The 57,671-nt window shown below is 70.5% G+C and carries 44 protein-coding genes and 1 pseudogene (2 of these 45 only partly in view); 14 read left to right on the top strand and 31 right to left on the bottom strand.

Features of this window, described 5'->3' with window-relative positions; translation table 11 throughout:
- The 6 genes from LZ198_RS08610 to LZ198_RS08635 form a co-directional block, all read right to left on the bottom strand.
- Positions 1 to 533, bottom strand: the 5' portion of a protein-coding gene (locus LZ198_RS08610; RefSeq protein ID WP_253971405.1) for a cytochrome c3 family protein. It extends 100 nt beyond the left edge of the window; 533 of the gene's 633 nt are visible here — the first part of the coding sequence; the start codon lies at positions 531 to 533; its stop codon lies beyond the left edge, outside the window.
- Positions 530 to 1,174, bottom strand: a complete 645-nt coding sequence (locus tag LZ198_RS08615; RefSeq protein ID WP_253971406.1) for a respiratory nitrate reductase subunit gamma — start codon at positions 1,172 to 1,174, stop codon at positions 530 to 532. The genes LZ198_RS08610 and LZ198_RS08615 overlap by 4 nt, the downstream gene beginning before the upstream one ends.
- Positions 1,171 to 2,013, bottom strand: coding sequence for a c-type cytochrome (locus LZ198_RS08620; protein WP_253971407.1), 843 nt, complete (start codon positions 2,011 to 2,013; stop codon positions 1,171 to 1,173). The genes LZ198_RS08615 and LZ198_RS08620 overlap by 4 nt, the downstream gene beginning before the upstream one ends.
- Positions 2,014 to 2,255: 242 nt before the next feature.
- Complete coding sequence (locus LZ198_RS08625; protein WP_253971408.1) at positions 2,256 to 2,654, bottom strand: hypothetical protein; 399 nt, start codon at positions 2,652 to 2,654, stop codon at positions 2,256 to 2,258.
- A gap of 41 nt (positions 2,655 to 2,695) precedes the next feature.
- Complete coding sequence (locus LZ198_RS08630) at positions 2,696 to 3,802, bottom strand: cytochrome-c peroxidase (protein WP_253971409.1); 1,107 nt, start codon at positions 3,800 to 3,802, stop codon at positions 2,696 to 2,698.
- A gap of 251 nt (positions 3,803 to 4,053) precedes the next feature.
- A complete protein-coding gene (locus tag LZ198_RS08635; RefSeq protein ID WP_253971410.1) occupies positions 4,054 to 4,869 on the bottom strand; it encodes a YfiM family protein in 816 nt (271 codons plus the stop codon).
- Positions 4,870 to 4,988: 119 nt separating this feature from the next.
- On the opposite strand from LZ198_RS08635, the gene LZ198_RS08640 reads away from it, so the two are divergent.
- Complete coding sequence (locus tag LZ198_RS08640) at positions 4,989 to 6,092, top strand: acyltransferase family protein (RefSeq protein WP_253971411.1); 1,104 nt, start codon at positions 4,989 to 4,991, stop codon at positions 6,090 to 6,092.
- Between the two features lie 116 nt (positions 6,093 to 6,208).
- Here LZ198_RS08640 and LZ198_RS08645 read toward each other — a convergent pair whose 3' ends face one another.
- Positions 6,209 to 6,790 (bottom strand): FxsA family protein, encoded by a 582-nt coding sequence (locus LZ198_RS08645; protein ID WP_253971412.1) that lies wholly within the window; start codon positions 6,788 to 6,790, stop codon positions 6,209 to 6,211.
- Positions 6,791 to 6,867: 77 nt separating this feature from the next.
- Positions 6,868 to 7,401: a hypothetical protein gene (locus LZ198_RS08650; RefSeq protein ID WP_253971413.1), complete on the bottom strand. Its 534-nt coding sequence runs from the start codon at positions 7,399 to 7,401 to the stop codon at positions 6,868 to 6,870.
- Positions 7,402 to 7,431: 30 nt separating this feature from the next.
- Between LZ198_RS08650 and LZ198_RS08655 the strand changes: the two genes are divergently transcribed.
- The 3 genes from LZ198_RS08655 to LZ198_RS08665 all read left to right on the top strand — a co-directional run bounded on the left by LZ198_RS08655 (position 7,432) and on the right by LZ198_RS08665 (position 10,787).
- Positions 7,432 to 8,736 (top strand): class I SAM-dependent rRNA methyltransferase, encoded by a 1,305-nt coding sequence (locus LZ198_RS08655; RefSeq protein ID WP_253971414.1) that lies wholly within the window; start codon positions 7,432 to 7,434, stop codon positions 8,734 to 8,736.
- A gap of 49 nt (positions 8,737 to 8,785) precedes the next feature.
- Entirely contained in the window at positions 8,786 to 9,283 is a 498-nt protein-coding gene (locus LZ198_RS08660) for a YkgJ family cysteine cluster protein (RefSeq protein WP_253971415.1), read from the top strand.
- 385 nt (positions 9,284 to 9,668) lie between these two features.
- Positions 9,669 to 10,787 carry a glycerate kinase gene (locus tag LZ198_RS08665; RefSeq protein WP_253971416.1) on the top strand — a complete coding sequence of 373 codons (1,119 nt, stop codon included), beginning with the start codon at positions 9,669 to 9,671 and terminating at the stop codon, positions 10,785 to 10,787.
- Positions 10,788 to 10,826: 39 nt separating this feature from the next.
- Here LZ198_RS08665 and LZ198_RS08670 read toward each other — a convergent pair whose 3' ends face one another.
- The 3 genes from LZ198_RS08670 to LZ198_RS08680 all read right to left on the bottom strand — a co-directional run bounded on the left by LZ198_RS08670 (position 10,827) and on the right by LZ198_RS08680 (position 14,585).
- Complete coding sequence (locus LZ198_RS08670; RefSeq protein WP_253971417.1) at positions 10,827 to 11,960, bottom strand: hypothetical protein; 1,134 nt, start codon at positions 11,958 to 11,960, stop codon at positions 10,827 to 10,829.
- Positions 11,961 to 12,121: 161 nt separating this feature from the next.
- Positions 12,122 to 13,093 carry a nicotinamidase gene (locus LZ198_RS08675; protein WP_253971418.1) on the bottom strand — a complete coding sequence of 324 codons (972 nt, stop codon included), beginning with the start codon at positions 13,091 to 13,093 and terminating at the stop codon, positions 12,122 to 12,124.
- A 46-nt stretch (positions 13,094 to 13,139) separates the two neighbouring features.
- Positions 13,140 to 14,585 carry a nicotinate phosphoribosyltransferase gene (locus tag LZ198_RS08680; protein WP_253971419.1) on the bottom strand — a complete coding sequence of 482 codons (1,446 nt, stop codon included), beginning with the start codon at positions 14,583 to 14,585 and terminating at the stop codon, positions 13,140 to 13,142.
- Positions 14,586 to 15,272: 687 nt separating this feature from the next.
- Between LZ198_RS08680 and LZ198_RS08685 the strand changes: the two genes are divergently transcribed.
- Positions 15,273 to 16,142: an energy transducer TonB family protein gene (locus tag LZ198_RS08685; RefSeq protein ID WP_253971420.1), complete on the top strand. Its 870-nt coding sequence runs from the start codon at positions 15,273 to 15,275 to the stop codon at positions 16,140 to 16,142.
- Positions 16,143 to 16,279: 137 nt separating this feature from the next.
- A complete protein-coding gene (locus LZ198_RS08690; protein ID WP_253971421.1) occupies positions 16,280 to 17,347 on the top strand; it encodes a hypothetical protein in 1,068 nt (355 codons plus the stop codon).
- Positions 17,348 to 17,415: 68 nt separating this feature from the next.
- On the opposite strand, the gene LZ198_RS08695 is transcribed toward LZ198_RS08690, so the two are convergent.
- The 3 genes from LZ198_RS08695 to epmA are packed head-to-tail and all read right to left on the bottom strand — an operon-like array spanning position 17,416 to position 19,849.
- Positions 17,416 to 18,108 carry an inorganic pyrophosphatase gene (locus LZ198_RS08695; protein ID WP_253971422.1) on the bottom strand — a complete coding sequence of 231 codons (693 nt, stop codon included), beginning with the start codon at positions 18,106 to 18,108 and terminating at the stop codon, positions 17,416 to 17,418.
- Positions 18,105 to 18,848, bottom strand: a complete 744-nt coding sequence (locus LZ198_RS08700; protein ID WP_253971423.1) for a lysophospholipid acyltransferase family protein — start codon at positions 18,846 to 18,848, stop codon at positions 18,105 to 18,107. Before LZ198_RS08700 ends, LZ198_RS08695 begins: the two co-directional genes overlap by 4 nt.
- Positions 18,845 to 19,849: an EF-P lysine aminoacylase EpmA gene (gene epmA, locus LZ198_RS08705; protein ID WP_253971424.1), complete on the bottom strand. Its 1,005-nt coding sequence runs from the start codon at positions 19,847 to 19,849 to the stop codon at positions 18,845 to 18,847. Before epmA ends, LZ198_RS08700 begins: the two co-directional genes overlap by 4 nt.
- A 30-nt stretch (positions 19,850 to 19,879) precedes the next feature.
- Here epmA and LZ198_RS08710 point away from each other — a divergent pair, with 30 nt between their 5' ends.
- Positions 19,880 to 21,607, top strand: a complete 1,728-nt coding sequence (locus tag LZ198_RS08710; RefSeq protein ID WP_253971471.1) for a chromosome segregation protein SMC — start codon at positions 19,880 to 19,882, stop codon at positions 21,605 to 21,607.
- 102 nt (positions 21,608 to 21,709) lie between these two features.
- Here the strand turns inward: LZ198_RS08710 and LZ198_RS08715 are convergent, their stop codons facing one another.
- The 4 genes from LZ198_RS08715 to LZ198_RS08730 form a co-directional block, all read right to left on the bottom strand.
- Positions 21,710 to 22,762 carry an SPFH domain-containing protein gene (locus LZ198_RS08715; protein WP_253971425.1) on the bottom strand — a complete coding sequence of 351 codons (1,053 nt, stop codon included), beginning with the start codon at positions 22,760 to 22,762 and terminating at the stop codon, positions 21,710 to 21,712.
- 192 nt (positions 22,763 to 22,954) lie between these two features.
- A complete protein-coding gene (locus tag LZ198_RS08720; protein WP_253971426.1) occupies positions 22,955 to 23,755 on the bottom strand; it encodes an ABC transporter permease subunit in 801 nt (266 codons plus the stop codon).
- Between the two features lie 2 nt (positions 23,756 to 23,757).
- Positions 23,758 to 24,675: an ABC transporter ATP-binding protein gene (locus LZ198_RS08725; RefSeq protein ID WP_253971427.1), complete on the bottom strand. Its 918-nt coding sequence runs from the start codon at positions 24,673 to 24,675 to the stop codon at positions 23,758 to 23,760.
- The gene (locus tag LZ198_RS08730) at positions 24,672 to 26,978 is read right to left on the bottom strand and encodes an ArnT family glycosyltransferase (protein ID WP_253971428.1); all 2,307 of its coding nucleotides are present in this window, start codon (positions 26,976 to 26,978) and stop codon (positions 24,672 to 24,674) included. The genes LZ198_RS08725 and LZ198_RS08730 overlap by 4 nt, the downstream gene beginning before the upstream one ends.
- A 240-nt stretch (positions 26,979 to 27,218) precedes the next feature.
- On the opposite strand from LZ198_RS08730, the gene LZ198_RS08735 reads away from it, so the two are divergent.
- The 4 genes from LZ198_RS08735 (at position 27,219) to LZ198_RS08750 (ending at position 31,036) form a co-directional block, all read left to right on the top strand.
- Complete coding sequence (locus LZ198_RS08735) at positions 27,219 to 28,553, top strand: hypothetical protein (RefSeq protein WP_253971429.1); 1,335 nt, start codon at positions 27,219 to 27,221, stop codon at positions 28,551 to 28,553.
- Positions 28,554 to 28,555: 2 nt separating this feature from the next.
- Positions 28,556 to 29,437 (top strand): hypothetical protein, encoded by an 882-nt coding sequence (locus tag LZ198_RS08740; protein ID WP_253971430.1) that lies wholly within the window; start codon positions 28,556 to 28,558, stop codon positions 29,435 to 29,437.
- Positions 29,438 to 29,550: 113 nt separating this feature from the next.
- The gene (locus LZ198_RS08745) at positions 29,551 to 29,955 is read left to right on the top strand and encodes a hypothetical protein (protein ID WP_253971431.1); all 405 of its coding nucleotides are present in this window, start codon (positions 29,551 to 29,553) and stop codon (positions 29,953 to 29,955) included.
- Positions 29,956 to 30,037: 82 nt separating this feature from the next.
- Positions 30,038 to 31,036 carry an RNA ligase (ATP) gene (locus LZ198_RS08750; RefSeq protein WP_253971432.1) on the top strand — a complete coding sequence of 333 codons (999 nt, stop codon included), beginning with the start codon at positions 30,038 to 30,040 and terminating at the stop codon, positions 31,034 to 31,036.
- A 43-nt stretch (positions 31,037 to 31,079) separates the two neighbouring features.
- On the opposite strand, the gene LZ198_RS08755 is transcribed toward LZ198_RS08750, so the two are convergent.
- The gene (locus tag LZ198_RS08755; protein WP_323382179.1) at positions 31,080 to 32,543 is read right to left on the bottom strand and encodes a rhomboid family intramembrane serine protease; all 1,464 of its coding nucleotides are present in this window, start codon (positions 32,541 to 32,543) and stop codon (positions 31,080 to 31,082) included.
- 207 nt (positions 32,544 to 32,750) lie between these two features.
- Here LZ198_RS08755 and LZ198_RS08760 point away from each other — a divergent pair, with 207 nt between their 5' ends.
- Entirely contained in the window at positions 32,751 to 34,514 is a 1,764-nt protein-coding gene (locus LZ198_RS08760) for an FHA domain-containing protein (RefSeq protein WP_253971434.1), read from the top strand.
- A gap of 99 nt (positions 34,515 to 34,613) precedes the next feature.
- Positions 34,614 to 35,207 (top strand): response regulator, encoded by a 594-nt coding sequence (locus LZ198_RS08765; RefSeq protein ID WP_002634367.1) that lies wholly within the window; start codon positions 34,614 to 34,616, stop codon positions 35,205 to 35,207.
- 31 nt (positions 35,208 to 35,238) lie between these two features.
- Here LZ198_RS08765 and LZ198_RS08770 read toward each other — a convergent pair whose 3' ends face one another.
- Positions 35,239 to 36,027 carry an enoyl-CoA hydratase/isomerase family protein gene (locus LZ198_RS08770; RefSeq protein ID WP_253971435.1) on the bottom strand — a complete coding sequence of 263 codons (789 nt, stop codon included), beginning with the start codon at positions 36,025 to 36,027 and terminating at the stop codon, positions 35,239 to 35,241.
- Between the two features lie 217 nt (positions 36,028 to 36,244).
- Here LZ198_RS08770 and LZ198_RS08775 point away from each other — a divergent pair, with 217 nt between their 5' ends.
- Positions 36,245 to 36,589, top strand: coding sequence for a hypothetical protein (locus tag LZ198_RS08775; protein ID WP_407667386.1), 345 nt, complete (start codon positions 36,245 to 36,247; stop codon positions 36,587 to 36,589).
- A 31-nt stretch (positions 36,590 to 36,620) separates the two neighbouring features.
- Here LZ198_RS08775 and ftsZ read toward each other — a convergent pair whose 3' ends face one another.
- The 11 genes and pseudogenes from ftsZ to murG all read right to left on the bottom strand — a co-directional run.
- Complete coding sequence (ftsZ, locus tag LZ198_RS08780) at positions 36,621 to 37,844, bottom strand: cell division protein FtsZ (RefSeq protein ID WP_253971437.1); 1,224 nt, start codon at positions 37,842 to 37,844, stop codon at positions 36,621 to 36,623.
- A 439-nt stretch (positions 37,845 to 38,283) separates the two neighbouring features.
- A complete protein-coding gene (agmC, locus tag LZ198_RS08785; protein WP_253971438.1) occupies positions 38,284 to 46,830 on the bottom strand; it encodes an adventurous gliding motility protein AgmC in 8,547 nt (2,848 codons plus the stop codon).
- A 363-nt stretch (positions 46,831 to 47,193) separates the two neighbouring features.
- Positions 47,194 to 48,426 (bottom strand): cell division protein FtsA, encoded by a 1,233-nt coding sequence (gene ftsA, locus LZ198_RS08790; RefSeq protein WP_046715495.1) that lies wholly within the window; start codon positions 48,424 to 48,426, stop codon positions 47,194 to 47,196.
- A 44-nt stretch (positions 48,427 to 48,470) separates the two neighbouring features.
- Complete coding sequence (locus LZ198_RS08795) at positions 48,471 to 49,325, bottom strand: cell division protein FtsQ/DivIB (RefSeq protein WP_253971439.1); 855 nt, start codon at positions 49,323 to 49,325, stop codon at positions 48,471 to 48,473.
- 655 nt (positions 49,326 to 49,980) lie between these two features.
- On the bottom strand, positions 49,981 to 51,720 hold the full coding sequence (locus LZ198_RS08800) for an LVIVD repeat-containing protein (protein ID WP_253971440.1): 1,740 nt from the start codon (positions 51,718 to 51,720) through the stop codon (positions 49,981 to 49,983).
- Positions 51,721 to 52,093: 373 nt separating this feature from the next.
- Positions 52,094 to 53,203 (bottom strand): RCC1 domain-containing protein, encoded by a 1,110-nt coding sequence (locus tag LZ198_RS08805; RefSeq protein ID WP_253971441.1) that lies wholly within the window; start codon positions 53,201 to 53,203, stop codon positions 52,094 to 52,096.
- A gap of 60 nt (positions 53,204 to 53,263) precedes the next feature.
- Positions 53,264 to 53,479: pseudogene (locus LZ198_RS43625) on the bottom strand (hypothetical protein); the annotation flags it as partial.
- 627 nt (positions 53,480 to 54,106) lie between these two features.
- Positions 54,107 to 55,063 (bottom strand): D-alanine--D-alanine ligase, encoded by a 957-nt coding sequence (locus tag LZ198_RS08810; RefSeq protein WP_253971442.1) that lies wholly within the window; start codon positions 55,061 to 55,063, stop codon positions 54,107 to 54,109.
- Positions 55,060 to 55,995: a UDP-N-acetylmuramate dehydrogenase gene (murB, locus tag LZ198_RS08815; RefSeq protein WP_253971443.1), complete on the bottom strand. Its 936-nt coding sequence runs from the start codon at positions 55,993 to 55,995 to the stop codon at positions 55,060 to 55,062. The genes LZ198_RS08810 and murB overlap by 4 nt, the downstream gene beginning before the upstream one ends.
- A 5-nt stretch (positions 55,996 to 56,000) precedes the next feature.
- Complete coding sequence (gene murC / locus LZ198_RS08820; protein ID WP_323382181.1) at positions 56,001 to 57,419, bottom strand: UDP-N-acetylmuramate--L-alanine ligase; 1,419 nt, start codon at positions 57,417 to 57,419, stop codon at positions 56,001 to 56,003.
- A protein-coding gene (murG, locus tag LZ198_RS08825; RefSeq protein ID WP_253971444.1) for an undecaprenyldiphospho-muramoylpentapeptide beta-N-acetylglucosaminyltransferase crosses the window boundary here: on the bottom strand, positions 57,416 to 57,671 show its 3' portion. It continues 890 nt past the right edge of the window; only the last 256 of its 1,146 coding nucleotides appear in the window; the start codon falls outside the window, past its right edge; it ends in the stop codon at positions 57,416 to 57,418. Before murG ends, murC begins: the two co-directional genes overlap by 4 nt.

Raw genomic sequence — 57,671 nt, forward strand, 5'->3', positions numbered from 1 at the left:
CCGGGACGGGGCGCGGACGACGGCGGCGCGGACGACGGCTCCGCCACCGTCTTGCGGTGACAGTCCAGGCACCAGCCCATCGTCATGGGCTCCACCTGTTCGACGCGCACCATCTCCTGCACCGCGCCGTGGCACGTCTGGCAGGCGAGCCCCGCGGTGACGTGGCTGGCGTGGTTGAAGTACGCGTGGTCCGGCAGGCGGTGGACGCGGGTCCACTCGATGGGCTGGTTCGCCGCCACCGCCGCGACCACCTTCTGGATTTCGGGCGAGTCCTTCTTCACCTGCGTGTGGCAGTTCATGCACACGCTGGTGGAGGGCACCCCGGCGTGGCGGCTCTTCTCCGCGCCGACGTGGCAGTACTGGCAGTCCAGTTCGTACTGGCCCGCGTGGACCGCGTGCGAGAAGGCCACGGGCTGCGCGGGCATGTGGCCCTGCTGGTTGTTCACCGGGCCGTTGCAGCCCCCCATCGCCAGGGCGAGCAGCGCCCCCGCCGCGCCGGTGAGGGGAACGGGGCCGAAGGACGAGCGACTCATGGTGTCTCCTCCCGGGGCGTGGCGAGCATGCCGGGCTCCACCGACTCCCGGGGCTGCACCACCGCCGCGACGGGACGGGTGCGGAAGAAGGGCGCCACCGCCAGCAGCGCGAAGCCACCCAGGACGTGTAGCTGGAACGCGAGCGGCGAGCGCAGCATCAGCGTCGCCTCCGGCTGGAAGGCCATGAGCGAGCGCAGATAGGGCACGGCGACGTGCACGTACCAGGCGGAGCCCCAGCGCAGCGTCACCGCGACGTACACCCCGGAGAGCACCTGCGCGAACACCAGCCCCAGCGCCGTGGCCGAGCCCCACTGCCCTTCCCGCGCCCGGCGCAGCGTCAGGCTGGCCAGGCCCCAGCCGAGCAGCAGCGCGCCGACGAGGCTCAGCGACTCCAGCGCGAACAGGCGCGAGGGCGAGCCGTTGAAGAGCTGCATCGCGCGGGGCGCCGCCAGCCCGAGCAGGTGGTTGAGCGCGACGATGGCCGTGCCGCCGAGCACCGCGCGCCCCGCGGGCGTCCAGTCCTGGGAGGCCCGCGCCTTCGTCGGCGGGGGCGCGCGGGTGACGAACCGGTGCACGAGGCCCGCGGCGGCGATGCCCGCGGCGGCGTAGGGGACGAGGGTGAACAGGAGGGAGTCGCTCACGAGAGTCCTCGCTGGGACGGCGCGGTGAAGGCGATTCCGATGAAGCCCAGGGCCGCGAGCAGCCCGACGACGCCCAGGTAGACGAAGTCGCGGTCCGCGCGCGGGCGGCTGCCATCGCGCGAGACATCCGCCAGGTACGCCTTGAGGGCGTATTGCTCTTCCTCGGTGAGGGGGGCCTGCGCGTAGAGCGCGCCCATCATCGGGCCGTCCAGCTTCGCCAGCGCCGGGCGCATGCCCTTCTCGCCCATGCGCGCGAAGGCGAACGTGAGGTTCGGGCCCAGCGTGCCACCGCCCGCCACGCCCAGGCCGCGCACGTCGTGGCAGCCGATGCAGGCGGCGCCGCCGTGGGTCAGCGGCTCGGAGCCCTCGAACAACTTGCGGCCCCGGGCGACGTCCTCCGCGGTCGCGTCCGTGCCCATCTTCTCCGCGGGCGAGGGCTTGCAGCCCCCCGGGCCCTTCGCGGTGCAGTCGCGGAAGTACGCGAACAGGCTCGCGCGCTCCTCGTCCGTCAGCGCCTGGTCCGGCATCCGCACGCCGTTGAACCTGGTGAGCAGCGCGTTGGCCACCGGGTCCCCGGCGTCGATGACCGCGGAGGGGCTCTTGATGAAGCGGGTGACCCAGGCCTCGTCGCGCCGCTCCAGCACGCCGTGGAGGTCCGGGCCCACGCGGTCGCCCTCACCCACCGAGTGACAGGTGGCGCAGCGCTGGGTGAAGAGTCCCGCGCCCTGCTTCGTCGCCTGCGCCAGTGCCTCCGGCGCCGACAACAGCGCGAGCATCGGGATGATGGGGACGAGCCTTCGCGCCTGGCGCGTCCGCTCCTCTGGAACTCGTGTCCGCATCGCTGCGTGCCCCTCCTCGCGGGGAGGCCGGGCTCATTGCCCAGCGCACGCGGACGATTTGCAACGCGGGGGCCAGGGTGTTCTCCGGGCGGAATCCGCCTGGAGCACCGGAATTCACGAGAAGGGAGCGCAGCCTTTGCGCCGGGGACGGTGCGGGAACGCACCGTTTGCCTGACGACACCGGGCTGGAGCGGGGGCACGCCGCGGGGCCGGGGACGTGCCCGGCCCGCGCGCGGCGGCGATCACATCGCGGTGGTGGTGAAGACGCCGCGGCTGATGGCCATGATGCCGCCGACGATGAAGAGGATGGCGAGCACCGCGCCCACCAGCGGCAGCGCGTAGCCCGGCTGCGGCTTGCGGCGGTTGATGGAGCTGGTCGCCTGGGCCGTGCCGGCCGCCAGCACCATCATCACGATGTGGCCGATGAGCGCCGGATAGTAGAAGCGCGTCACCAGCACGAGGATGCCGAGCAGGACTTGCAGGTGGAGCGTGCCCGCGAAAGCGGCGCCGAGGATGCGCCCTCCCTTGTCGAAGGGGCGCTTCGTCGCGAGCCCGAAGGCGAAGTACGCGATGGCCAGCACGCCCGCGAGCAGCACGAGGTAGCGGAGCCCGGAGTGGGCGTAGAAGAACATTCGGTCCATGGGCCTCGCGGTTTAGCAACGCGCGGGGCCCGACGCACGTTTCAAGACGGGTCCGGCTTGGGGGTCGTCCGGGTGCTGGGCGGCAGCGGGGGCGCGGCGATGCGCTCGGGGGGCGGCAACTCGCCGGTGAGGCTGTCGAGGAAGGCGACCAGGTCGTCCACCTCCGCGTCCGTCAGCGTGCGCGCAAGCTGGTGCTTCGCCATCAGCCGCACCATGGTGGGCAGGTCCTGGACGCTGCCGTCGTGCAGGTACGGCCCCGTCTTGCGCACGTTGCGCAGGGTGGGCACGCGGAACTTGCCCCGGTCGTCCTCGTTCTTCGTCGCGTCGAAGCGGCCCGCGTCCGTCAGGCCCGGATAGTCCTCCAGCAGGCCCAGCTTCTGGAAGGACAGCCCGCCCACCGCGGGGCCGTTGTGGCAGGTGGTGCACCCGGTGACGGTGAAGAGCTGGAGGCCGCGCTGCTCCTGCGCGGTGAGCGCGGCGGCGTCACCTTCGAGGAAGCGGTCGAAGCGGGACGGCGTGACCAGGCCCCGCTCGAAGGAGGCGATGGCGCGCGCGGCGTTGGCGAGCGTCACCGGGCGCTTGTCGCCGGGGAAGGCGGCGCGGAAGCGGGAGACGTAATCCGGCATGGAGGAGAGCGTGGCCACCACGCGCTTCTCGTCCGGCATGGCCATCTCCACCGGGTTCAGGATGGGGCCGGAGGCCTGCGCCTCCAACGTGTCCGCGCGCCCGTCCCAGAACTGCGCGATGTGGCCCGCGGCGTTGTACACGGTGGGCGAGTTGCGCGTGCCCTTCTGCCCCCGGTGCCCGTCCGACAGCGCCTTGTTGTCCACGCCGTAGGTGCCCAGGCCGTGGCAACTGTTGCAGGACACGTCGTGGTTCTTCGACAGGCGCGCCTCGAAGAAGAGCATGCGCCCCAGCGCCACCTGCGCCTCGGTGTCCTGGGGCGCGGGCTTCGCGTCCTTGCGCGGAGGCAGCGGGCGAAAGAAATGCGTGAGCTGCTCGTGGGTCAGCGGCGGAGGCGCGCGGCGCGCGGGCTCCACGGGCGCGACCGGCGCGGGCGGCTCCGGGCGCTTCTCGCACGCGACGAGCGCGCCGGTCCCCAGGGAGGACAGCGTGAGCAGGGCGAGGAAGCGCTTTCGCGACGACATGACGGACTCCACGGGCCAGGTCCGCGCGACAAGCTACCAGCACGCGGGGAGGGGGCGGCCCGCGTCTTTGTGTCGCACCCCGCTCGGGCTTTCCACGTCCATCAGTCCCGCCCCGGGTCCTGCAACGGACCGTCGCCTCCCCGGCGTGCGGGCGGACAGGCCTCGCGCGCGGGCGGGCGACGCGGGGATTCGCCTTCATGTCCCGGACTGTTTCCCCAGGGTGCGAGCACGGGGAGCCCCGGGCTGCTTCGTCAGGGGCTTCCGCGGCGCGCGCGCAGCGGGGCATCGCTCGCGATGGAGGCGCCAGGAGACGAGGAGGCCGGATGCGGGATGAACGAGGTGGTGACGCGGAGGAGGCGTGGGAGGACGTCGAGGTCCTCGTGTGCCGCAAGTGCCTGACGCGGCGCGGGCTGCGGGCCGGAGGGCTCGAGTTGCCGCGCTGGCTGCAGGGCGCGCTCGCCGAGCGAGGCCTGACCGACCGCGTCCACGTCATGCCCACCGGCTGTCTGCGGCAGTGCCCTCGCGGCGAGGTCACCGTCCTCGTCCACGGCGGCGAGGTGGGGCTCGGTGGCGCGCTGCTCACCGTGGATCCGCTGATGGACCGCGAGAAGCTGCTGCGCCTCATCGAGGCGCGAGCGCGGGAGCTCCCAGCCGGGGACGCCGCCACCTCCGACGAGCGCGACGTCGCGACGTAGCGCCAACGACGTGGAGCGCGGCGGAGGTGGACCGAAGATGAGCCGGTCCACGAGGAAGGACACGGTGAGCCCCGTGGCCGTGCCCACGGCGTCCCAGGCCAGGTCCTTGAGCGAGAAGCGCGTGCCGCGGCCCAGGTCGTAGAGCTCCTTGCCCACGCCGACCCCCATCGCCAGACCGGCGCTCGTCCAGTAGCGGGCCTCGTGGGGTTCGAGCAGCAACGCGCCTCCCGCGTAGCCCACGCCGGCGAGCGTGAAGCACGCGGCGAAGTGCTTGGGCTTGTCGGGTCCGAACCAGTCGTCTCCCGACGCGGCGTGCGCGCGCGGCGCGAGGAGGAGGGCGAGCGATGAGGCGAGCACTGGGAGCGGTCGCATGCCCCAGACATGTAGCACCCCACGGTCGGTCCAGGTGATGTGACACGGCACGAGCCGACCCGGACGGTCCTGGTGCGTTTTCGAGACGTGGCTCCGGAGGCGGCCTATGCTCGGTCCACGTGAACCGCCTCGGCCCCCAGTTCACCTTCCAGCAGCAGTCGACCCGGCACCCCGGACTCGATGGGGCGCGCGGGCTCGCGGTGTTGGCCATGGTCGTGGGCCACACCCTGGACGCGCTGCTGTCCACCGAGGCCCGGCAGCACCCGTGGATCCAACACTACTGGACCTTCCGCGGCATCACCGCGCCCCTGTTCCTGCTGGTGAGCGGCTGGGCGGTGGTCGCGGCCCTGGGGACACGCCCCAACGCCGCGCGTGACACGCTCGGCAAGCGGGTGCGGCGCTCCCTGCTGCTGTTGTTCCTCGGCTACTTCCTCCACTGGCCCGGCTGGGCCGCCGTGCGCGACATGGGCTGGACGGACACCATGTTGACGCGCGTGTTCACCTTCGACGCGCTCCAGTGCATCGGCTCCGCGCTGCTCGTGGGCGCGGTGCTGCTGGCGCTCGTGCCCGCGCGGTGGGGCCGGCCGCTGGTGTTGCTCACCCTCGCGGTGGGAATCCCGCTGGCGAGCGCCGCGGTGTGGCGGTTCGGCGCGGAGCTCCCGGGGGCCCTGCAACAGCTCCTCGGCAGCGGCGGGGGCAGTCGCTTCCCCTTCTTCCCCTGGGCGGGCTTCTTCTTCGCGGGCGCCTTCGCCGCCTACGCGCTGCACCTCATCAAGCCGGGCTGGCCGCAGGGGCTGGCGCTGCTCGCCGTGGGCGCGGGCCTCCTCGGCCTGACGCGCCTGGTGGAGCCCGACTGGACGCCCGTGAGCGCGTGGATGGTGGCCTACCGCGTGGCGCAGGGGCTGCTGGTGATGGGCGTCGTCAACCTGGCCCCGGCCCGGCTCAGCAAGCTGCTGGCCCCGTTCGGGCGGATGTCCCTGTGGATCTACGTCCTGCACCTGCCCGTGGTGTACGGCTGGGCGGACATCCCGGGCCTGTCGTACCGCGTGGGCCCCCGCCTGGGAGTCCCCGCCGCGCTCGGCGTGGGCGTGGGGCTGCTGCTGACCTGTGCGCTCGTGGCGAAGGTGGGCCGCTGGCTGCTCGAGCAGGCCCGCCCCTGGCGCGCGGGCTCCACCACGCTCAACGCGAGCCTCAGCGGTTCCCGCGTCAGCCAGCGCATCTGAGGCACGGCTCGCGCTTCGCGTCGGCCACCGCGCGCATGCCGGGGCAAGGGCGCGGCATCCATCCCTGATGGCGCCGGCGACTGCGCGCCGAGGCTCCACGCGGCCACCGCGACACCTCAGTGCCGGGGAGGGTCCTCCTCGGTGAACTCGGCATCCACCTCGGCGGTGGGGCTCCGTCGAGGGCCCCGGGGGACCTCTTCTTCTCGCGCCTCCACGTCCGTGGGGAACTCCGGGGCGGACCTGCGCGCGAAGGGGGCGTCCTCGGAAGGGCCCATGGGCGGGAAGCCCATGCCTCCTCCCATGCCTCCGAAGGTCGTGACGCGGAGCGAGCCGTCCCGCATGCGGCGCTCGGCGGCGCGGCGCAGGCGGCCCGCGACGAGGCGGCGGGTGGGCGGGAACAGCAGCAGCAGGCCCGCGACATCCGTGAGGACGCCGGGCACCACGAACAGCACGCCGCCAGCGAGCACCAGCGCGCCGCTGAAGAGGCCCTCCTCGGGCACCTGTCCCCGGGCCATGGCCTCGCGCCAGCGGCGCGTCACCCGGCTGCCCTCGCGGCGAGCGAGCCACGAGCCCAGCAGCGCGGAGAACAGGACCACGCCCAACGTGGGCGCGAAGCCGATGTGACGCCCCAGCACCACGAGCAGGTACAGCTCCAGCAGGGGGACGACGATGAAGGCGAGGAGGAGGTACTTGAACACCTCCTCAACCTAACCCGGCACGCCCGCTCGCGCCGGGGAACCTGCCCCCCGTGCGAAGGCCGCGCCGCCCGCACGGCCTACCCGCTGCCGAGGCTCGACAGCATCGAATCGACGATGAGGTAGAGGGCGATGAAGACCCCGATGACGATGGCGAAGAAGCGCACCCCTGGTTGGAAGCCGGGGCGCTCCGTGGACAGCGATTCGTACGAGCCGCCCGACAGTCCCCCGGACAGGCCGCCGGAGACCTCGCTGGCGTAGCGGGCGGTGCGCAGGTACTGCTCCACCACCATCGTGTCGTCCGTGCCGGAGACGGCGCGCCCCAGTTGCGGGTCCATCAGCCGCACCTGCGCCGCGCGGGCCAGGGCCGAGGCCTCGGAGACCACCTCGCGCATCAGGTCCGGCTGTTCCCCCAGGGGGACACGCAGCTCGGTGGCCACCACCTGGCCCCCTTCGCGAAGCACGCCGACCTCCACGTCGCCGTGCTTCAGGTTCCACAGCCGCACTCCATCCGGGCGGACGGTGAGCCGCCGCTCCGAGAGGAGGCCATCCACCCGCGCCGCCTCGTAGGGCATGCCCGGAGTCATCGTCTGTAGGAGCAGCTCGTATCTCACGCGGGTTGCGAGTATACGCCGCCCATCGCCATGCCGACTCCTCCCAAGTCATCTTCTGGCCCCCATCGCGGTGGCAGGCCTTCCTCCCCGCCCCAGGGTCGGGGCCGTCCCCCCGCCCGCCCGGAGAAGCCCGCCCCGGACCGGACCACCCCGGAGCTGGGCCCGGATGGGCTGCCCCAGGTGTCCCTGCTGCGCCGCGGCGTCGAGCGCTGGCAGGCGGGCCACCCGTGGATCTACCGCGCGGACCTGAACGGCGACCCGGCGCTCGCCGGCGGCGAGGTGGTGCGCGTCACGGACGGGCGGGGCTGGTTCATCGGCAAGGCGTTCTATTCGCGCCAGTCCAAGATCTCCCTGCGCTGGCTCACCTACGAGGACGTCCCCGTCGACGCCGGGTTCTTCCGCGACCGGCTCCAGGCCGCCGAGGCCCTGCGGCGGCTCGCGCTGCCGGGCGAGACGACGTACCGGCTGGTGCACGGCGAGGCGGACGGCCTGCCCGGCCTCGTCGTGGACCGCTACGGCGACTACCTGAGCGTGCAGTTCCTCGTGCCCGCGATGGAGCAGCGCAAGGCGCTCATCGCGGACCTGCTGGAGGCGCAGTTCAAGCCGCGCGGCATCGTCAACCGCTCCGACGTGGGCGTGCGCAACCTCGAAGGACTCACCCCGGAGAAGGGCCTGCTGCGCGGCGCCCTGCCCTCCGGCCCCGTGTCGTTCGACGAGGGCCTGGTGCGCGTGCGCGCGGACCTGCTGGAGGGCCAGAAGACGGGTGCCTTCCTCGACCAGCGGGAGAACCACGTCCTGGCCGCGCAGTACGCCACGGGCGAGGCGCTGGATTGCTTCTCCTACGTGGGCGGCTTCGCGCTCCAACTGGCCACGCGCGCCCAGCGCGTCACGGCGGTGGAGATTTCGGAAGCGGCCTCCGCCCAGTTGCGCGACAACGCCGCCACCAACAAGCTCTCCAACGTCGAGGTGGTCGTGGCCAACGCCTTCGACTTCCTGCGCGACGCGGTGGACGAGGGGCGACGCTTCGACACCATCGTCCTGGACCCGCCCTCGTTCGCGAAGAACAAGGACGCCATCGCCGCGGCGGTGCGTGGGTACAAGGAGATCAACCTGCGCGCCATGCAGCTGCTGCGGCCCGGCGGCATCCTCATCACCGCCAGTTGCACGTACCACGTCGACGAGCAGTCCTTCGAGGACATGCTCGCCTCGGCCGCGGCGGACGCGCGCAGGCGCATGCAGATCATCGAGCGGCGCGGCGCCGGCCGGGACCACCCCGTGCTGTTGAACCTGCGCGAGACGCGCTACCTGAAGTGTTTCGTCCTGCGCGTGCTGTGATGGCGTGGCGCGACGCGCGGCCCGGTGGCCATGGGAGCATGGCGCGGAGATGAGCCGCCGGGACTGGGACGACGAGGGCGACGACGCGCGCCCCCTCGGGGGGACGCGTGAGCGGGAGCGCGCGTTGAAGGAGGTCCGCTCCGTCTACCGCGAAGCGGACGCGGCCTACGCGCCCTACTCCTGCCCCGCAAGCGGCGAGTGCTGTCAGTTGTCCCGCACCCGGCGACAGCCCTGGCTGTGGCAGCCCGAATGGGACCTGCTGTCCCGCGCTCGTCCCCTCCCCCCACTCCGCGAGGATGGAGGCTGCCCGTACCTCGACGCCGCCGGGCTGCGGTGCACCGTGTACGCGGACCGCCCCTTCGGCTGCCGCACGTTCTTCTGCGAACGCATCCGGGGCCCCGCACGTCAACCCGCGGAGACGGTGGGCGCGCTGCTGGAGCGCCTGGAGCGCGTGTCCCAGCGCGTGGCCCCCACGTTGAAGGCCCCCCGCCCGCTGCTGGAATGGCACGCGGAGGCGCTCGCGGCGTCCCGCGACGAGGAGTGCTGAGGGCCGCGCCCAATCCCTCCCCGACGGGCGGGCGCGAGGCGTCCCACGTCAATCCCTGACGCCGCGATGAGACATGTGTCGAGGATGTGACACGTGCCCCGTCCACCCGCGCACCAGGGCCAACGCGTCATCCCGCACCCGGGTCCCTCTTGAATCTCGCGCCCAATCCCCGCGAGCGCCGCAATTCACGGCCGCACGCCTTGCCGAGGGTCCATGTATCAACATGAAAGTCTTCCATCGGAGGGGCACTGATTTCACCTTCAATGGTATGTCGAGGCGTGGGCTTGCGTAGGAGCGGGATGATGCGGTGGGTTGGGAAGCGGTGTTCGTCCATCCCGGGAGTGCCTCGGCGGAGCCGTGTCTGGAAGGGACCGGTGGGGGCGCCGTGATTTCGCCGCGTTGGCTCGTCGCGCCACAGGAGTTCAAGGGCACCCTCACCGCGGGAGAAGCGGCGGAGGCGATGGCGAGGGGCGTGCGGCGGGTCTCCGCGGACGTGGTGCTGGACATCGCCCCCCTGGCGGATGGCGGCCCCGGCACGGTGGACGCGCTCCTCGCGGGTACGCGCGGCGAGCGGCGGGTGTGCCGGGTGCATGGGCCGTTGGGTCATCCCGTGGACGCCGCGTGGGCGCTGCTGGAGGACGGGCGGACCGCGGTCGTGGAGATGGCGGCAGCGTCCGGCCTGTCGCTGGTGGACGCGAAGCTGCGGGATGCGCGCCGCGCGTCCACCTATGGCACGGGCGAGCTCATCCGGGCGGCGCTGGACGCCGGCTGCGAGCGGCTCATCGTGGGCATGGGCGGCAGCGCGACCACGGACGGTGGGACGGGCGCGCTCAGCGCGCTGGGCTTCCGGTTCATGGACCGCCACGGCAACCCGCTGCCCCCGGGTGGCGCGGCGCTGGCGGCGCTGGAGCGCGTGGACGCGAGCAGTCGGCACCCGCGGCTCGGACAGGTGGAGCTGCTGGGCGCCACCGACGTGACGTCGCCGCTGCTGGGGCCGGACGGGGCCGCCCAGCTCTTCGGGCCCCAGAAGGGCGCGGACCCCAGGACGGTGGAGCAGTTGGAGGCGGCGCTGGCGCACCTGTCCACGGTGGTGGGTGACATGGCCGCGGGCTGGCCCGGCACGGGCGCGGCGGGCGGCTTCGGCTTCGGCCTGGTGGCGCTCGCGGGCGCGAGGCTCGTCCCCGGCTACGAGCTGGTCTCCCGCGCGCTGGGGCTGGAGCGGCGCGTGCTGCTCGCGGAGGTGGTGCTCACCGGCGAGGGGCGCTTCGACCGGCAGACGTCCCTGGGCAAGGGGCCCGGAGGCCTGGCCCGGCTCGCGCGCGAGCACGGCACCCCCGTGGAGCTCTTCGCGGGCTCGGTGAGCCGCGAGGGGTGCATCGAGCTGGACCTGTTCCACACCATCGTGGACCTGAGCACCCAGGCTCGGCCCGGGGCCTCGGCCGCGGAGACGCTGACCGAGGCCGTGGCGCGATGGACGGCGGCGCGCCTGAAAGCCGAGGGCTGACGCGCGAGGCACGGCCGCGTCAGGCCGGGCCCCGTGCGCTCACTCCGTGCGCAGGCGGATCTTCCCGATGGCCTGACGGCACGCGTCCGCGACGAAGAACTCCTTCACGTAGACGCCCGAATCAGCGGGGCGCTCCACCACGCGGTACGCGGTGTCGTTCTGCGCCACGATGGCGAGCCGGCTCAGATGGGAGGCGTCGCCGTAGCGCTCGAGCAACTGGCACCCGCCCTGGCGGTGCTCCCCCGTCTCGCTGCTCAGCAACTCCACGCCCAGCGGCGCGCTCGCCTTGCAGCCCGTCTCCCAGAAGTAATACGCCAGCTCGAAGAGGACGCCGGGGTTGGCGCCCCTGGCCGCCTTCACGAGCGGCTCGCATAGCTGGGTGCGCTGGGTCTGGACCAGCCAGTGGGAGAGGTGATTCCCGGCCAGGTGTCCGAACTCCCCTTTCAGAAACTGCGCTCCGGTGTTCTTCACCAGGTAGGACTCGAGCAGCGCGAGGAGCTCGCCCCCGACCTCCTTTTCGGTCTCGAGCAGGAGCTGGGTCCCGAAGGTGTTCGGCCCGGGCCCGCCGGGACGGATGAGCTCCTCGAAGAGGAGCCCGCTCTCCTTGCAGCGGACCAGCGCCGCGGCGATGGGGGCGATGTCCGTCGAGGTGGCCTTGTACGGGTCGAAGTCCCCCTCGCGCGCCTTGGCGAAGCGCTGGGCCAGCGTCGAGCAGTCCGGCTTCGCGAGGTCCGAGAACTTCGTCTTGAACGCCAGCTTGCGACAGGCGTCGGGCTGCTTCTCCTGCCCGCACATGAGCGTCAGTTGCGCCCGGTCGTCGCGGCGGTCCGCCTGCTGCATCACGCCCTTGCAGGCCTCCGCGAAGGTCGCGCCGAAGAGCTTGTCGCGCTTCGCGCAGTGCGCCTTCAGGTAGCCGTACTCCTCGTCCTTGGCGGCCGCGAGGCGGTATGAAGCCTTGCACGCATCGCCCCAGACGTTGGCGCTCCCCTTGACGGCGATCTGCTCGTCACAGACGCCCTTGAGCTGGGGGTAGTCCTCCGCCTGGATGGCCGCGTCGACCTCCTCGCGCGACAAGGCTCCGATTCCCACCGAGGCCCCGAGCCGTGACGTGACGGCACAGCCCGACCCGAGACTCAGGACCACCCAGCCCAACAGCCAACGATGACCCGACATGCACCCATCCCCTTCGGCGAGTGAGACACTCGCGGCAGGACCTGCGTTGTTTGCCGGGGGGGCGGGTGTGTCAGGCCGTGTGTCGCATGCCTCGGCGACTGACAGTCCTTGGAGACAATTTATTGAACGCCGGTCTGACGGGGGCGTCAAGCCACGCCCCGTCAGGCCTCCAGGGCGTCCGTCGTGCGGACCACCCGCATCCCCGCCTGACGCAGCTCCTCGATGGCGACGTCCGCCAGCCGGGGGAAGTCGAGGGAGGGCGGCAGCGGGTCCAGGGGCGGCGCGGCCACGGGGCTCATCGCGTCCACCAGGATGTGGATGCGCCCCATCTTCGAGCGATCGGTGCGCTCGATGTGCTCGCGCAGGTCCTTGAGGGTCGACAGGACGCAGTGCGACTTGGCCTGACCGAAGACGTAGACCTTGTCGTACGTCATCAGCTTCTCGAACAGGCGCGTATTGAAGGCGCCCACCCGTTGCCCCTTCACCTCCGTCACCTCGGGGGCGAGCACGGAGTAGTTCTCCGTGAGCGGATTCTCCCCCTTCATCTCGAAGTGGGTGGGCGTGTCCCGGGTGAGCGCATGGAACACGCTCGCCTCGTACATCGCGGGGACCAGCGCGTGGCTGAGCCCTCCGAGCAGCGCGTGGTATGGCCACACCGTGAGCACGTAGCGCCCGGAGGCCTCCAGGCGCTCGCAGTACTCCAGGCTCTCTTCCGGGAAGCGCGTGGCCCGCCAGCGCCCGGCGCGCACGTCCGCGGCGGTGATTTGCGACAGCGGCGCCGGGTGCCGCCCCTGCGCGTCATGCCACCAGGCTGGATGGAAGATCTGGAAGACGCGGTGCGTGTCGAGCGAGAAGACCAGCTCCGTCACGCGGTCCAGGTGTGTGTAGAGCCAGCGCAGCGTGCGCTGCGTGTCCTCCACCGCGCCGGGCACGAAGAGGCTCGCGCCCGGCGTACAGAACGCCACCTGCACGTCGATGCCGAAGGCGGCGACGCGGACCTGGTCCTCCCGGGCCGGGCGGATGCGGTGCTCGGCGACGAAGCGCCGGGCCTCCTCGGCGACCTCGGCGGTGCGCTCCAGGTAGAGCTGACCTGCGCGAGCGTCCTCGTGGAAGCGGGGCAATGGCAACGACATGGCGTCCTCCAGGATTCTTTCGAGCGGACCGCTGCGGGAAGGAGGCTCAGCGCCCCTTCGGGAAGTGCTTGCGCGTCAGCTCCTCGACGAGCGTCCGCGTGGCGGGGGTGTGGGCGATACGGGCCTTCTCCGCCGAGAGCGCCTCCGCGCCGACGAGCGACGGCGTCTCCGGCTCCGCCTCCATGAGGGGGAAGTAGCCCTCCGGCACCTCCTCGCCCTCCTGGCCGACGAGCCCGATGGGCCCGTTGCCATGGCGGCGGCGGAAGAGCACCGGCACCCCGGGGATGCTCTGCTTGCCCTCGGCCAGCTCGTTGCCGAACTTCATCACCGGCTGCGTCCCCGTCTGGGACAGCTTGTAGATGGCGGCGACGCGGTCGCGCGTGAAGGGGCACGTCATGGTGCGCGCGACGATGTGGCCTCCGTACCCGTAGAACTGCGCGGAGGGCTCCCAGCCCACCTGGCGCCGCAGCTCCTCGAACTCTCGCGTGGCCTGCGCGTCGAGCCCGTCCTCCAGGATGTTGACCGGGCGGATGCCCAGGTCCCGGGCGCGCGTCACCGCGTACAGGTACTGGAGCTTCTTGTTGCCGGAGTCGAAGCGGATGGAGTCCCCCGCGCCGGGGTCCTCGCGGATGAGCTGGAAGGCGGCGGGGATGCCGGAGGTGAGCGTGTCGAAGGTGTCCAGCAGGTAGCTGGAGCGCTGGGGCCTGCGCTCGCGCATGGCGCGGAAGGCCGCGTCATCCGAGCCGTAGCGCTGGATGTGCTCGTGCCCCATCGTGCCCACGGGAATCATGCCGAGCTGGCGCGCTCCCTCGACGTTGCTCGTGCGCTCCACGCCCACGTCCTTGCAGGCGCGCAGGGCCAGGTGGTGCTGTTCCAGACAGGTGGCGGCGCGCAGGCCGACCTCGAAGATGCGCGACGGGTCCTCCACCGCTTCGATGAGCTCCTTCACCGTCTCGCGCACCCGTCGGGCATACCCCTCCGAGTCCACGGTGATGGGCACGGGCTTGACGCCCACCGCGTCCAGCGTCTCGAGCGCGATGGCCTTCTGCTCGTCGCAGGTGACGGTGGCCAGCGCCCGCGCGAGCCCCTCGCGGTCCGTCAGGGCCTGCGTCGCCACCTGGATGCGGAAGTTGAGCTGGAGCAGCAGCGGCTCCACCCACGAGATGAGCGCCGAGGGACCGGTGAGCGTGAGGATGGGCTCGCGCGCGAAGAAGACGGAGCCGCGCGGGATGGCGCGCACGACCAGCTTCTCCTTGCGGAGGATGGCCGCGCGGAAGCCCACGCCCATCTCGTAGTCGTACTTCGCGAGATACTCGTAGTCCTCTTGCCGGGGCTCGGGAATCAGCGACCGGACGAACGCCGCCAGGTCCAGGGGCATGACCTGGAGCCCGCCCTTGCGGTGCGAGTAGTAGAACGTCTCCTTGCGCAGGGGCCAACCCGCCTCCGCCATGCTGAACTTGTAGCCATCCGTCGCGAGCAGCGAGGTCGCCATCCTGGGTGTCATCCTCCGAAGTCTCCTGAGCCTATGCGTGCCGGCGTGGGTTTCCTACCCTCCGCCCGCGCTTTCCCAGGCGAGCCGCGAGAACATGATTTAGACCTGGAATCCATGTCGCCCGGCCGCCCTCCCCGCCTGTTCGTCGCGCTCGTCGTCAGTGTCGGCGCGCACGGGTTCATGTGGTGGGGACTGGAGCGGCTGGCTCCCCGACCGGGGGCGACCTCGGCCCCGCCCTCGCCCTCCCATCAGCCACCCGCCATGGAGTGGGTGGACGTGGAGGTGGCGACGACGGATGTGCCAGCGTCGGCCCCACGAACGGACGAGGCGCTTCGACCCGTGGAGCCTCCGACACTCCACCCCTCGGAGCGCTCAGCGCCCCACTCCGACGAGGAGGGATACGCCACGAGGGTGCCGTCGGGCCTCACGCCTCGCGCGGCCCCGACTCACGCTCCGGAGATGCCGGTCGCCGCCGGCCCCATGACGGCCCTCCCTTCGGTGAGGCCCCCCACGAGTGAACCCTCGGCGACGAGCCCCGCTCGCGCCCTCTCGGTGTCCCCCTCCGACGACCGACTTCGCGAGGTCCCGCCGATTCCTCCGGCGCCCCCCCGCGTGGCGACGCCCAATGCGGAGGACGCCCCGCGCGCGGCGCCCGCTCCCACGGGCCTCGCGGAAGCAGCGCTGTCGATGGCACCCCTGCAGGGAACGTGGAGCGCGGGCGCCATCGCCCGGGGGCCGGACCGCGACGCGGCCTCCACCTCTCCCGTGGGAACAAACGCCCAGAGCGCCTCGGGTGGAAGTGGCCGGAACGGCGATACGGGCGACCCCGCGCCTTCCGCGGGAGCGCTCTCACGGCGGCGTACCCCTCCCACCGCGCAGGACCTGGTCGAGGACCTCGTCTCCGAAAGCGTGGGACGCGGCAAGGTGGACCGCGGGCTCGTGCATCCCTACTTCAGTCAACTGGGGAAGATGCTCGTGGAGACGTGGGACGCGGACCGCTCCGTGAAGGAGCACGGCCTGCAGGGCTACTTCGACATGGGCCTGGAGCGAGGACGCGCCTACGCCGAGGTCTGGAGCGAGCGCGCCGCCCACTACGGCGCCTCCGGTGCCTTCGGCGCGAAGGACGCGCCCGAGGACGACCGTCGCCGCCCCACCAGCAACTCGGGCAACCTCGACCTGCGGCTGAGCCGCGAGCTGCGCGAGAAGATGCGCGAGGAGTTCCGCGCCACCCGCCGCGCCCTCATCCGCGTCGTGCAGGATGGCCAGGGACGGTTGCTGGACGTGACGCTCGTCGTGCCCAGCCATCAACCGGAGGTGGACCGCGAGGCCGTGAAGGACGTCCGCGCCGCCGCCGAGCGACTGCCCCTCCCGCCCCCCGAAGCCACCCAGGGCCGCGCGCGCATCACCAGCCTCTGGCAGTTCGAGCTCATCCTCTCCATCAGCCCGCCCATCCCCACCTTCACCTTCGAGTTCGACGAGGCGCTCGGCTTCATCGACACGCGGCTGCCACTCGACAAGCGCATCTACAAACGCGTGCGCCTGGTCGAGCTGCGCTGACGTCGTCACCGCTCCGCGCCACCCCCGCCACACAGCGGAGACACGCGACCCCGACGCCACGGGCTTTTCACGAAAAACAAGCTTAACAATTTTTACCCGGACACATCTGATGCAGCGCCCAGAAAGGCGGGCGTCCCATGCATCGAAGCATTCGTCGTTCCCCGGATGTCGTGGTCCTGGCGGTCGTCACGGCGACCCTGACGTTGTTGTCCGGCTGTGGAGAAGGCGTGGGTGACGACCCGTTCGGCGAGTCCGCGGGTGCGCTCATCAATGGCGTCGGCTCGACGGCGGCGCGGGCCGCGCTGGCCCGGCGCTGGGCGCCCATCCACTACCAGGACACGGACGTGACGGGCTCGCACTCGCTCAGCGGCCGCTCCGACTACATCACCCGGGTGGACTTCGACGGTGACTGGAACGGCGCGAACAACTGGGACAACACCGGCGCGTACGCGCTCACCGCGCACGCGTACCACTCGGTGGTGGAGACGTCGACGCACTGGTACCTGCTCTACACGTTCTTCCATCCGCGCGACTGGTCCGACAACATCTTCGACTCGGAGCACGAGAACGACGGCGAGGGCGTGCTCCTCATCGTCCAGCGCAACGGCACCGAGTACGGCGCGCTCGTGGGCGCGGTGACGGTGGCCCACAAGGACTTCTTCTCGTTCGTCCCCTCGGGCAGCCCGCTCGCGTCGGGCGCGGAGACGGTGGACGGCGCGCTGTCGCTGGCCCTGTTCGAAGGCGAGCTGCACCCCATCACCGCGCAGGAGGCCAAGGGCCACGGCCTCAAGGCGTGGCCGGCGTACGACATCGTCGGGGACGGCGTGAAGTACTTCCCGTCGCTGACGCTCGCGGAGCAGCCGTCGTCGCCCACCGACTCCGACGTGCGCTACAAGCTGCTCGACATCTACGGCGCCGAGGGCCTGTGGCCTCGCCGGGACCTGTCCTCGCTGTTCGCCTCCTCCGGCACGTTCCGGGGCGACACGAGCGGCGGCTGCGGACTCATCGCGGGCAACTGCTCGTCGAACTCCGCCAACGCGCCGTGGGGCTGGGACGACCAGAACGACGGCCCCATCCTGCGCGGGGAGATCGCCAACGACCCGGCCAGGCTCGCCGCGTACTACTTCAGCCCCTCGTCGCAGTTCTCCACCACGTACACCTTCAACCCGTTCAAGGGCATCGGGGCGGACCCGAACCAGCCCTGACGCGACGAGGCCCGACGTCGACCGTGGAGGACGGGCCCGGACGGCCCGCCTTCCACGGCGTCACTCCGTCAGGAGGCGCGCGCCTTGCGACCCGCGGGGCGGCGGGCGCGGCTGCGGACCGGCGTCGAGGCGGGCTGCCCGAAGACGCGGTCGTAGTCCTTCATGCTGCGGCGGATGACCTCGAGCGCCTCCGGGCGGTCGTAGACCTCGGCGATCTCCACGCTGCGCTTCCCTTCCCCGGGAATCTGCTTGTAGGTGAGGAAGTAGTGCTTGAGGCGGTCGAGCAGCGGCCGGGGCAACTGCGCGATGTGCTGCAGCTCGCCGTACACCAGGTCCGACTCCAGCACCGCGATGATCTTGTCGTCCGCCTCGTTGCCGTCGACCATGCGGAAGCCGCCCACCGGCACCGCGTGCACCAGCAGGTTGCCGTTGCTGACCACCTTCTCCGTCAGCACGCACACGTCGATGGGGTCCCCGTCGCCGCGGATGTCCTTGAGGCCCGTGCGCTCCGCGCAGCGCTTCGCCACCAGCTCGTCGCAGTAGGTGCGCGGGATGAACCCGTAGAGCGAGGGGCACTGGCTGCTGAAGCGCTGCGGGCGGTCGAGCATCAGGATGCCCGACTCCTTGTCCAGCTCGTACTTCACCGCGTCCGTGGGGACGATCTCGATGTACGCGGTGATGACCTCGGGCGCTTCCGCCCCGGGCGTGACGCCATGCCAGGGGTGCGCGGTGAACGTCGTCAAGGGTGCGGTCTTCTTCATGTCGGTACGTCTCCCGAGCGGCTGCACGCCTCGGAGTAGAGTTGCGCGACCGCGTCCTCCAGCCGGCGCGTCAGCGCCTCGCGGTCCTCGAGTGTCAGGTCCTTCGTAAGGATGGGCTCCCCCACCACCAGCGCCACGCGCTGGCCCCACCGGACCGCTCGCCCTCCCTTGGGGAGGATGAGCCGCGTCCCTGATACGGCCATGGGCACCACCGGCACGCCCGCCTGGATGGCCAGCGTCGCCGCGCCCTTCTTGAACGGCCGCAAGCGACCGTCCTCGCTGCGCGTGCCCTCGGCATAGAAGAGCACGCTCACTCGCTCGCGCAGCGCCGTCACGGCCTCGGACATCCGCGCGCGATCCCCCCCGCCCCCCGAGCGCTCCACGGGGATGTTGCCAGCCCGCCGCAGCGCCGCGCCGAACACGGGAATCTTGAACAGCTCCGCCTTCGCCACGTAGCGGGTGTGCTTGTCGATGTACGCCAGCTGCAACGGCGCGTCGTAGTGCGACTGGTGGTTGCACACGAACACGACGTGGCCCTCGGCGGGGATGTGCTCCAACCCCACCGCCTCGTGGCGGACCCCCGCCGACCCGAGCACGCCCCGGGCCCACAACCTCAACGCCTTGTCCGCTTCCCCGTGGGCCCCCCCCACGGAGAGCGCGGAGATGACCGTCGAGAACACGCCCGTGAGCCCCACCGCCGACACGCCAGCGAACGCTGTCTGGAGGACCTTGCGAATCACACGAACTCGTGGGCGGGGAACAGGAGCACATCCGAGATGCGCTGGACCCCGAGCAGCAGCATCAGGATTCTATCGAGGCCCACCGCGATGCCTGCCGAGGGGGGCATTCGACCTACCGCGTCAAGGAACCGCTCGTCCAGAGGATACACCGAGCGCCCCAGCCGCTGCCTGAGCGCCTGCTCCTCGACCAGCCGCGCGCGCTGCTCCACCGGGTCCGTCAGCTCCGAGAAGCCGTTCGCCAGCTCCAACCCCTTCGCGTACAGCTCGACCCGCTCCGCGACACCGGAATCCCCGGGTTTCAGGCGGGACAGGGCGGCCATGGAGGCGGGGTACTCGATGAGGAAGGTGGGCCGCTCGTGCCCCAGGTCCAGCTCCACGCGCTGCAGGAAGAGGTGGAAGAAGACGTCGTCGAAGCTCTCCGCGTCGCCGGTGCGCACGCCAATGGCCTCGGCGGCGCGCTTGAGCGAGGGCCCGTCCGAATGGACCCGGATGTCCACGCCGGTGGCGCGCAGCACGGCGTCGCGCACCGTGAGCCGCTCGTAGGGGGTGCGGGTGAAGAAGGCCGGGTCCGCGCCGGGCTCCCCTTCCGTGGCGTTGCGGCCCGCCTCCGCGAGCGCACCCTCCAGGTCGTCCATGATGGCGTGATAGTCCGCCTGGGGGCGGTAGAACTCCAGCATCGTGAATTCCGGATTGTGCGTGGGTGACACCTCGCCGTTGCGGAAGACCTTGCAGAGCTGGAACAGCGGCCCGGCGCCGTCGGCGAGCAGCCGCTTCATGGCGTACTCGGGGCTGGAGTGCAGGTAGAGGGTGCGGGCGGTGCCGACGTCCGTCTCGGGGATGAAGCCCGCCTCGAAGGCATTGATGTGGGGCTCCATGCCGGGAGCGGGGACGAGCAGGGGCGTGTCGACCTCCAGGTAGCCGTGGGCGGCGAAGAAGCGTCGAAGGGCGGCGTAGAGGGCCTGGCGTCCGCGCGCGGCCCGCCATTGAGAAAGGTTGGGCATGGGCGCCACGGAAGTAACATGCGCGTCCGCATGCTCCCAAGGATTCCCCTCTACCTCGCCCTCGCCTGCTGCCTCGGCGCCTGCGCGCCCAAGGCGCTCCCCCCTCCGCCGCAGCAGGCCCCGAGCGAGGAGCAGCAGCTCACCACGGAGGTCCGCGCGCTCGCCTCGCGCGCGGAGGGCTTGCTGGAGGAGCAGCACCGGCTCGTCTGGGTGTTCTGGACGGAGGGGCGGCACGTCGACGTGGGCGGCACGTACGCGGGCCAGGAGGGCCTGTTCGGCCTCGACTCCATCCGGAAGATCGACCGGCTGCGCCAGCTCACGAAGGACGCGCGCGAGCTGCGCGCGCTCACCGCGCTGCACTCGCACTTCGCGGGGGAGTACCTGGCGCACGCGCTGGCGGAGTCCAACGACGCGTCCGCGAACCTGGAGGCGTCGCTCACCTTCACGGTGGACGGCAAGGAGCTGCGCTACCGCGACCTGGAGCGGCTGCTCGCCAACGAGCGCAACGCGACGAAGCGCCGCGCGCTCTACGCGGAGGCCACGCCCGCGCTGGAGCGGCTCAACCAGACGCTGCGGCGCAAGGAGGAGCGCGCGCGGGAGCTGGTGCGCGAGCTGGGCTTCCCGTCCTACGAGGCGTTCGGCAGCGAGCTGCGGCAGGCGGACCTGGGGCGGCTGAGCGTGCTGGCGGAGGAGATCCTCCAGGCCACGCAGGCGCCGTACCGGGTGGTGATGGAGCGGCTGAGCCAGCGCGAGCTGGCCATGGCCTTCAAGGACCTCACCCGCGCCGACATCCCGCGGCTGTTCCGCTCGCGCGAGGTGGAGGACGCCTTCCCCAAGGGCGAGTCGCTGCTCAAGGCGCAGGCGACGCTCGCGGGCATGAGCCTGAAGTTGTCGGACCTGAAGAACCTCCAGGTCGACTCGCGCGACCTGCCGCGCAAGAGCTCCCGGCCGCTGGCGCTCGCGGTGAAGGTGCCGGACGACGTGCGCTTCTCCTTCAAGCCGGGCACGGGCGCGCTGCACCAGGCGCGCGTGCTCCACGAGTTCGGGCACGCGCTGCACCTGGCCTTCACGCGCGAGACGCGCTTCGAGCTGGCGCGCCTGGGCAACCCCACCGTGGGCGAGGCCTACTCCGCCCTCTTCGAGGACCTGCTCGAGGACCCGGTGTGGCTGGAGGAGCACGCGGGCATCAGCGGCGAGCAGCGCGCGCAGTTCCTCGCCACCTCCAGCGCGCACAAGCTGTACCTCATCCGTCACGCCGCGGGGCGGCTGCTGTACCAGTTGGAGCTGCACCGCCGCCCGGACGTGGACGCGCGGGCGCTGTACCGCGAGGTGATGGCGCGCACGGACGGCATCCCCATGACGGACGAGGACGCGGCGCGCTACCTGGTGGACCAGGAGGACTTCTTCCAGTCCGCGGACAGCTTCCGCGCGTGGTTCCTCGCCGGCCAGCTCCAGGCCCAGCTCAAGGCGCGCTTCGGCCCCGCGTGGTGGCGCTCGGCCCAGGCGGGCGAGTTCCTCGAGGCCCTGTGGGCGCGCGGCAACGCGCTGTCCGCCCGCGAGGTGGCGGAGGCCATCGGCGAGAAGGGCATCGAACCGGACGTGCTCCTCCTGCGGCTGGGCACCACGCTCCAGGTCCCCATCCGCCTGGACCTCCAGGGCTCCGAGGAGGCCCTCGCCCCCGAGGGCGTCCCCGCGCCCGGACCCGAGGGAACCCCCGCCCCGGCGGAGCCGGCGGTCAGCGCGGGCGACGGGCGCTGACGCGGACGGGGCCTCCCACGGCGACGCGGGGGCCCCTGGAACGACGAGGGCCCCCGTCCCATCTGGAACGGAGGCCCTCGGGTCGGCGCGACGGGAGGCGGACTACAGGAGCTTCATCAGCTCCGCCCGCTTGGCGTTGTACTCCTCGTCGGAGAGCACGCCCGCGTCCTTGAGTTCCTTGATCTCCTTCAGGCGCTGCGCGGGGCTGCGCGTGTCGGCCGGAGGCGCGGCCTGGGGCGGGGGCTCCGGGGCACGCTGCTGCTGCTGTTGGTTGTTCATGTTCATGAACTGCTGGGCCATGCCGAAGCCCATGCCCATGCCCATGCCGCCCAGCGCGTTGCCGTTGCCCTCGCCACCGCCCTTGGCCATGCCCTCGGCGGCGCCGAGCATCGCCTGGCCCTGCGCGTACTGCTGGAAGCCTCCCGCCAGCCGGGAGTAGGCGACGTCCTTCGACAGCTTCTTGAGCGTCCCCTCGTCCTCCTCCTTGATGCTGACGTGGAAGTTGCCCATGCGCACCACGGTCAGGCCGTAGTCGTCCACGTGGGGCTTGAGGCCGGCGATGACCTCCGTCTCGATCTCCTCCGTGTACGCGCCGCTCGTCACGTCGAGCAGCGGCCAGCGCTTCTTGACGAGCAGCTCCGCGATGCGGTCGCGCGTCACCTTGAGGACCTGGTTCTTGAACCAGCCCAGGAGCGCGTCGTTGTTGGAGCGGCCCATGCCCACCAGGCCCACCACGAGCTTCTCCGGGTCCGTCACGCGGATGGAGAAGTCGCCGTACACCATGGTGCCGATGCCCAGGCCCGTCTCCGGGTCGCGCACGTCGCCGATGGGCCCACCGAACTTCACGCCCGGGAACTCGCGGACGGAGACGAAGAAGACCTCGGCGATGAACAGGTTGCCGCCGGTGAACTTCTCGAGCAGGCGCGACAGGAACGGGATGTTGTTCGAGTCGAGCTGGTGGCGACCAGGGCCCAGCTTGCCCTCCACCTTGCCGTCCTTCACGAACAGGGCGACTTCGTCGGCGTCGACGGTGAGCTGGGTCAGCATCCGGATGTTGTTCTCCGGATACTTGTAGATGATCTCCCCCTTCGCCGAGTCCGCGCGCGCGATGAAGTTGCGCTTCGCCTCGCCCTTGATGGTGTCGAAGATACCCATGTGCTTGTCAGCGCCTCCGTGGCCGCCGTGGCGGCCGGTCAATCCGCACCACCAACCAACCTACTTAAGAGCATGGCATCCGCCGCGAAAGCGCGCCCGCCTTCGCCCGGTACCCTGCCTGCAAGATGCCAGTTTCACTGGCCATTGCCTAGCCGCTCACCCTCCGGGCGGGCGGCGGCGACGGGCCCCGGGTCAGCCCCAGCGGCTGACCAGGCGCTCGCGGTCCAGCAGGCGGATGCTGGCCCACAGCAGCACCGCGTCCAGCACCAGCACCACCGCGCCCTGGAGCGCGTAGTAGAGCAGCCCCGCCTTGAGGAACCCCGCCACCTGGCCGCCCACCATGCCCACCAGCGGCAGCACCACCAGGGCGGACAGTTGCTGGGCCATGCGGGCATCCCCCGCCCGGGCGGAGATGAGCACGGCGACGCCGTTGCCGAAGAAGGCGAACAGGGGCGCGAGGACCAGCACACCGAAGGTCCACAGCGCGTCCGGCATCAGCGGCATCTGCACCAGCGGCCACGCCACGAGGTCCACGCCCACGCAGAAGAAGACGAAGGCCACCCAGGTGATGAGCACCGCGGGCACCAGCGCGGCCAGGCTCTTGCCGGCCACCAGCTCCGCCGCGGTGATGGGGGTCGCCAGCAGCGGCTCCAGCGTGCGCCGCTCCTTCTCCCCCGCCACGCTCTGCGAGGCGATGAGGATGGGGACGAAGACGGGCATGACCAGGAACATGCCGAACCAGTCCGTGAGCGTCTTGTCGATGAGGAAGCGCGCCGCGCTCGCGCCCAGGGGCAGCGAGGGGTCGTAGAAGAGCGCCACGCTGCGCAGGTCCGCGTGGTTGGGCGTGCGCACGTAGCTCCACACCACGCCGATGGGCACCAGCACCATCACCGTGGGCAGCACGGCCATGGAGGCCAGCAGGCCCAGGTTCTTGCGCAGGTCCAGGACGTCCTTCCAGAACACGGCCAGGGCCCTGCGGGGACGGAACGACATGGCTAGGACCTCCCCTCGCGCAACAGGTCCAGGTAGACCTCCTCGAGCGGACGCTGGCTGGGCACGGCGCTGTGCACGCGCGCGCCGGCGCCCACCAGGCACGCCACCACGTCCGGCGCGTGCGCGTCGTCCTCCAGCATGACGCGCAGGCGCATGCCCTCCGCGAGCACGTTGGTGGCGAAGGGCAGCGACGCCAGCGCGTCGCGGAAGCGCTCCGCCTCGCCCTCCACGCGGACGTCCAGCGCCTGCCCCGCCCGGCGCAGCTCCCGGACCGGGCCCATGAGCAACAGCCGCCGCTTCACCACGGCGACGCGCTCGCACAGCCGCTCCACCTCCGCGAGGTTGTGCGAGCACAGGACGATGGTGCGCCCCTCGGAGGCCAGCTCCGCCACCGCGTCGCGCACGGTGCGCGCGGACTCGGGGTCCAGGCCGCTGGTGGGCTCGTCGAGGAAGATGACGCGCGGGTCGTGCACCAGCGTGCGGACGATGGCCAGCTTCTGGCGCATGCCCTTGGAGAAGCCACCCACCGGCTCGGCCTCGCGCCCGCCCAGGCCGAAGCGCTCCAGGTAGTGCAGCGCGCGGGGCCACGCCGCCGCCTCGTCCATCTCGTGCAGCTTCATGAAGAAGCGCAGGTTCTCCCGCGCGGTGAGCCGGTCGTAGAGGCCGGGCTGCTCGGTGAGCAGCCCCACCACCTTGCGCAGCGACTCGCCGTCCCGGTCCACGTGGTGGCCCCACACCGTCGCCTCGCCCTCGGTGGGGCGGAGCAGGCCGGTGAGCATGCGCACCGTGGTCGTCTTCCCGGCGCCGTTGGGGCCGAGCAGACCGAACACCTCACCCGGCCGCACGTGGAAGTCGAGTCCCTCCACCGCGACGCGGTCGCCGAAGCGCTTGCCCAACCCCTGGACTTCGATTCCGCTCAATCGACGGTCACCAGGACGAACTTGTTGTTGATGTCCTTGTCCACGGGGGTGACGACCTTGTCGGAGCCCACCGCGGTGCGCAGGACGCCCAGCCGGTTGTGCTCCACCAAGACCCACTCGCGGCCGGGCCGGTTGGCCAGGGAGCGCATCTTCGCGTTGTAGTCGCCGCTGCGGTACTGCTCGATGGTGTTCTGCGAGTAGAACGTCTCCCCGCGCCAGTTCATCAGGAACGCGACGATGGGCTCGCCCTCCTTGCGCTGCGCGTAGTACCGCCAGAACAAGTCGCGCTGCGTCCAGTGGTGGGACAGGTCCACCCAGTGGCTCCAGTTGAACCAGAGCGTGAAGCCCGCGGCCAGCACCCAGAACGTCCCGAAGAGCATCACCCGCGCGCGCATCAGCGCCGCCACCACGGCCATGACGCCCGCCACGGAGAAGACGAAGCTCAGCGCGCCCTTGACGTTGATGTCCTGGGACAGCGAGCGCAGGAGCGAGTCCTCACCCGCGGGATGACGCAAGCCCCGCGCCGCCAGGGCCACGCCCGCGAGCACCAGCGCGCCGGCCAGCACCTGGAGCGACGACCTCGAGTCCTTGTCCGCGCGCATCGACAGCCAGCCCGCGAAGCCTCCGGTCAGCGCCACCGCGATGCCCACCAGGACCGAGGCCGACACCTGCCCTCCCGAGGACACCGCGCCCAGCGTCGCCAGGCCCCCCAGCACCATCAGCACGGCCACCACGCGCGAGCTCGGCGTCACCTTGTCCTTCGTCTTGGGGGAGAAGGCCTCGAAGGAGAGATAGACGCCGAAGGCCAGCAGCACCAGGGTGACCAGGTCCCCGGCCCACAGCGGGCGCGCGGCGAAGAAGGAGATGGGCCGCGTCACCAGCTCCTGCGGATACGGCCGCTCGTAGTTGAAGACGAACAGGTCGGTGAAGTGCTTCGGGTTCTCCGCCAGGTCCTTGCCCACGAGGATGAAGAGGACGAGCCCGAAGATGAGGCTCACGCCGTGCTCGGCGATGCCGTCCTCCCACAGCCGGTCCGCGAAGAGGGCCAGCAGGATGGCGAGCCCCGGCAGCACCGGGAACACGTAGTGGTGGAACTTGGTGGCGCTGGAGGACAGCAGCACGAACGAGAAGGCCACCCACAGCACGGCGATGGAGGCCAGGTGGTCCGCGTTGTTCTGCGAGCGGAGCTTCAGGCGCGACACCACGGCGAAGGCGCCCGGCAAGAGCGCCACCCACGGGAAGATGGCGAAGCCGCCCTGCTCGATGAAGTAGATGAACGTGCCGCCCGGCGTGGTCGTGAAGACGCCCGCGGTGAGGCGGTTGAGATGGTCGTGGACGAAGAAGCGGTACCAGAAGAGCTTGTTCTCGTCGTCCAGGCCCTTGAAGCTCGACAGCACCACGTACCAGGGCGCCGCCACCGCCAGCCACACCAGGATGCCCGAACCCAGACGCATCCGGTACATCTGCCCCCAGAGCACCGGCATGGGCTGGCGGCCCTCGCGGACCTCCTTGCGGAAGTCGGCGTCCATCAGCCAGCGCAGGTGGGCGTCGAGGCTCCCGCCGTCCCAGGGGATGACGCAGAGGCCGGCGTAGAGGACCAGGATGACCGCGGGCAGGCCCACGCCCAACAGGCCCTTGGCCAGGGTGCCCAGGCCCGCGAAGACGTAGAAGCCGTACCACCATCCCGAGCGGTGCTTCGTCGTCTCGTCGAGCTGGCCGATGAGCGCGCACGCCATGGCGCAGATGAGGGTCGTGACGAAGGGCGTGTCCGTCACCGTCTGCCGCGTGAGCAGGAAGTACAGCGGCATGGTGACCAGGATGAAGCCCGTGGCCAGGCCCGCGCGCAGGCTCACCACGCGCGACACCGCCAGCGACAGGAGCGCCACCGCGGTGATGCTCAGCAGCGCGAAGGGGACGCGCATGCCCCACTCGGTGTACAGGCCCATGGCGCCCGACTCGCGCACCGCGCCCACCACCTGCATGCCCAGCGCCTGCATCCACATGGTGAGCGGCGGCTTGGAGAAGAACCACGCGTTCTCCCAGTAGGGGAACACGTAGTCGTGGCGGACGATCATCATCCGCGCCACCTCGCCGTAGTGCGTCTCCCAGCAGTCCCACAGGCCCACCGCGCCCAGGTAGGGGAGGAAGACGAGGGCCGCGAAGGCGGCGGTGGAGAACACCACCCGCAGGGTGAGGGGCAGCGTCAGCCAGCGCTGAACCCACCGCGCCGACAGGGTCTCCTTCCCGAGAATGGCCTCCGTGAAGGTCTCTTCGCGCTGCTGCTGTTCGCCGTCGCTCGCCACGGGTTGAGGGCTCCTTGAATCGGTTCGGGCGGATGGCCTGCGTGTCGAGGGCAGGACGCGGCCTTATACCCCCGCCACCCCCTCCGGTCGACCTCCGCCGGAGGCCACCGGGCGTGAGGCCGGGTGCGCGTCATTGTGCAGGAGCCTGCACGCCGGTGGAACCCAACCCCGCGAAAGGTCGAGGGGCGACCAGGGGCACGGGCCTTGAACAGGCCGCCTCCGTTCCGTTTCGGAGGCAACATGCTCGTTCACGCAGTGGCCCTGGGGTGCGCCCTCCTGCTCACCCAGACACCGGGCCCGGAAGCGCCCCCACCCACCGCCATCGAAGCCGCACCGGCTCCGCCCCCGGAGGCGGTCGACGACGTGCCCCCCCGGGTCGAGGAGCCGCCCCCCGCCGCCCCCGTCGCGCTCCCCACGCCTCCCTCCCTCGCGCCATCCGACAAGCCCCTGCCGATGCAGCGCTGGGAGCGGCCCACCGTGTGCCTCCGACTCGCGCCGACGGCGGAGGTCCCTTCGGGCCGCTGGCGCGCGCAGTGCGACGACACCCACCGGCGCTGCCTCGTCGCCCCGGCGCGGGAGCTGGATATCGACGGCATCGAGTCCGACCGCCCCCTGGAGCGGGTGGCCGCGTGCATGGAGGAGGACATGGCCCGCGTCCCTCCCGACGAGCTGCGGACCTACGAGATGCAGGCCTCCATCGCGGAGGCGCCCCCAGGCTGGTATCGCGACGAACGCGGCCGGGTGATGCAGTTCAACTTCGACCTGAACCGGCGCATCTGGGTGGGCGGGGCCTGGAGCCCGCTGTCACCGGCGCTCGTGGGTGAGGGCCGGAGGGATCGCGTGCGCCTGGACTTCGGCATCGCGCTCGACATCGACCACAAGCGCGCCCTGCACCGGCTGCGCTTCCTGGAGACGGAGCTGTCGCTGGGCGAGCCCTCCACCGACTTCACGGCGGTGCACTACGACCTCAGCGTCGAGCGCCAGGATCCAGCCTTCCGCATCACCACGTTCCTCGGGGAGCCCCGGCGGCACGACTTCTTCCTCAACCTGGGCCTGTGGGTCGACTTCCTGCGCGTGGAGGACCTGAAGCGCGGCGACGTCGAGGGTGGCTTCATCACGTGGGGGGCGGTGCACGGCACCCTGGACCTGTGGCACTCACGGGACCTGGTGTCCTTCGTCCGGTTGCGCGCGGGCCCCGCGGTCGAGCGGGACTACGTGAACGACACCAGCGCGCTCGTGCCGTCCGCCGTGCTGGAGGGTGACCTGACGCTGGACCGCGACGGCTTCCATCACCTGCGCTTCGCGGCCAAGGCCGAGAAGCTCCTGCTGGCGCGCGACGTCCCGGGGCGCGACGAGAGCCCCGAGCGACTGCGGCTCCAGGCGGGCTACGAGCTCATCCTCCTGGCCATCAACGACCAACCCCTGAGCCTGGTGGTGGACGGACGCGGCACGTGGCGCAACGACCTCCCCGGCCTGCCCGACCGGTGGGAGTGGTCCGCGTCCGCGGGCCTGCGCTTCTCGTTCTGGGCCCCGCCGCGTCGCGCCGCGCCCACGGCCGAGCACGCCAGGGACTAGCCGTGCTCGCGCTCGGACTCGCATTGGTGCTGGCCGCGTCGACCGGAGAACCGCCGCCGGCGCCCGAGCAGCCCTGCCTCGCCCGGGATGCCCGCGGCGACACGTTCCCCATCTGCTTCGACCCGGGTGACGGCGTGGTCGTGGGGGTGGGCACCCGCATGAGCCAGGGCTCCCCGGCCCTGTCGCTGCGCGCGGGGGTCCACCTCCGCACGGGGCGCACGAGCCAGAGCAAGGCCACGCCCTGGTACAACAACCACCGGCTGGCCGGCGTGGAGGCCTGGGGTGGTGAGCAGCGCGGCTTCACCGTCACCGCGTACGACGGGCTGCTGCGCCGTCACCTCGAGGAGGGCTTCATCCTGGTCCCCACCGCCCGTCCGGTGCGCATCCCCTTCCCGTTCGACGTCTCCCTCGCGCTGCGCGCCGGACACCTGGAGCGTCGCCCCTGGGAAGGCCGCGGCTGGACGCTGGAGACGGGGCGCGTGGGGCTCCTGGTGGACCCGCTGCGCGCGGCCTCTGGACGGGTGTGGCTGGCGCTGGGCCCGGTGGCGAGCCACACCCTGCGCTACTCCCCCCAGGGCACCGAACACGCGCTGTCGCCCTTCACGTCCCTGATGTTCGACCTGGGGCTGGAGACGGAGGACGGCCTGTGGGCCCTGCGCGCCTCGGGGCTCGCCGGTTGGAACCGCGACGTGGAGGGCGGCACCCTCGACTTCCGCGCCAGGAGCGACGCGTCCCTCGAGCGCGTGCTCATCGCCGTCCAGGACCAGCCCGTCGCGGTCCGGCTCGCGGGCAGCTACGTCGGCGGGGACGCGGGCCTCCAGCGTCGGGATGAATGGACCCTCGGCGTGGGCCTGTCGGTGCGCGCCTTCAGCTCCCGGTGGTGACCCACGCCGCTTCCTGGCTCCGGCCCGTTCCTTGACACGCACCACTTCACTCATAGCGTCGCGACCCTCACTCCTGGAGTTCCAACGTCGTTCACAGAGGAAAGAGGGAACCGATGCGCAACAACAAGGCGATGCGACAGTGGCTGGCGGTGGCGCTCACCGGAGCAGTCCTCGCGGGGCCCGTGGCCTTCGCGGGAGACAAGCTGGCGCTTCCCGTGGTCATCAACACGACGACGCGCAAGGCGGCGGGCGCCCTCTCCAGCGCGCGCAACAGCGCGGACACCCAGCAGTTCATCGGCTGCGGCATCGTCGCGCTGCCCACCAGCCTGACGCTGCAGTGCGTGGCGCGCAACGCCGCAGGGGTGCAGGTCTACTGCGACAGCAGCGCGCCCAATCATCTGCAGGTGGCCATGGCCCTCCACGGGGACGACTACCTGAGCTTCGAGTGGGACCCGGCCAACCAGTGCACCAACATCACGGTGCTGAAGTACTCCATCTACGAGCCCAAGGCGCCCTGACGTCCGAGGCCGTCAGGCCGGGCCCTTCTCACCGCGTCCCGGGCAGACCCGGCCATGGCGCCGGATGACGCAGGGAGGTCCCATGGAGAGAAAGCTCGTCTCGATTCAGCGCATCGACCACGTGGAGCCCATTCCCGGAGCCGACAACATCCAGAGGGCGCGGGTGATGGGCTGGGACGTGGTGGTCCAGAAGGGCGCCTTCGCCTCCGGCGAGCCCTGCGTCTTCTTCGAGATCGACAGCCAGCTCCCGGAGGGCGCGCCGTGGGCGGAGTTCCTCCGTCCCCGGGGCTTCCGGGTGAAGACGGCGAGGCTGAGGGGCGTGCTGTCCCAGGGGCTGGCGCTGCCCACCTCAATTCTCGAGGGAGACGTTCCACCGGTCGGCACGGACGTGCGGGACAGGCTGGGCGTGGTGAAGTTCGAGCCCGTGCCCTCCGACTCGCGAGAGGTGGCGGGGCCCTTCCCGACGCAGGTGCCGAAGACGGATGAAATCCGCCTGCAGTCGATGCTCGGCGTGCTCGAGGAGCTGCGGGGCCACGACTTCTTCGTGACGACGAAGCTCGACGGCACCTCCGCGACCTTCTTCCGACCGCTCGAGGGGCCGCTCGTCGCGTGCTCCCGGAACTGGACCCTCAGGCCCGGACCGAACCCGGTGTGGCGGATGGTGGAGCGCTACACGCTGGACACGGTGTTGCCCGAGGGCTTCGCCATCCAGGGAGAGCTGTGCGGGCCCGGCATCCAGAAGAACCGCCTGGGACTCCGGGAGACGGACCTGTTCGTGTTCAGCGTCCACGACACGCGGACCGGCCGCTTCCTGGACCACGCGGACTTCATCGCGTTCTGCGCGCGGCACGGGCTGCGCACGGTGCCGGTGGAGCACGTCGTCACGGGCGAGGCGGCGCGGACGTTCCCGCACACGCTGGAGCAGTTCCTGACGCTCGCGCAGGGGCTCTACCCGGGGACGAAGAGCCGGAAGGAAGGCATCGTCATCCGGCCCCTCGTCGAGCGGCACTCGCCCACGCTCGGCGGCAGGCTGTCGTTCAAGGTCATCAACAACGACTTCCTGCTGAAGGACGAGGACTGACGCCCCCGGAGCCGGACGCTCGCCATGCGGCCGTCCGGCTCCGCTATTCGCGCTTCGAGGCCTCCATCACCCCGCGCAGCGCGGCCTCCGCGGCGCGCAGGCGCGGGTCCTGGGGATCCACCCGACGGGCCGCCTCCAGTCGCTCCAACGCTCGCGCGAGGGCACCCCGCGACAGCTCGCAGCGGACGCCCGCCTCCAGCGCCCCCGTGTCCGAGGGGCCATACAGCCCCGCCTCATCCGCCGCGTGACAGCCCTCCTCCACGCGGCCCGCGTCGAGCAGCGCCCGCGCCAGTTCCACGCGGGTGCCCACGTGCGAGGGGGCCAGCCGCACGGACTCCGTCAGCGGGAGGATGGCCTCCCGGGGCTGACCCAGCCGCCGCAACACACCCCCCAGTTCCCGCTGTGGTCCGGGCGCGCCCGGGGTCAGCAGCGCGCGGCCCCGCGCCTCGCGCAGCACGGAGGGTTCGTCGAAGCGCAGCTCCGCGACCATGCGCCCGACGACGTCCTGATATGCGGGCCATTGCGCGGGCCAGGTGAAGACGAGCCGGTACACCCACTCGCCCCGGGGCACGAAGAGCGCGAGCAGTTGTCGCGGACCTCCGGGCCCCTCCAGCTCCGCGCGCAGCCGTTGGGCCACCCGCCCGCCCACGCGCGTGGTCGAAGGGCCCTGCACCTCCACGGCGCGTCCCTCCGGTCCCGGCGCTCCGAGCGGCAGCGACTCCTCGAGGAAGTGCCGGGCCTGCGACAACCCATCGCCCGACTCCCCCGTCTCGATGGCCTCCGCCGAGAACGTCGCGCGCCCCAGGCCCGACAAGCCGTTGGAGAACGTCCGCCGCCCCTGCCCGTCCAGCTCTCCCCGCCATCCCTGAGGCATGGCCACGGAGACACCGAAGCCGTCATCACGCTCCACGCGCCAGCCGGAGCGCTCCCACACCACGAGCGCCGCCACGACCACCGCCACGCCCACGCCGAGCAGCGGCTTCGCGCGGCTCGAGCGCGTCGGCGCGTCGCGAGGCTCCAGGAACAGCCCCGTCAGGAGCCCGGCCACCAGCCCCCCGAGGTGCCCGGCGTTGTCCACGCCCACCGACGTCCACCCCATCCACAGGAAGACGAGGACCGTGGGCAGCGCGCTCTCGCCGGAGAACCAGCGCAGCTTCGAGGCCCGCTCGAGCCGATGCCGCCGCCCCAGCACGAGCAACGCGCCGATGCATCCGTAGACGAGGCCGGACGCGCCCACGCTCACGGCCCCCGACCAGGCAAGCGAGCCCGACATGGTCGCCAGCCCGGAGACACAGAGCAGCGCCGCGTACTCACTCCGACGACACGTCCGCTCCAGCACCCCGCCGGACGCGGCCAGCACCAACAGGTTGAGCGCCAGGTGCAGCACGTCCCGGTGCAGGACGTTGGCCGTCAGCAGGCGCCACCCCTGCCCCGCCTCCACCACCAACGGCCCCGCCTTCGCACCCCAGCGCACCAGGGCATCCACGTCCACCGCGCCCCGTGTCATCAGGGCCCCATGGATGGCCAGGAGTCCTGAAATGAGGGTCAGGGTGATCCATGGCCACACATGATTATCGCCTTGACCGGCCGATTGACCGATGGACAACATGCCCGTCTGTCCCGCCTCCTGGGAAGAAATCCCTGTCTTTTGAGGGGGATGCATGACTTGTACGTTGAAAGGCCGTTCTGCTATGACTGTACGCGGATCGGACCCGTGCTGAAGCTCATCATCGAAGACGACGAGGGGCGCAAGACCGTTGTTCCCTTCGTGCGCGACGAGATCACCATTGGCCGTCAGGAGGGAAACACCATCCGCCTGACGGAAAGGAACGTCTCTCGTCGTCACGCACGACTGGTGCGGTTGAACGGCCATGTCGTGGTGGAGGACCTGGGTAGCTACAACGGTACCCGGATCAACGGCGAGCGCATCGCGGGACAGTCGCCCCTCAGTGAGGGCGATCTGATCCAGATCGGCGACTACGACCTGGCACTCCAGGCCGAAGGCGCCGCGAATGCGCCAGGCGCCATCACCACCAAGGTTCCGGCGCGCCGGCAGGAACAGGAGCCCGAGGACTCATCCGAAGCCGAGAAAACCTCGGACGAGGATGCGCCCGGTCGGGAGGAGGGCGACCAGACGCTGGTCTCCGCGGACAAGCGCCGCAACTCCACCTCCATCATCCGGCTGGACCACGTCGAGGCGGATCGCCCCCGCAAGGTGGTGGACCTCGACAGCGAGGAGGCTCCTCGGCTGGTGGTCCTGTCGCCGGACGAGCTGCGGGGTCAGGAGTTCTCCTGCATCCGCACCGAGCTGCGGATCGGCCGCACGGACGACAACGACATCACGCTGGATCATCGCTCGCTGTCGCGTACCCACGCGAAGCTGGTGCGCGAGGATGCGGGCGAGTGGCGTGTCATCGATATGCAGTCCGCCAACGGGATGACGGTCAACGGCGAGAGCTACGCCCAGGCCACCCTGAACAGCGGAGACATCATCGAGCTGGGCCACGTGAAGATGCGCTTCCTCGCCGCGGGTGACGCGGCGGATGACGGCCCGAGCAGCGAAGGCGGCATGTCGAAGCTGCCGCTGGTCGCGGGCCTCGTCGCCATCCTCCTGGGTGGCGGTGGCGTCGTCTGGTGGATGTCGCGCCAGGGCCAGGTCACGACCCAGCCGAACCCGCCCGTCGCGGTGCGGACGGACACGCCGGAGCAGCCGTCCACGCCGACTCCGCCGCCCGCCGAGCAGATCAAGCCGCCGGTCGAGCAGGTCAAGCCGCCCGAGTCGGGCAAGGCGACGACTGATCAGGGCGGTGCGGAGCAGGCTCCGCCGGAGCAGCCGGTCGTTCCCCCGGCGCCGGATCCGAAGAAGATCGTCGAGGATGCTCGCACCGCGATGGCCAGCCTCGACTTCGCTGGCGCTGCGGCACTGGTGAAGGACCTCAAGACTCCCGAGGCGGTCGTCGTCTTCAAGGAGGCCACGACGGAACAGGCTTTCCAGAAGACGCTGAACGACGCGAACGGCGCGCTGGCGAACAACGAGTTCGCAGCGGTGAAGACCGCGCTGAAGGAGACCGCCAAGACGCAACGGCTCCAGGAGCAGCGTAAGTCGCTGGAGACGGCGCTCGCGGCGGCTGAGGTCGCTCAAGCCAAGGCTGCGCAACCCGTCGTCCCCACCACGCCGCCCAAGGCGACTCAAACTGCGCAAGACACCTTGGGAGGGGAGAATGCCCTCAATGAGGGTAAAAAGCTCCTAGGCGAGAAGAAGTACAACGAAGCCGTTCAGAGCTTCAAACGCTGCCTTGAGCTCGATCCGAAGCTCGTCGACTGCCACGTGTTCCTTGGTTCTGCGCTCGCCCGCGCTGGAAACCTAGCCGAGGGAGCCAAGCACTACAGTCGCTTCCTGGAACTCGCGCCCCCTGATCATCCCAGGTACGAAACCGTGAAGGGATTCCTGGAGGAATACGCGAAAAACAAGAAGTAACAGAATCGCAGTGGTATGCGGTGGTGTGCCACCGGGTTCTTCCACCCCTCAAAGGACCCGTGAGGCCGTTATGCTGTTCACCTGCAGCGAGGAGACGCTGTGCAGATTCGCATCCTGGTGGTTGATGACGAGCAGGACAACTGCGACTACCTCAAGCTGGTGTTGACCCGCGAAGGCTATGAGGTCGTGACCACGACGGACCCCACGCAGACGGTGGAGATCCTCCGTGGCTCCGACTTCCACCTCGTCATCCTCGACATGATGATGCCGCAGATGTCGGGGACCGAGGTGCTGGAGCAGATCCGCAAGTACGATACGGACGTCGCCGTCATCGTCGCCACCGCCTACCCCACGGTGGACACCGCGGTCGCTTCGCTCAAGGCCCAGGCTTCGGACTACGTCAAGAAGCCCATGGAGCCGGAGCAGTTCATCACCGCGGTCCGCAACGCCCTCCAGAAGAAGGGGCTGTCGCAGGACCCGGAGGCGGACCTGCACCGGGCCATCGGTCGCACCATCCGCGACGCCCGCAAGACGCAGGAGCTGACCCTCAAGCAGCTCGCGCGGCGCACCGGCCTGTCCGTGTCGCTGCTCTCGCAGATCGAACGCGCGGAGTCCTCCGCGTCCATCTCGTCGCTGTACAAGATCGCCTCGGCGCTGCAACTGCGCATGGGCGAGCTGTTCGGCGACACCTGATGCCCCGACACCGCCTCGCCGGCCGCCGTGACTAGCGGCCGGTGAAGCGGGGCGGACGCTTCTCGAGGAAGGCCGCCCGCCCCTCCTTCGCGTCCTCGCTGCCGAAGGCCGTCGCGCGAAGCGCGCGCAGCCGAGCCCGCTCCACCTCGCCGAGCGGAGCCCGCGACAGCAGCACGAAGGACTCCTTCATCCCCGCGACAGCCCCAGGCGCATGCCCCGCGAGCGTCCCGCACAGCGCCAGCGCGTGGGCCTCCGCCTCCGGCGCGTCCAGGCACGCGTCCAACAGCCCCCAGTCGAGCGCGTCCCTCGCGCCCAGCTTCCGCGCGGTGAGGAAGAGCTGCTTGGCCCGGGAGAACCCCACCAGCCGCGTGGCACGAGCCAACCCCTCCGGCGAATAGACGATGCCCAGCCGCGCGGGCGGCATGAGGAACGCCGCCTCGGGCGTCCCCACCCGGAAGTCACACGCGGCCGCCAGGTCGAAGCCCGCGCCCACCGCCGCGCCCTGCACCAGGGCCACGCTCGGCACCGGATGGGACTCCAGCTTGAGCAGGCAGGCCACCAGGGCATCGTCAGGCAGCCGCCCGTCCGCGCGTGGCGGCCCCAGGTGCGTCAGGTCGTAGCCCGCGCAGAAGGTGTTGCCCACGCTGCGCACCAGCAGCGCCCGCACCTGCGGCGCGGGCTCCAGCGCGGCGTCCAACCGGGACAGCAACGTGTCATCGAGCGCGTTGCGGCGCGCGGGGTTCGACAGCGTGAGGACACGGACGCCTCCCTCCCGGTCCTCGACCTCCAGCGACGGCTCCACCTGGACTCCCTCGTTCATGATGGGTGGCCCGGCAACGTCGGCCATGGCCCCGCGGCGCGTCAAGCACGCGTCGCGTGCACCCCCCCGGACCTGTCCGCCGCCCCCACGCGCGCCCAGGGAGCTGCCTTCCGTGCAACAGGTCCCTACAATCCCGTAAATTTGCGGACTTGCGAAGGCATGGCGTACCTTGTCCCACGTGAAGCCCCCCACCTCTTCAGGCACCGAAGTGGCCGTCGTGGATCTCCACGGCGCGCGCCGCGCACGCAGGCTGGACCTCTACCGCACCCGCCAGTCGGACCGGGTGCGCAGCGTCCGCGGCACGCTCGAGGCCCTCACGCAGAGCGGCACGCTCTTCACCCATGAAGGCACGCGACGCGGCCTGGCGCTGCTCAAGGCGCTCCAGTTGCTCCAGCGCGCCCATGCCCGGCTGGAGGAGCTGTCCGGGGGCGGCGTGATTCCGGCGCCTCGCAAGCAGGAGCGCATCGACGCGCTCTACGAGGAGCTCGACGGCCTCTTCGCTCGCGCCGACAAGCTCTCCGGGCGCGACGAGGCCAGCGTGGCCCAGCTCCCCGCCCGCTAGAGGCGCGCGAGGAGCGGCCTTCCGCGAGCGACTACGGCAGCTCCGTCTGTCCCTGCCGACGCAGGAACGTGGGGATGTCGAACTGGTCCTCGTCCAGCGGCAGCGCGGCGTCCTTCACCACCGCGGTGCGGTTGCTGACGGCCTTGCTGCTGTCCACCGCGGCGAGCGGACGCGGCGACCCACCCTTCGCGGGCACCAGGCTGGCGACCTCCTCGCGAGTGCCCACCAGCACGGACTGCTGCGGCGGACGCGCCAGCGGCACCTGCACCACGGGAGCCACCGGACGCACCTTCGGCGCATCCCGGTGCACGAAGCCCGTGGCGATGATGGTGATCTTCACCTCGTCCTGGATGTTCTCGTCGATGAGCGAGCCGAAGATGATCTCCGCCTCGCTGTCCGCGGCGTCATGGACCAGGGTCAACGCCTCGTTGACCTCCTGGAGCGTCATGTCCCGGCCGCCGGTGATGTTGATGAGCAGGCCCGTCGCGCCGTCGATGGAGACGTCCTCCAGCAGCGGGCTCGCGATGGCCTGCTGCATGGCGGTGAGCGCGCGCTTCTCGCCGGAGGAGTGGCCGGTGCCCATGAGCGCCAGACCCTTGTCGCTCATGATGGTCTTCACGTCGGCGAAGTCGACGTTGATGTAGCCGTGGTACTGGATGAGGTCGCTGATGCCCTGCACGGCATTCAGCAGCACCTCGTCGGCGCGCTTGAAGGTCTCCAGCAGCGGCATGGGCGCGTTGGAGAGCGACAGGAGCCGCTGGTTCGGAATCGTGATGAGGGTGTCGACCGCGGCCTTGAGCTCGACGATGCCCTGCTCGGCCTGCTTGCGGCGCTTGTTGCCTTCGAAGAGGAAGGGCTTGGTGACGACGCCCACCGTGAGGCAGCCCAGGCTCTTGGCGATGTCCGCGATGATGGGCGCGGCGCCCGTGCCCGTGCCGCCACCCATGCCGGCGGTGACGAAGACCATGTCCGCGCCCTCGAGCACGGCGGCAATCTGGTCGCGGGACTCCAGGGCGGCCTCGCGGCCCATCTCCGGGTTCGCGCCCGCGCCCAGGCCCTTGGTCAGCGTCTGGCCCAGTTGCAGCCGCGTGGGCGCCTTGCTGGCGGCCAGCGCCTGGATATCCGTGTTGGCCGCGATGAAGTCCACGCGGTCCAACTTGGACAGAATCATCGTGTTGACCGCGTTGCAGCCGGCCCCACCTGCCCCCACCACCCGAATCTTGGCGGCCTGCTTGTTCTGGTCGAACTGGTCCATGGCGGTCCTTTCGGCAGGCGTCACGCGGTGCAGCGCGCGGGCCTCCAACCTCCACAATCATCAGCAAGTCCCACTCTTTGGCAAGTATTCCGCTACGCACCTGTAGCGGGATGCTGCGCCGCCGAGTCCTGACGCGGACTTACGAGACGACCTCGACCCCGGGAGACAGCGCGCGGGCGCGGATTCCCCCCTCTTGACTCACGGTGGCCGGGCGCCCCGTGAGGTCGTGATATCGCAGATACGTCCACCTTCGAACAACCCCCGAAACACACGCGTGGGTCCTCGCGGCGCCCCACCGCCATGCGACCTGGGATGACGTCCCGGACTCTCCGAAAAAACCGAGGGTGGCCCCGACATCCCGTTCGGAGCCACCCTCTCTTTCAACACCCATCCTCAACCCGGGAGCGCCGCGGTGGGCGCCCCCGGTGTTTCACATGTCTCAGGGGCTCTCGCGCTCCACCTCGACCTTGCCCACACGGAGGATGGTGAACTCGACGCGGCGGTTGTTCTCACGGCCCGCCGCCGTCTTGTTCGTGTCCACCGGCTTCGTCTGGCCGTAGCCCGCGGACTCCAGGCGGGCCGCGTCGATGCCTTCCTTGACGAGGAAGGCGCGCACGTTGGCGGCGCGGCGGTTGGACAGGTCCATGTTGGACGCGGGCTTGCCCTGGTTGTCCGTATGGCCCTCCACCCGGAGCAGCTCCACCTGCGGGTTGGCGCGCAGCACCGCGGCCACCTGCTTCAGCAGCGGGAACGAGCGCGGCAGGATGATGTCCTTGCCCGTGGCGAAGTAGACCTTCTCCAGGATGACGATGCGCTCGCCATCCACCTGGACCTTGACCTTGCCCTTGTCCGGGCAGCCGTCCTCGTCCTCCACGCCGTTGATGGTCTCCGGCTCGAGCGGGCACTTGTCCGCGACGTCGGGGATGCCGTCCCGGTCGTTGTCCGGGTCGGGGCAGCCGTCCTCGTCCTGGAAGCCGTCCTTGTCCTCCGGCTGCATGGGGCACTTGTCCTGCGGGTCCATGATGCCGTCGCCGTCGGAGTCGACCGGCGGGGCCTCGTCGGGGCAGCCGTCCTCGTCCTGGAAGCCGTTGACCGTCTCCGGCTCGTTCACGCACTTGTCGGCCACGTCGGGGATGCCGTCCTGGTCGTTGTCCGGGTCGGGGCAACCGTCCGTGTCCTGGAAGCCGTCCTTGTCCTCCGGCTGCGTGGGGCAGGCGTCGTTCTCGTCCGTCAGGCCGTCGCCGTCGGTGTCGACGGGCGCGGGGGGCGCGGGCTTCTTCGGCTCGGGCGGGGGGCTCCAGCCGAAGCCCGCCAGCAGCCGGTAGCCCGGCGTTCCGTAGCCGCGGGTGAGGCCCGGGCCACCGCCGAGGTGCGCGGTGAGGCCACTCGCGGCGCGGTACTTCAACGCCGCCAGCAGCTCCAGGGGCATCTCCTCCGTGTCCTGCTCCGCCAGCCCCACCGCGCCCAGCACCGTCGCCTCCAGCGACAGCGGGAGCTGGCCCAGCGAGAAGGGCACCTCCGCGCCCACGCCGTAGGTGAACGCGTTGCCCGCGGTCAGGTTGCGCAGCTGCTGCTTCTTGCGGAAGTCGAAGCCGACGTTGGCCGCGAAGCGCAGCTTCTGGCCGTACTCCGCGACCAGCCGGGGCTGCACCGCCACGCCCGAGCCGCCGAGGAAGTCCGACTCGCCGCCCGTGGGCAGCACCACCGGCACCGCCAGCGCGAGGCCGAAGTCGTCCCCGTCCAGCAGCCGGGCCTTGGGCACCAGGCGCAGGTCACCCACGCCCCCGGAGCCCACGCCCTGCGCGAAGGAAGGGTCCACCTCCGGCGCCGCGTCCGAGTCCTGGATGGTCACCGGGAGCACCACGCCCAGCTCGAAGCGGTCGAACAGGCCGATGGCGCCCATCAGGTCCAGGCCGAGCTGCCGGCTCACCAACGCGGTGATGAACCGGTCCGAGCGAGGGTCCAGGAAGTTGAGCGGCTTGTTCGCGTAGTTGATGGACACCCCGAGGTTGAAGCCGAGGTGTCGCTGCACCCGCGCGCTGTGCAGCCCGAGGATGTCCTCGGCGCCCGGGCCGGGCTTGTAGCGCTGCACGTCGATGGCCTGCGACGCCACCGGCCGCGTCACCTGCGCCTGGGCGGGCTGCGCCACGAGCGCCCCCGCCAGGACGACGCTCCCGGCGACCCCCGCCACCACGCCGCCACCCTGGCGGCGCAGACGGCGGAACAGGGGCAGCGCGAGCAGCATCAGCGCCAGCGGCGCGAACGTCCCCGCCCCGCCAGTGCTGCAGCCGTGGCCCACGACCACGTAGTCGTCGTTGCCGTCCAGCGGGTTGCTGCCACCGGCGACCTCGTCGCCGTCGCTGACGCCGCCGAAGTCCGTGTCACGGTTGTTCGGGTCCGTCTCACCGTTGTCGAAGCTGCCGTTGTGGTTGGCGTCCTCGGCACCGTCCCACAGCCCGTCCTTGTCCGTGTCCGGGTCGAGGGGGTTGGTGGCGTTCGAGCCGCGGACCTCGACGCCATCGCTGAGCGCGTCGCCGTCCGTGTCCGGGTTGTTCGGGTCGGTCTCGGTCGCGTCCCTGCGGCCGTCGTGGTTCGCGTCCTCCTCACCATCCTTCAACCCGTCCTTGTCCGTGTCCGGGTTCTTCGGGTCGGTGGTGGTGGACGGGTCGGCGTCCGGACGGAAGTTGGGCGAGTCGACGTTGGTGCCCGGAGGCGCCGTCTCGCGCGTCACACCGACCTCGGTGCCGTCGTAGATGCCGTCGTTGTCGCTGTCCGGGTCGAGGGCGTCGATGAGGCCGTCCCCGTCCGTGTCCGTGATGCCGTCCTCGCCGTCCGGCACGCCGTCGTCATCCGTGTCGGCGTCGTGCGGGTCGAGGCCCAGCTCGATTTCACGCTCGTCGCTGATGCCGTCGAGGTCGGAGTCGATGTCGTCCGCCGCGACGTTCGGATCGGTCTCGCCCGCGTCGACGCGGCCGTTGTGGTTCGCGTCCTCCACGCCGTCACGCACGCTGCCACCGTCGGTGTCGACGTTGAGCGGGTCCGTGGTCGTGGTCGGGTCCGCGTCGGGGATGAAGACCGTCAGGTCGGTGTCGTCACCCTCGGGCTCGGTGAGGCCCAGCTCCGTGCCGTCCTGCAGGCCGTCGCCGTCCGTATCCACCTTCGTCGGGTCGGTCTCGCCCTCGTCGACGATGCCGTTGTGGTTGGCATCCTCGGTGCCGTCGAGCAGACCGTCGTCATCCGAGTCGTCGTCGAGCGGGTCCGTGTGGCCGACCAGCACCTCGATGCCGTCCGGCACGCCGTCGCCGTCCGTGTCGGGGTTGTTCGGGTCCGTGCCGCGGGCGATCTCCTCCGCGTCGGAGAGGCCGTCACCGTCGCTGTCGACGCTGACCGACCAGTTGTAGGTCGCGGGCGTCGGGTCGACGTTGCCCGCCGCATCCACCGCCCGCACCTCGAGGGTGTGCGCCCCCGAAGCCAGGTTGGTGAAGGTGACCGGGTCGGTGCAGCTCGCGAAGGCCGCGCCGTCCAGGCTGCACTCGTACCGCACGCCGCCGTTCTCCTGGTCGAAGTCGAACGTCGCCGAGGAAGGCGCGTCCGTCAGCGGCGGGCCGCTCACGATGAGCGTGTTCGGCGGCGTGGTGTCCACCGTCCACGTGTAGGAGGCCGGCGTCGGGTCCGTGTCGCCACCCGGGTCGACCGCGCGCACCTGCAGGGTGTGCTCGCCCTCGGGGAGGTTCTCCAGCTCGTACGGGTTGGGGCAGGCGGTGAACGGGCCACCGTCCAGGCTGCACTCGTAGGTGACGTTGGGCTCGTCGGAGGAGAACTCGAACGTGGCGTCGGTGGCGTTGGTCACCGCCGGCGGCGTCGAGGTCAGCACGGTCTCCGGAGGGAGCGCGTCGACGGTGAAGTCGTTGCGGTCCGGAGCGCTGGTGTTGCCCGCCTCGTCCGTGGCGGTCGCGGTCACCGCGTGCGCGCCTTCCGACAGCGGGCCGACGGGGCCGAGCGACCAGTTGCCGGACGGGTCCGCCGTCACGGTCCCGACCACCACGCCGTCCACCGACACCGTCACCTCGGCGTTCGGCTCCGAGGTGCCCGTGTACGTGGGCGAGCTCGTCCCGACCACCTCGCCGTCAGCAGGGCCGACGACGGCCACCACCGGAGGCGTGGTGTCCACGGTCCACGTGTGCGTGGCGGGCGTCGCGTCCTCGGAACCACCCGAGTCCACCGCGCGCACGCGCAGGGTGTGGCTCCCCTCCGCCAGGCCCGTGAAGTTCACCGGGTCCGTGCAGGCCGTGAACGGACCGCCGTCCAGGCTGCACTCGTAGGTGACGGGGCTCTCGTTGGAGGAGAAGTCGAACGTCGCCGTCGTCGCGTTCGTCAGCGGGGCGGGCCCCGAGTCGATGAACGTATCCGGCGGCGTGCCGTCCACGCGGAAGGTGGACGTGGCCGGGCCGCTGGTGTTGCCCGCGTCGTCATGGGCCACCACGGAGACGTTGTACAGGTTGTCGCCCAGCGTCACGGGCGGCGTGAAGGTCCAGTTGCCAGCACCATCCACCGGGATGTCCTCGTAGACGGTGCCGTTGAGCGTCAGCGTCACGCTCGTGGCGCCGCCCGTCGCGGTGCCGGAGATGGTCACCACGCCCGTGTTCAGGATGGCCCCGTCCGCCGGAGTGACGATGGTCGGAACCAGCGGCGGCGTGAGGTCCACCTCCCACGTGTACTGGGCGGGCGTCGGGTCCACGTTGCCCGCGGCGTCCACCGCGCGCACCAGGAGGGTGTGCTCACCCTCGGCGAAGCCCTCGAAGGTGCTGGGGTCCGAGCACGCGACATAGGCCGCGCCGTCGATGCTGCACTCGTAGGTGGCCGTCTCGGTGGCCCGGAAGTCGAAGGTGCCGGACTGCGAGTTGGTCACCGGGGCCGGACCGGCGTCGATGAACGTATCCGGCGGCGTCGTGTCCACCGTCCACGTGTGCGAGGCCGGCGTCGGGTCCACGTTGCCCGCGGCGTCCACCGCGCGAACGTTCAGGGTGTGCGGGCCGTCCGCCAGCCCCGTGAAGGTCACCGGGTCCGTGCAGGCCGCGTAGGCGCCGCCGTCCAGGCTGCACTCGTAACGGACGCCACCGTTCTCCTGGTCGAAGTCGAAGGTCGCCGTCGTCGATTGCGTCAGGGGAGACGGGCCGGAGACGATGAGCGTGTTGGGCGCCGTCAGGTCCACGGTGAAGGTGCTGGTCACCGGGCCGTTGGTGTTGCCAGCGCCATCCGTGCTGGTGACGGAGACCTCGTACTCGCCCTCGTCGAGCGCATCCTCGTCCGGGATGTCGAAGGTCCAGTTGCCATCCACGTCCACCGGGATGGGGCCGTACGTCTCGCCATCGATCGTCAGGGTGATGGAGCTGCCCGGCTCACCCGTGCCCGTGATGGTGGGCGTCGAGTCGTTCACTACGGCCTCGTCGGCGGGCGAGGTGATGGTCGGCGCCTGCGGCGGCGTCAGGTCGACGGTCCACGAGTAGGTCGCGGGAGTCGAGTCCGCAGTGCCAATGGCGTTGACCGCGCGAGCGCGCAGCGTGTGGCTCCCCTCCGCCAGGCCCGTGAACGTCACCGGGTCCGTGCAGGTCGTGAACGGAGCGCCATCCAGGCTGCACTCGTACCGCACGCCACCGTTCTCCTGGTCCAGGTCGAACGTCGCGGAGGTCGCGTTCGTCACCGGCGCGGGGCCGCTGACGATGAGGGTGTTGGGCTCCTGGGTGTTGACCGTCCACGTGTGCACCGCGGGCGTGTCATCCGCGTTGCCCGCCGCGTCCACCGCGTACACCTCCAGGCGGTGCGGGCCGTCCGACAGGCCGCTGTAGCTCTGGCCGTCCACGCAGGCGACGAACGGGCCACCATCCAGCGAGCAGCGGTACGTCACGGGGCTCTCGTTGGAGTCGAAGTCGAAGGTCGCCGTGGTGGAGTTGGTCGTCGCGGGGGGGCCGCTGACGATGGTCGTCTCGGGCCGCGTGGTGTCCACGGTCCACGAGTAGGTCGCGGGCGTCGGGTCCACGTTGCCCGCCGCGTCGACGGCACGGACCTCGAGCGTGTGGTTGCCCTGCGAAAGGCCCGTGATGATCCGCGGGTCCGAGCACGGCGTGAAGAGCGCCTCACCGTCCAGGCGGCACTCGTAGGTCACGTTGGTCTCGTTCGAGCTGAAGTCGAAGTTGGCCACGTTCGAGTTCGAAGGCGACGGGGGGCCACTGACGATGGTCGTGTCCGGCGGAACGTTGTCCACCGTCCACGAGCGGTTCGCGGGCGTCGGGTCCACGTTGCCCGCCGCGTCCACCGCGCGCACGGACAGGGTGTGGTTGCCCTGCGCCAGGCCCGTGTAGCTCTGCGACGCCGTGCAGGCGACGTAGGCGGCACCATCCAGCGAGCACTGGTACGTCACCGGGCTCTCGTTCGAGGAGAACGTGAAGTTCGCCGTCGTGCTGGTCGTGACCGGCGCCGGACCCGTCACGATGGTCGTGTCCGGGGGCGAGGTGTCCACGGTCCAGGCGTGGGTCGCGGGCGTCGGGTCCACGTTGCCCGCCGCATCCACCGCGCGCACGGACAGGGTGTGGTTGCCTTGCGCCAGCCCCGTGAAGCTCTGCGAGGCCGTGCAGGCGACATAGGCCGCGCCGTCCAGCGAGCACTGGTACGTCACCGGGCTCTCGTTCGAGGAGAACGTGAAGTTCGCCGTCGTGCTGCTCGTCGGCGACGAGGGGCCCGTCACGATGGTCGTGTCCGGGGCCGAGGTGTCCACGGTCCAGGCGTGGGTCGCGGGCGTCGGGTCCACGTTGCCCGCCGCATCCACCGCGCGCACGGACAGGGTGTGGTTGCCTTGCGCCAGCCCCGTGAAGCTCTGCGAGGCCGTGCAGGCGACATAGGCCGCGCCATCCAGCGAGCACTGGTACGTCACCGGGCTCTCGTTCGAGGAGAACGTGAAGTTCGCCGTCGTGCTGCTCGTCGGCGACGAGGGGCCCGTCACGATGGTCGTGTCCGGGGCCGAGGTGTCCACGGTCCAGGCGTGGGTCGCGGGCGTCGGGTCCACGTTGCCCGCGGCGTCCCGAGCGCGCACGGACAAGGTGTGGTTGCCCTGCGCCAGGCCCGTATAGCTCTGCGAGGCCGTGCAGGCGACGTAGGCGGCGCCGTCCAGCGAGCACTGGTACGTCACCGGGCTCTCGTTCGAGGAGAACGTGAAGTTCGCCGTCGTGCTGTTCGTCGGCGACGAGGGGCCCGTCACGATGGTCGTGTCCGGGGGCGTCGTGTCGGAAGCCACGGTGAAGGTGTTGGTGTTGCTCACCGGGCTCGTAGCGCCGTTCAACACGGACACTGCGTTCACCGTGTGGTTCCCCACGGTCAGGTCCGCCGTCGGCGTGTACGTGAAGTTACCCGAGGGGTCCGCCGTGACGGTGGCCAGCACCACACCGTCGACGGAGATGACGACCGACGAGTTCGGTGTCGCGGTACCCGTGATGGGCGGACGAACACCCGTGATGGAGCCGTTAGCCGGCGTGATGACCACCGGGGCCACCGGCGTGACGAAGCCGCCAGCAAGCGTGGTGATGACACCAGGGCTACCCGCAATCGCGCCGTAGGTGAGCCCGTCCGGCGCGGACGCCGTCGGCTGCGTACCCGGAAGGCCGCCCACGACGGACGGCGTACAGGTCACCGTGCTGCCCTGGAGCAGGATGCGACCACCACCACCACCACCACCCGTGCCGTGCTGGTCGAACGGGGTGCTGCCACCGTTACCACCACGCGCGGACATCGTGTTGGCGCCGCAGTTCAGGGTGCCCGTGAAGCGCAGATAGAGCGTACCGCCCGCGCCACCACCGCCGGCCGCGTCGTTGCCCTGATCCCGAGAATTCTCTCCCGCGACACCATCCGCGGTGATGGAGCCCGCGCCCGCCAGAGAGGCCGCGCGGATGAACACGATGCCGCCACCGGAGCGCCCAGCACCACCCGTATCGTCGTTGCTGTGACCTGCGCCGCCACCACCTCCGAGGAGCAGGTGGTCAACGGGATTGAAGTCGATGCGCGCGCCACCCCGGCCGCCCACGTCACGCGACGGAGTCCCATCCCCCACCCACGTGCGACCACCCTTGCCGCCCGCCCCCGCGCTGCTGCCACCGCCGCCGCCCGAGTTGTGGCAGATGCCGCCACCCGCACCGTTGGCGACGTTGCCGTAACCCGTCGAGCCGTCAGGGAAGTCATAGGTATCGTCATAGTTCGAGAGCGACAAACCCTCGCCCTTGTATGCGCCACCCGGTGCCAGCTCATTCAGTCCGACACAGTCATCTCCATCTCCGTTGGTGAAGATGCCCCCGCGAAACCCTCTGTTGGTCGCGGAGATGGTGCCCGCGTTGTTCACCGCGCCCGTCGCGAGGAAGATGAGCACACCACCCGTCGTGCCATCCCACTGCTTGGCGACCAGGCTGCCTGCGCCGTTCACCGTGACGGTGCTGTACTCAGGCACTCGAATGGCCTGGGTGATGGTGCGGTCGGGGTCTCCAATGAAGGCCACCGTCAGAGGTTGAGTGAAGGTGAGGCGACCACCGGAGACCGAGCTCAGCCTCCCGAATTGCCACCGGCCCACCGCGCCACCCAGGACCGTTCCGAGGTCGATGGCGGTCTGGCTACCCGAAGGCGCCTGCGTCACCGACAGGCCCGCCATCTGGTAGACCAACACGAGGTCTCCCACGGCGAAGCCCGTGGTGCTGGCGGGGGTCACGAAGTTCTGCCCCGCCGGGGCACTCGCCGTCACACGTGTATACGTGTTGACGACCGTGTTCGCGGCATTGACGGTGAGCGCGCCATCGGAGCCGTCGCCCAGGTGGAAGGTGTCGGCGGCCGCGTGAGCAGCGGGGGCCACCAGCGCGGCGCATAGCAGCGCCAGCATGCCGATGGCGGGCAGCCGGGTTCGGGCCCGACGCTGCTCGGTCAGCGAAGTAGGAGTGTGTGGGTTCGGAGTCATATGCGATGCCACGCGGAGTGGGATGGGGCCCCGCCGGTGGTGAGTGCGCATAGCAATCCAGGAGCCACCGCTCGTCCACTTCCCGTCCGGGCGCATTTACAGGGGGTTCCAACCCAGCCCGTCTGCCCCTCGGAGGAGCGGATCCGGTTCACGGATCCAGATTCTGGAAACCAGATCCCCCCGGCCCCGCAACGGCACGACTTGACCCGTCAACCCGCGAAGTCGCGAGCCCCGCTGACGTGTCAGCGTCCCTCCGGAACGCGGCCTCGGCCCCCACCGGGGGTGTGACGCGGGCCCCCGAAACGCGAAAGGGGCCCCCCTTCCGGAGAGCCCCTCACCTGCGTCGGGCCTGGGCCCGGGTCGCTAGAAGATTTCCTCGAGCCACTCGCGCATGCGGCCCTTGACCTTCTTGTACACGTTCTCCTCGCGGATGCGGAACATGCGCCGGTCCAGGTGCTTGGCACCGTAGACGACCAGGCCCACGCCCGTGGCGTACATGGGGCTCTTCACCACGTCCACCAACCCGCCGATGCCGCGAGGCATCCCCCGGCGCACCGGCAGCCCGAGCACCTCTTCCGCCAGCTCCGGCATGCCCGCCAGCAGCGTGGAGCCACCCGTAATCACCACGCCCGAGGCCAGCAGGTCCTCGTAGCCGCACTTCTGGATTTCGCGGTGGACGAGCTGGAAGATCTCCTCCACGCGCGGCTCGAGGATCTCGCAGAGGATCTGCCGCCCGAGCACGCGGGGCTGACGCCCCCCCACGCTGGGCACTTCGATGGTGTCGTCCTTGTTGATGAGCGACGCCAGCGCGCAGCCGTACTTCTGCTTGATGCGCTCCGCCTCGTGGGCCGGCGTGCGCAGGCCGATGGCGATGTCGCTCGTGAGGTTGTTGCCGCCCAACGCAATCACCGCCGTGTGGACGATGGAGCCGCCGGAGAAGATGGCGATGTCCGTCGTGCCGCCGCCGATGTCGACGAGGCACACGCCCAGCTCCTTCTCGTCCTCGCCCAGCACCGCCTCGGCGCTCGCCAGCGGCTGCAGCACGATGTCGGAGACGTTGAGCCCCGTGCGGTTGGCGCACTTGACGATGTTCTGCGCGCTCGACACGGCCCCGGTCACGATGTGGACCTTGGCCTCCAGGCGGACCCCCGCCATGCCCAGGGGCTCCTTGATGCCCCCCTGGTCGTCGATGATGAACTCCTGGGGCAGGACGTGGATGACCTCCCGGTCCAGCGGGATGGCCACCGCCTTCGCCGCGTCGATGACGCGCGCGATGTCCGCCTCGCGGACCTCCTTGTCCTTCACCGCCACGATGCCCTGGGAATTGAACCCCTTGATGTGGCCACCGGCGATGCCCGTGTAGACGTGCGAAATCTCCGCGCCCGCCATCAGCTCCGCCTCTTCGATCGCGCGGCGGATGGAGGAGACGGTCGCCTCGATGTTCACCACCACGCCCTTGCGCAGCCCCTTCGACGGATGCGTCCCGATACCGATGATGTCGATACCGCTGTCGGTCAGCTCCCCGACGATGGCGCAAATCTTCGTCGTGCCGATGTCGAGGCCGACAATGATCTCCCCCGACTTCTGCTTCGCCATGACAACCCTCCCAGGCCCCCCACTCTCGTGAAAGGGGCGTCCTCTTACTGCATCGACCCCCCGCTCCTCTCGGACGCGGAGTTCGAAAGCTTCACCGCCACCCAACCGGGCCGGGCCCGGTTATCCAGGTGAATGATCTCCGCTGCAAGCCCCCTGGCGCCCAGTTCGCGACGAACACGTGCCAGTCGCTGCAGCTTGACCTCGGAATCTCCTTCTCCCAGGCGCACTTCCTGGCCGGACGCGGCCACGAGCGTCACGTCGCGCGCCTCCAGGCGCACCTCGCTCAGCCGCTCCGCCTTGCCGGGCGACTGCTGGGCATAGGCCCGCGCCACCTCCAGCGCCTTGCGGAAGCGCTCGCGCGCCGCCGCCGGGTCCGCCACGTACCCCTCCCGATCCACCCCCGTCACCAGCGGCAGGTCCAACCCGTCGCCGGGCGTCACCCGCTTGAAGGGCTCGCCCTCCTCGTCCAGCACGTACAGCTCGCCCAGCACCGCCATCGCCTCGGGCACATGCTCGGTCACCGCCACCGAGACACGGTTGGGGAAGCGGCGCGTCACCTCCACCCGCTTCACCCACGGGTGCTGCAACATGGCCCGCTCCAGCGCCCCCGCATCCAACGTCCAGAGGTTCTGGCCCTTCGTCAAAGCCGCAAGCCTCAGCAGCTCCACCCGCGACGAGCGCTGCAGCCCGGAGAACGACACCGCCGCCAACCCGAACTGGGGCGACGACAACGCCCACGCCCTCGACGCCACCCCGCCCCACACCAACAACCCCGTCGCCAGCGTCAGCACCAGCACCTTCATCACGCCGGGCCCCTGCGAACGCACCACGCTCTTCACCGCCTCGTTGCGTTGGGCAGTGTCCTGACGGCGGCGGTTCTTGCTTCGACCAAAGGCCATGGTGAGTCCGGTGGATTCGCATGCTGCGCGCGGATGGATCCCCTGGCCAGTTTTTGGCTACAGCCACGTCGCTGTAGCGAGAACCGCACAGCGGGAAACCAGGGCATCCGCTCCCCTTGGAGCCCCCCGGCGAGGGGGCGCGGACCTTGATCCTCAAGCGCCTGAATTTCAAGGCCATTCTCGCCAGGGGATCCACGAGCCTCCGCCGGGCATGCCTGCACCCCGTGCGCCGCCAGCCCCACGCCGCTCCATCCCCGCGAGGACCTGACGCTCCGCGTCTTGGTCGGGTGGGAACGAAGGCGGAGCAACCGCCGATGCCGCTCGTTGGATGTTGGCTCGGGTTTCCCAGGATGGAGTGGATTCTCTGACCAGAACGGCCCGGAGTTGCCAGCGTCCCCCTGTGCGTGACGAGAACTCCCACCCGGGGTGCCTCCCGCATGGGCGGAAACCCCGGGCCCCGCGTCACGCCGTGCGGGAAGGCCCCCGCGGCCAGGCGCCACCGCCTCCGGCCGCCGGTTCTCGTAGCAGCCGCGGGCAACGGGCCCGCTCGGTGCGCACGCGCCGAACCCACGGACGGGTTCAGCGCGTGTGATGCGCAACGCCGGGGAAGGGCGACGCCCCCCCTTCCCCAACGGGCCCTCCAGGAGCGCTGGGGCTACCGGGGTTGGCGCGAGGACGCGCCGGCCTGGGTGTCGCGCGGCAGCTCGTTCAGGATGAGCAGTCCGCGCGAGGTGTCGACCACGTACACGTAGCCGTCGCCAGGCACGCGGATGCCGATGGCGCCTTCGAAGGCATCATCGGTGCGCTCCGGGTCCGTCTCGCGGTGGGTGTTGAAGTGGGCCACCTGCCGGGGCTTCGTGGGGTTGGCGACGTCCAGCACGCGCACGCCCTCCTGGTACCAGGTGATGTAGAGGCGGGTCCCCACCAGGAGGATGTTGTGGATGGAGACGGTGGGCCGGAGCTGGAACGCGCCGATCTTCACGATGTGCGCCGGGTCGGTGACGTCCAGCACGCGCAGGTGGGCGCCATGGTTCTCTCCACCCTCGAAGGCGATGGTGCGTCCGGCGAAGGTGCCCACCGCGTTGTGATGGGCGGTGGCGTTCGGATACGCGTAGGTCCCCAGCAACTTCATGTCGTTCGGGTTCTCGACGTCGACGACGTGGAGGCCGGACTTCTGGTGGCTGATGTAGAGCCGGCCCTGGTAGGCGAAGGCGTCATGGGGCGCGTCGTAGGTGTCCACCAGGGGGAACGAGAGGCGCTGGAGCAGTTGAGGCTCCAGCGGCTTGGACACGTCGAACACGAGCGTGTTGTTCGCGGGCCAGAGCCCCATGCCGTAGAGGCGGTCCCCGTCCACCAACACGGTGTGCACGGCCAAGGGGGCGCTGGAGGGCACGCGGCGCACGAGCTGCGGGTCCGCCGGGTTGGTGATGTCGTAGACGACGATGCCGGTGTCCTGGCTGGCGACGTACAACGCGTCCCCCTTGGTCCACACGCTGTTCCAGAGCTGGTCGTCGGGGAGGCTGATGACCTTCCTCAGCACGGGGTGACGGCGGTCCGTCACGTCGTAGATGGAGAGGCCGCCCGCCTTGCCCGGGCGGAGATAGGTGAGCGCGGAGACCACATAGGCGTGGTTCTTCGCGACGTAGATATCCACCGGGGTGCCCTGCGCGACGTACGTCTCCGACACGAGCTCGAGGCCGCCGGAGGACTCCTGCTCGCCCTCGCCCCACACCATGCGGTGGGCGTCCGCGGTGGCCCGCTCCGTCACCTTGCCGTTGGTGCACCGGACGAAGCAGCCCGTGAAGTAGCGGTTGCTGGGCGCCTCACACCCCGCCAACGTGAAGGTCACGCCTCCATCCCGGACGGGGATGGTGTGGCCGACGAGGAAGCTGTCCGAGCCCCGCTCATCGACGGTGATGGGCCGGTAGTAGAACGTGCTGGGGCCGCCGTCGCTGCGCAGGCCCATCGTCACGGTGTAATACGAACCCTCCACGCCGCCATCCTCCAGCGCGTGCTCCTCCCGCAGCCGCACCTGGTAGATGCCGTCCTTCTGGATGTTGGCGAGCGTCGAGCTGTCGCAGGCGGACATGTCGAAGATGCTCGGGTCGAAGCAGCCTCCCGCGGGGCTCTCGCCCATCTGAGGCAGGAGCGCGCAGCGCGAGAGCACACCCGGGTCACCGGTGCCGTCGCCCCGCTCCTCCAGCACGGTGTACGTGCCATCCCAGGGAGGCGTCCCGGCGTCGGGATCCCCCGCGTCGGGTGTGCCTGAATCGACGGGGACTCCGGCATCGGACGTGGACTGGGGCGAGTCGCGGCAACCTGGAGCCGTGGAGAGCAGCAGGCCCCAGGCCACGAAGGCCACCCAGGACGAGCGGGGGGAAGACAGGGACGGCATCGAGACCTCATGGAGGTGACGCCACGCGAGATTGCGGGCATCCCTATCAAGGAGGCTGCACCGCGACATCGCACGGCGCCCAAGAGCCCTTGCGCCGTGAAGGCGAAACAGACGCGCACCCAGGGAAACGCCGCGCCCCAGCCCCTCCTGGTTTCTCGTTTGCAAGTCGAGCAGCCCGCATTCCAGGCCCTCGACGGTGAGCAATGAAACAAGTTTTTCAGGACTTCAGCGACACGCCCTGATGGGGTCGTGTGCACAGTGCCGCGAGGTCGATGCCACGTCCCGTGGCGCGCCTCTGCGACAGCCAGGTCGTCCGACGACGCGGTCCTCGAAACCCGCCCGAGTCCGCGTCGTCTTCGGCCGACTCGCCTCGCTACAGTTCGACGACCGGGAGGTCGTCTCCCATCTCACGCCGTGCACCTCCGCGGTCCTTCGTATCTCCGAGCCCGAGCTGCCCCGAGCGGTTGGTGCCCCAGCACTTGACCCAGAGATCATCGAGGAGCGCGCACATGGCATGCGAGCCCGCGGCGACTCCCTTCACGGTCCGCCCCGCGCCGAGCTCCACCCGGGGCAACGACTCGCCCATCTGGCCCCGGCTCTCTCCACGACTCTTCGTGTCGCCGAGCCCGAGGATGCCGTCGTTGAACCCCCAGCACTTGAGGGTGTCGTCATCGAGGAGCGCGCACGTGTAGTAGTAGCCCAGGGAGATCGCCTTCGCGGTCCGCCCCGTGCCCAGGTCCACCGAGGGCAGCGCGTCGCCCATCTCGCCCGGGCCATCTCCGCGATCCGCCTTGTCGCCGAGCCCGAGACGACCATTCGTGTTGTTACCCCAGCACTTGACCGCGCCGTCATCGAGGATGGCGCACGTGTGGAGATTGCCGGCGGCGATGGCGGTCGCGGTGCGCCCCGCGCCGAGGTTCACCGAGGGCAACGCATCACCCATCTCGCCCAGACCCTCTCCGCGGTCCTCTTTGTCGCCGAGCCCGAGCTGGCCATACTCGTTGTTGCCCCAGCACTTGACCGCGCCGTCATCGAGGATGGCGCACGTGTGCGCACGGCCCGCGGCGATCGCCGTCGCGGTCCGCCCCGTCCCGAGGTCCACCGTGGGCAGCTCGTCCCCCATCGAACCCTGCGTATTCCCACGATTGGACTGGAATCCGAGCCCGAGCTGCCCGTCGACGTTGTAGCCCCAGCACTTGACGGCCCCTTCGTCGAGGAGCGCGCACGCGTGCTCGAGCCCCGTGGCGAGCGCCTTCGCGACCCGCCCCGTGCCCAGATCCACGGAGGGCAGCGCGTCATCCATCTCTCCGGGACCCTCTCCGCGGTTCGCCGTGTCGCCGAGCCCGAGCTGGCCATCGCTGTTGCGCCCCCAGCACTTGACGGTCCCCTCTTCGAGGAGCGCGCAGGTGAAGGCGTTGCCGGCGGAGAGCGTCGTCACCTTCTGCCCCGCGCCCAGGCCGACGAAGGGGAGCGCGGCGCCCATCTCATCAGGATCGTCCTCCAGGTTGTCTTCCCGCCCACTCCCGAGCGCGCCAAACGCGCCTGCGCCCCAGCACTTGACCCGTCCATCCGGGAAGAGCGCGCAGGCATGCGAGTCTCCAGCGAAGACCGCTTCGACCGGGGCCTCATTCGTCCGAGGAGGCTCGGGCCGCGGCTGCGGGGTGGGTTTGTCGTCTCCACACGCGACGAGGAGCAAGGAGCCGAGGAGAGCGGAGACTCGGATGATGGGGAGGAGTCCTGGAGTACGTTCGAAATACATTCATCCACCGTGAGCGAGAGAAGCTCCGGTGGAGGCAAATGATTGAATGTTTCACCAGCCCCCCCTCAGAGCAGACACACCACCCACCCCACGCGGAGGAATCCGGTTGGGGTGATGCCGTCATAACGGGGCCCGGTGGCGGAGGTCGCAACGCCCAACGAATCCATTCAGCGGGATGCCGCCAACCGCGCGGTGACCCGACCGGGGCCGGCGTGCCGTCCCAAATCCGGCTCAACACGCCACCGAGTTGCAATCCCAGATCCGGTCAGCGTCCGGCGGATTGACCGGATTCGGGATTGCGAGCGGCCACGCCTCCGGTGTGCCGGCCCAAAGCCGGTCAATGCCGCATGGGGGAATCAAGGCCACTCCACGCACCACGACGACACGCATGAGCGAGGCGCGTGACGGCAGCGAGTGCTCGCGCCGGCCAAGCAGGGGAAGCGTCACCCAGGGGTTCGCAGAGCCTCGACGTTCAGGTGCCTGCCCTCCTCCGCCCGCTCGACCCCGGGGATTCGGGGAGCGGGCGGAGGCGAGCGTCGAACCGAACCGGGCGCCCGCCGTACCCTCGCTGTCACGTGCCGGCCTCGGAGAGAGGCCCACGCGCCAGGACATGGCCGATGCGGCCCGTCAGGACTTGAGCGACGCGCCCAGCAGGAGCCGCTCGCACAGCGCCGGGAAGTCGATGCCACGCCCCGCGGCAATCTTGGGTAGCAGGCTGGTCGCCGTCATGCCCGGCAGCGTGTTGGTCTCCAGCAGGTACACGTCACCGCTCTCCGTGACGATGACGTCCGAGCGCGAGCCGCCCGCGCAGCCCAGCGCGCGGTGCGCGCCGAGGCACACCTCGTTCACCCGCGCGTACTGCTCCAGCGGCAGGGGCGCGGGGAAGAGGTACTGCGTCCCGGTGCCCGCCTTGTACTTCGCGTCGTAGTCGTAGAACTCGCGCGCGGCGCGGACCTCGATGACCCCCAGCGCCTCGTCGTCCAGGACGCCGCCCTGCACCTCGCGCCCCTTGATGAACTGCTCCACCAGCAGGGTGCCCGCGTACTTCGCGGCGTCCCGCACCGCGGCCTCGTAGTCGTCGCGCGTCTTGCAGATGTGGACGCCCACGCTGCTGCCCTCGCGGCTGGGCTTCACCACCACCGGGAACGGGAACGGCAGCGAGTCCTTCTCCGCCAGCGCCGAGGCCTCGTCGCGGAAGGCGCGGTAGGGCGGCGTGGGGATGCCGTGCGCGATGAAGATCTGCTTGGCGTAGACCTTGTCCATCCCCAGCGCCGAGGCCAGCACGCCGCTGCCCGTGTAGGGGATGAACATGGACTCCAGCAGCCCCTGGAGGCTGCCGTCCTCGCCGTAGCGGCCGTGTACCGCCAGCCACGCCACGTCCACCTTCTCCGCGGAGAGCCTCGCGGGCAGGTCCTTGCCCACGTCGATGTCCACCACGTCATAGCCCAGCGAGCGCAGCGCGCCCGACACGGCGGCGCCGGTGCGCAGGGACACCTCGCGCTCCGAGGACAGGCCGCCGAACAGCACGCCCACGCGCTTGGCGCGCAGTTCGTCCTTCGAGAAGGCACCGCGAATGGCACTCATGGCAGGAACACTCCCACGCGTTTGACTTCGGGTTTCATGTCCACGCCGGTCTCCTCGCGCACGCGCGTCTGCATCAGCGTCACGAGCCCCAGCACGTCCCGGGCGGTGGCCCCACCCAGGTTGACGATCCAATTGGCGTGCAGCATGGAGATCTGCGCGCGCCCCAGGGTGTGCCCCTTCAGGCCCACCTTTTCAATCAACCGCCCCGCATGGTCGCCCGGCGGGTTGGTGAACACGCTGCCGAAGTTGGGCTGGCTCAACGGCTGCGTGCGCTTGCGGTAGCCCAGGTCCGCGTCCATCACCGCCTTGGAGGCGACGAGGTCGCCCTTGGGCAGGAGGAAGCGCACCCGCGTCACCACGCCCCCCGCCGGCAGCTCCGAGTGCCGGTACGCATGGGGAATCTGCGCCTTCGTCAGCCACCCCACCCCGTCGGCCGTGGCGACCTCCACCGCCTCGATGACGCGGAAGGCCTCGCCGTTCTTCGTGCCGGCGTTCATGGACACCGCGCCGCCCAGCGTGCCGGGGATGCCCGCGAGGAACTCCGCCCCCACCAGCCCGTTGCCCCGCATCAGGTTCACGAGCTTCACGATGGCCGCGCCCGCGCCGAGCGTCACCCGCCCGTCCTCCGCGCCCAGCTCCACCTGCTCCGCGAACAGGTCTCCGGGCAGCTTCACCGTGAGGCCCGCGACGCCCCCATCGCCCACCAGCGTGTTGGCCCCGCCACCGAGGATGGACACCGGCACGCCCTCGTCCCGCGCCAGCTTCAGGAGCGCCACGAGCGCGTCGGGCGAGCGCGGACGCACCAGCGCCTCCGCCGCGCCTCCGACCCGCACGCTGATGAGCGGGGCGAGCGGCTCGCCCGGCTTCACCTCGCACCCCACCCACTCCGCGACGCGCCTGGCCAGCGCCGTCGTCACACCCACTTCCACCATGGCTGCTACCCCTTCGCCGGGGCGGAGCCATTCAGGAGCGACAGCAGCTCCGGCCCCACCTGGGTGATGTCACCGGCGCCCAGCGTCAGCACCAGGTCGCCTTCACGCAGTCGGGGTAGCAACTCTCGCGCCAGGTCCGTCCGCTTCGCCACGAAGGTGACGTCGCGGTGGCCATGCGCGCGGATGGCGTCCGCCAGCGCATCGCCGGTGGCGCCCGGAATCGGCTCCTCGCCAGCCGCGTAGACGTTGGAGACGAAGAGCACGTCCGCGTCGTTGAACGACGTGGTGAACTCCTTCATCAGGTCGTGTGTGCGGGTGTAGCGGTGCGGCTGGAAAGCCACAACCACGCGCCGGCCGAACGCACGCCGGGCGCCCGCGAGGGTGGCCTGCACCTCCGTGGGGTGGTGCCCGTAGTCGTCCACCACGGTGATTCCCCGGGCCTCGCCCTTCACGGTGAAGCGCCGCTGCACGCCGCCGAACTCCGCCAGCGCCGAGCGCACCGTCTCCAGGGGGATGTCCATCTCCTCCGCCACCGCGATGACCGCCAGCGCGTTGAAGGCGTTGTGCGCGCCCACCATGCGCACGCGGAACTCGCCCAGCGCCTCCTCGCGGCGGAACGCCTGGAAGGTCGTGGTGAAGCCGTCCAGGGTGATGCTCTCCAGGCGGTAGTCCGCCATGTGCGAGCTGCCGTAGGTGACGAAGCGCTTCTCGATGCGCGGCAGCAGCGCCTGGACGTTGGGGTTGTCCAGGCACAGCACGTTGAGGCCGTAGAACGGCACCCGGTTGCAGAACTCCACGAAGGCCGACTGGAGCACCTCCAGCGTGCCGTAGTGGTCCATGTGCTCCGGGTCGATGTTGGTGACGATGGAGATGGACGGGTGCAGCTTGAGGAAGCTGCCGTCGCTCTCGTCCGCCTCCACCACCATCAGCTCGCTCTTGCCCAGCTTGGCGTTGGAGTCGAGCACATTCACCTTACCGCCCACCACCGCCGTCGGGTCCAGGCCCGCGGCGCTCAGCACCGTGGCCACCATGGACGTGGTGGTGGTCTTCCCGTGGCTGCCCGCAACGGCGACGGCGTACTTCAGGCGCATCAGCTCCGCGAGCATCTCCGCGCGGGGGATGACCGGAATCTTGCGCTGGCGCGCGGTGATGACCTCCGGGTTGTCCTTGCGCACCGCGGAGGAGATGACCACCACGTCCGCCTCGACCAGGTTCTGCGCGCGGTGGCCTTCGTAGAGGGTCGCGCCCATGCGCGCGAGCCGCCGCGTGGTGTCGCTCTCCTTCAAGTCGGAGCCGGAGACGCGGTAGCCCAGGTTGAGCAGCACCTCGGCGATGCCGCTCATGCCGATGCCGCCGATGCCCACGAAGTGGACCTGCGCGGCGTGCCGCGTCTTGAAGAGACTGGGGGGCTTGTTGCGCGTCACGACTCGCTCCTGGGGGCCTTCTTCTGGTCGGGGGTGGCGCGCTCGCGGCCCGAGGGGCCCCACGTCTGCACCATCAGGTCCACACACACGTCCGCCAGCTCCTTGGCGGCCTCCGGACGGCCGAGCAGCGCCGCCTTCTTCTCCATGCCCTTGAGGCGCTCCGGGTGCGCCTTCAGCTCGCGCAGCGTGTCCGCCAGCTTCTGCCCCGTCAGCTCCGACTCGCGGAACATCAGCGCCGCGCCCGCGTCCACC

It is taken from the genome of Myxococcus dinghuensis (assembly GCF_024198235.1).
Lineage (GTDB): Bacteria > Myxococcota > Myxococcia > Myxococcales > Myxococcaceae > Myxococcus > Myxococcus dinghuensis.

Bases quoted from the DNA above. Each gene is read 5' to 3' on its own strand.
- epmA (WP_253971424.1), bottom strand. From the start codon at position 19,849: ATGCCCAACCTTTCTCAATGGCGGGCCGCGCGCGGACGCCAGGCCCTC.
- LZ198_RS08695 (WP_253971422.1), bottom strand. From the start codon at position 18,108: ATGAAGAAGACCGCACCCTTGACGACGTTCACCGCGCACCCCTGGCAT.
- LZ198_RS08680 (WP_253971419.1), bottom strand. From the start codon at position 14,585: ATGGCGACCTCGCTGCTCGCGACGGATGGCTACAAGTTCAGCATGGCG.
- LZ198_RS08805 (WP_253971441.1), bottom strand. From the start codon at position 53,203: ATGGGCGCCGCGCTCCCCTTCGTCGGCCTGGGCGCGGGGCAGAAGGTG.
- LZ198_RS08745 (WP_253971431.1), top strand. From the start codon at position 29,551: ATGCGCAACAACAAGGCGATGCGACAGTGGCTGGCGGTGGCGCTCACC.
- LZ198_RS08795 (WP_253971439.1), bottom strand. From the start codon at position 49,325: ATGGCCTTTGGTCGAAGCAAGAACCGCCGCCGTCAGGACACTGCCCAA.
- LZ198_RS08755 (WP_323382179.1), bottom strand. From the start codon at position 32,543: ATGACACGGGGCGCGGTGGACGTGGATGCCCTGGTGCGCTGGGGTGCG.
- LZ198_RS08655 (WP_253971414.1), top strand. From the start codon at position 7,432: ATGCCGACTCCTCCCAAGTCATCTTCTGGCCCCCATCGCGGTGGCAGG.
- LZ198_RS08720 (WP_253971426.1), bottom strand. From the start codon at position 23,755: ATGTCGTTCCGTCCCCGCAGGGCCCTGGCCGTGTTCTGGAAGGACGTC.
- LZ198_RS08735 (WP_253971429.1), top strand. From the start codon at position 27,219: ATGCTCGTTCACGCAGTGGCCCTGGGGTGCGCCCTCCTGCTCACCCAG.
- LZ198_RS08660 (WP_253971415.1), top strand. From the start codon at position 8,786: ATGAGCCGCCGGGACTGGGACGACGAGGGCGACGACGCGCGCCCCCTC.
- LZ198_RS08690 (WP_253971421.1), top strand. From the start codon at position 16,280: ATGCATCGAAGCATTCGTCGTTCCCCGGATGTCGTGGTCCTGGCGGTC.
- LZ198_RS08635 (WP_253971410.1), bottom strand. From the start codon at position 4,869: ATGCGACCGCTCCCAGTGCTCGCCTCATCGCTCGCCCTCCTCCTCGCG.
- LZ198_RS08715 (WP_253971425.1), bottom strand. From the start codon at position 22,762: ATGGGTATCTTCGACACCATCAAGGGCGAGGCGAAGCGCAACTTCATC.
- LZ198_RS08810 (WP_253971442.1), bottom strand. From the start codon at position 55,063: ATGAGTGCCATTCGCGGTGCCTTCTCGAAGGACGAACTGCGCGCCAAG.
- agmC (WP_253971438.1), bottom strand. From the start codon at position 46,830: ATGACTCCGAACCCACACACTCCTACTTCGCTGACCGAGCAGCGTCGG.
- ftsZ (WP_253971437.1), bottom strand. From the start codon at position 37,844: ATGGACCAGTTCGACCAGAACAAGCAGGCCGCCAAGATTCGGGTGGTG.
- LZ198_RS08625 (WP_253971408.1), bottom strand. From the start codon at position 2,654: ATGGACCGAATGTTCTTCTACGCCCACTCCGGGCTCCGCTACCTCGTG.
- murB (WP_253971443.1), bottom strand. From the start codon at position 55,995: ATGGTGGAAGTGGGTGTGACGACGGCGCTGGCCAGGCGCGTCGCGGAG.
- LZ198_RS08620 (WP_253971407.1), bottom strand. From the start codon at position 2,013: ATGCGGACACGAGTTCCAGAGGAGCGGACGCGCCAGGCGCGAAGGCTC.
- LZ198_RS08800 (WP_253971440.1), bottom strand. From the start codon at position 51,720: ATGCCGTCCCTGTCTTCCCCCCGCTCGTCCTGGGTGGCCTTCGTGGCC.
- ftsA (WP_046715495.1), bottom strand. From the start codon at position 48,426: ATGGCGAAGCAGAAGTCGGGGGAGATCATTGTCGGCCTCGACATCGGC.
- LZ198_RS08675 (WP_253971418.1), bottom strand. From the start codon at position 13,093: ATGTCGTTGCCATTGCCCCGCTTCCACGAGGACGCTCGCGCAGGTCAG.
- LZ198_RS08750 (WP_253971432.1), top strand. From the start codon at position 30,038: ATGGAGAGAAAGCTCGTCTCGATTCAGCGCATCGACCACGTGGAGCCC.
- LZ198_RS08670 (WP_253971417.1), bottom strand. From the start codon at position 11,960: ATGTCGGGTCATCGTTGGCTGTTGGGCTGGGTGGTCCTGAGTCTCGGG.
- LZ198_RS08710 (WP_253971471.1), top strand. From the start codon at position 19,880: ATGCTCCCAAGGATTCCCCTCTACCTCGCCCTCGCCTGCTGCCTCGGC.
- LZ198_RS08685 (WP_253971420.1), top strand. From the start codon at position 15,273: ATGGCACCCCTGCAGGGAACGTGGAGCGCGGGCGCCATCGCCCGGGGG.
- LZ198_RS08630 (WP_253971409.1), bottom strand. From the start codon at position 3,802: ATGTCGTCGCGAAAGCGCTTCCTCGCCCTGCTCACGCTGTCCTCCCTG.
- LZ198_RS08770 (WP_253971435.1), bottom strand. From the start codon at position 36,027: ATGAACGAGGGAGTCCAGGTGGAGCCGTCGCTGGAGGTCGAGGACCGG.